Genomic DNA, 57,671 nt, shown 5'->3' on the forward strand with positions numbered 1-57,671 from the left:
GTTCATCCTGAGCCAGGATCAAACTCTCCATTGTATAGTTTTTTTTGCCGCATCGCTGCGGCTCGTTTCCTAGCCCTGTCAATCTTGTCCTCCGGTTTTGACACCGTCAGACTTTTTAATGTCGTTTCTCCAGTATTTCAATGAACTTTTACCACCTCTCTCGGCAGTATTGTAAGACTCTCGCCCCATCTCTTTTTCCCATTCCTTACAAACAGGAGTGCAAAGGTAAGAATAATTAAGTATTTCACAAGAGATGATACTGAGAAAACCTTTTCACTTAATTCAGTTTCACATAACTTGCTGAAATTGTGGAACAAATTCTTTGAATATTTTTCTCAGTTCCCAAAAAAGAAACCTAGAATCCTTTACCTGCTATTCAATAATTGACACATACCGTTGTTATGTGAAGTGTGACCTCGTCAGGATTCAAACCTGAAACCTCTTGAGCCGTAATCAAGTGCTCTATTCAATTGAGCTACGAAGCCATAATGGGGACACAAAAGTAGTTACGAAATTCGGATTTACAAAAACAAGTGCAATTGTTTTGGTGAGCAAAATCATTTCTTCAAAAAAACAATTAAGAATTATTAAGACAAAAAGAAACGCAAATCAAGTTTGATTTTATAATTTAGCCCGAATTTTAAATATAATACCCTTTTCATGAAAAGCATCTCATTAGTAATTTTACTTAATTTAATTATAGTAAATTCCCTTTTCGCACAAGAAAGAGAAAAAACACCTATTGGTGGAAGACCAGATATTAAAGGTGACCTCTTTTTAGAATTGGGTTTTAATACCTTAAACAACAAACCGAGTGAATTGAATACTGAGTTTTTTAAGTCTCGGTCATTCAATGTTTATTACCAATATCCAATCAATATTTTTGGTGTAAAGTCCGGATTTTCCTTCAACCCCGGAATAGGTATTGCTTCGGATAAATTTGCGTTTGAGAGAGGAAATAATTTATTTAACAATCCCGAGGTAGGTCCTAATTCCAGCGAATTGTTAGCGGTGTCTGAAGTATATGGAGATGATATTGTTCTAGGGGTAAATAATGTGGGTCTCAATTTTTTGGAAGTGCCTCTTGAATTCAGATACCACTTTAATAAAAATAATTATGACAAAAGTGTCAGGGTAGCGATTGGTGGAAAAGTGGGGTATTTATTCCAAGCCCAGACCAAAATTGCTTTTAGTGATTCGGATGGTCTGGAAAGGAAAATCAAGGACAGACAGGCTTTTGGTTTTAACCAGTTCAGATACGGCGTCCATGCCAGATTGGGATTTCCGGGATTTAACCTTTGGGGCTACTATGGACTAAACGAAGTATTCCAAAAAAATAAAGGACCTTTCAATACGCAAGCGACTCAGTTTAACTTTGGAGTTTCAATCGCCTTATTCTAAAAAACAAATTTTATTTATTCAAGGAAAAAAGGCCGGACATCCGGCCTTTTTTTATAAATAGGTATAGAAAGTACCGAAGCAAACTGAAAAGCCCAATAAGAACCCTCCAAAAATTTCAATCGGCGTATGGGCATTAAGGTAAAGTCTGGAGGAAGCTACCGAACCAGATAATATAATTCCTACCAACAAAAAATTGACAAGATTGAAAGCGGGATTTTTTAGCGCAATCACAATAATTATTCCCAGAAACCCTGCGATACCTGTCATGTGGGCACTGATTTTCCAAAAAAATGTGATACTTGTCAACAAAATGACACATATAGTGATGGAGGACAGAGCGAGGATAAATACCGGTTCAATCTCAAATTTTAAATAAAACAAATAGGTGGAAATTCCATAAAACAGACTGACTGTGGAAAACGGAAAAACCCTCTCATCTCTGTTCTCGAGATGTATTGATCCAATATTTCCAGTTAGTTTCATGGTCAATAGGCTCAATACGGGGATCACAAAAGTGGTTACAAAGACCATCATCAAAATAAACCACTGATTGTAATACTGAGATGCCGAAACTTCCGGAATACCGAACAATAAAAACACGAATATCAGCGTGGGAATTAACAACGGCTGAAAGGTATACGAAAGAAACAATGCTAATTTTTGTGCCACTTACAGTTCCTTTCTAAGTCGAGCAACGGGGATCTGTAATTGCTCCCTATATTTGGCAACAGTCCTCCTAGCAATATTATACCCTTTGTCATTCAATATTTTGACCAATTTATCATCCGAAAGTGGTCTTTTTTTACTTTCTCCATCCACCATAGTCTGTAACACACTTTTTACCTCTTTGTTGCTCACGTCTTCACCGGAATCGGTAGCAATACCTTCAGAGAAGAAATATTTCAGTGGAAAAATACCTACTTCAGTTTGAATTGACTTGCTGTTTGCCACACGGGAAACAGTTGAAATATCCATTTCGATCTTGTCTGCGATGTCTTTGAGGATCATCGGCTTCAGCTTCGTCTCCTCTCCATCTACAAAAAATTCTTCTTGGTAATCCAAAATCGCCTGCATGGTTCTAAGCAATGTTTGCTGTCGTTGCTTGATCGCATCAATAAACCAACGCGCGGCATCTAGTTTTTGCTTGACGAATGTGACGGTGTCTTTGAGTTTTTTATCCTTTTTATCGCTTTTATCATAGGCATCAAACATCTCTGAATACGACCTGCTTACCCTGAGTTCGGGTGCATTTTTAGAATTCAGGGATATTTCAAATTTGCCGTTGACATTGGTCAAAATAAAATCCGGAATGATATATTGGGTCTTGATCAGACCATCAGAAGTACCTCCCGGCTTGGGATTGAGCCTGGTAATCATGTTGACGGCATCTTTTATGTCCTCATCATTGAGATCAAGCTTTTTCTGAATTTTGGTGTAGTGCTTTTTTGTGAATTCGTCAAAGCACTCAATGATGATTTTAATGGAGTTTATGACATTAGGATCATCAGGATGCTCTTTTCTTTCCAATTGGATCAAGAGGCACTCCTGGAGATTCCTTGCTGCGATGCCCGCCGGGTCAAAACTCTGGATTTTTCTTAAAATTTCTTCAATCTCATCAAGGTCTGTTTCTATATTTTGTCCAAAAGCCAAATCATTGATAATGGCTTCTAGATCCCTTCTTATATAACCGTCGTTTTCAATACTGCCGATCAATTGTCTGCCGATGAGTTTCTGTCTTTCATTCAACTTCAAAAAACCCAATTGGGTGATCAACTGCTCGTGGAGTGAAGCACCTCCCGAAATCGGAATCTCCCTATCATCCTCATCAGGAGAATAATTGCCGTCTCCCTGCATTTTGTATCCACTGTAATCATCACTCAGGTAATCGTCGATGTTTACATCTTTGTCTTCAAACCCTGATTCTTCCTCGTAACTGTCTTCATATTCGTTTTCCTCAGATTCATTGCTATCCTCTTCTTTTCCTTCTTCCAGAGCCGGGTTGATTTCTAGCTCTTCCTCTACACGTGATTCCAATTCTGCAGTCGGCACCTGCAACAGCTTGATGAATTGGATCTGCTGTGGAGAAAGTTTTTGGGAAAGTACCTGACTTAAATGTAGTTTTTGCATACACTAATATATTTCTAAAGAATTTAAACTGAAGTCTAACCAAAAACGGTGTTTAGTATACTTTCATTATTTCAAATTTAGGAAATAAGAACAAATTATTGATAAAAAGCTTATTTAATCGTTTTTTTGCATTCCCTTTAATCAACGATCATTTGTTGGTTACATTTTCACAAAAACAATCTTCCATTTCTATGGCTTTCAATAAAAGAATTAAAGTAAAGAAACTTCTCGAAAATAACCTCATTGGTCAGGATGCTATACTAATGGGTTGGGTCAGAACCAAGAGAAGCAATAAAAATGTAACATTTATTGCCCTGAATGATGGCTCTTCTATCAATAACTTCCAAGTGGTGGCGGATCCGGCATTTATCAGTGAAGAAGTTCTAAAGAAAGTAACCACAGGAGCCTGTCTGAAAATTACCGGAAAAATTGTGGCCTCCCAAGGAGCAGGACAGCAGGCCGAATTGGCTGCTACCACCATTGAAATCCTCGGGGAAGCTGATGCCGAAACCTATCCACTTCAGCCAAAAAAACATTCTCTTGAATTTCTAAGAGAAATAGCCCACTTGAGAATCCGAACCAATACTTTTGGGGCTGTTTTCAGGATTAGGCACGCCTTGGCTTTTGCGGTACATAAATATTTCAATGACAAAGGCTTCTTTTATATCCATACACCGATCATTACCTCTTCAGACGCAGAAGGTGCGGGAGAGACTTTTAAGGTGACCATTTTGGATATGAAAAATCCTCCTTTGACGGATGAAGGGAAAATCAATTTCAAAGAGGATTTCTTTGAAAAGGAAACAAATCTGACGGTTTCCGGTCAACTTGAAGGTGAACTTGCCGCTATGGGTTTGGCAGAGATTTATACTTTTGGGCCAACATTCCGAGCTGAAAATTCCAATACAGCGCGGCATTTAGCTGAATTTTGGATGATCGAACCTGAGATGGCATTCTTTGATGCTCAGGACAATCAGGATTTGGCAGAAGATTTCCTGAAATATGTGATTTCTTATGCATTGGAAAACTGTAAAGATGATCTGGAATTTTTGGACAAAAGAGCCCTTGAAGAAGAAACTGCAAAAAAAGCGGATCAAAGGAGTGAAATGGGACTCATTGATAGACTCAGGTTTGTGGTTGAAAATGAATTTCAAAGAATCACATATACCGAAGCCATTGATATTCTAAAAAATTCAAACCACAATAAAAAGAAAAAATTTCAATACCTGATAGAATCGTGGGGGGTGGATCTGCAGTCTGAACATGAAAGGTACCTTGTCGAAAAGCATTTCAACAAGCCTGTAATCCTCACCGATTACCCAAAAGACATCAAGGCCTTTTACATGAGACAAAATGATGACGGCAAAACAGTGGCTGCCATGGACATTTTATTCCCCGGGATTGGAGAAATTGTGGGTGGTTCTCAAAGGGAAGAAAGACTTGAGTACTTGACAAAAAGGATGGAAGAAATGCATATACCCACCGAAGAGATGTGGTGGTATCTTGATACAAGAAGATTCGGATCAACCCCACATGCCGGCTTCGGACTCGGCTTTGAACGCTTGGTGCTTTTCGTCACAGGGATGGGAAATATCAGGGATGTCATTGCATTTCCAAGGACTCCCGGACATGCTGAATTTTAAGCAAAAAAAAGCCGCTGATGAAGCGGCTTTTTTTTATATGGTTTTTTCAACTTCAAGCATGACAGATGCTTCGCCTATATCGACTACTTTTATTCTCCTTGCCAGAGGAATACAAAGCAAACTAAAGAATATAGCCAAATATCCCACAAAATTAAAATTGAGCAATATTCCGCCTTCACCTTCTACTAAAATCAAACCGGCAATAAAAGAGGCAATACCTGCGGCCAATTGTTGAACGGCGGAATTGAAGCTTAGAAAACTGCCTCTGTTTTCGGGTTTTGCAGTACCGGTAATCAAGGCAGCTGCGGGAACCATTCTACCATTGGAAGTCACAAAAAACAGCGTAGAAATCATCAATACAAAAGGAATGGGTGTTTGCCCCAAATGGGTAATCAATCCAATCGGAATGATGTTCAAAGTCATAAAAACTGTAAAAACTTTAATCTTTCCATGGTTATCGGTCAACTTGCCAACCCAAGGAGAAGTAAATATGGTAAATAACCCACCCGCCATATAGATATAAGTCAGCTGGATTTCCGAAAAACCAACATTGGCAACCATGTACGGACTCAAAAACGGGATAATCATAAACTGACCAAACATCATCATAATCGTGAGAGAAATTGCCCTCATCTGATTGCTGTTTCCTGTCACCCGTCTGATAACCTGCATCGGGGTTGGCTTGATCTGATGACTCTCAAGATGGGCCGTAATGGAAGGAATGAATTTGAAAATCAATACCAATATGATCAGCGAAAGTCCGGTCAGAAAAATGAAGGGGGCGTGCCAGTTGGAAATGCTTGCTATAAACAAACCAAAAGGAACACCCACTACCGAAGCAACAGAAAATGCCGCCATGACCAAACCCATGGCTTTGCCCCGGCGGGAATCAGGAATTACATCCCCGATTATGGCCATGATCAGAGCGGAAGTAAGTCCACCAAAAACACCTGAAATAATACGGGAAATCAACAAAATGGAATAATTTGGAGAAAGAGCACAGGCTATTGTTCCAAGTAAAAAGCCCGAAAATACCCACAAAAGGATTGTTCTTCTGTCATATTTATCCAAAATAAAAGCACCTAGAAAGCTGCTTATTCCGGCGCTAAAGGTGTAAGAGGAAACAAGTAATCCAAATTCTCTTGGCGTAATTTCAAAAATCCGCATCAATTGCGGTCCAAGAGGCATCAAAATCATGAAATCCACTATATGGGTAAAATTGATAGCCGCAATGGTCCAAAGTATTAATTTTTCTTTATTCATGAGATTGAAAAGATTCTTAATGCAACCAATGCGATTTTGTTAAAGTTCTCATTTCGGGGAAAAAACTCAATCAATCCCAAGATTTAAATACGTCTCAGGAATGGCTTCAATTATATCCGAGGCAATCATTCCCCTTCTCTTATTTTTGGAAGCCAATTCCCCTGCAAGTCCGTGATGATAGACACCGCAAATGGCGGCATGAAGGGGGTTGTACCCTTGACCAAGGAAAGAAGTAATTATCCCTGTGAGGACGTCGCCTGCGCCTGCCGTGGCCATATATTTGGTCCCTGAGGAATTGAAATATTGAAAACCCTCCGGGCAAGAGATCGATGTATAAGCTCCTTTCAATATAAGATAAATTCCAAATTTTGAAGAAAATTCCCGCGCTTTATCAAGTCTATCAAAATGGTCCGTACTCGGACCTACCAACCTCTCGAATTCCTTGAGATGAGGAGTAAGGATACTGTTTAAAGGCAAAAGATCGAGCAAATGCTTATTTTTCGAAAGAAGATTTAAACCATCCGCATCAATAACAACAGGTTTTTTCGCTGATTTTAGAATCTTTTCCAAATAATAGGAATCAATTTCAACTCCCCAACCCGGACCGATTCCCACAGCATCGAATTGAGCCAAGCTATTGAAGTCTAGGTCAGCTGACACCATTACTTCAGGAGCACCGATCTGCAAAACAAACCTTTCCTCAAAAGGGGCGTGGACATGAACCAGTCCACTTCCGGTTCTTAATGCTGCCTTTGAACTAAGCAAAATCGCCCCCATCTTACCTTTGCTGCCCCCAATCAGGAGAATCCTTCCGAAGTCTCCTTTGTGACTGAAATTATTAAAGTGCTTATGAAAAAGTGGGATGTCCTGTCGTTGTAAGAAAAATCTATTTTGGCTAAAGGATTTCAAAAAAACAGAAGGAATACCAATTTCTAATATCTCAACTTTACCTGTATAATCTGCATGTTCCGGAATCAAAAGCCCCATTTTTGGAAATTGAAAAGAACAGGTAAAGTCCGCATGGAATGCTGTCCCTTCCAAAATACCATCAGATGGAATTCCGGAGGGCATGTCTATTGCGATTTTTTGGGATTTTGCCTGATTTAGTAAATTGATACATTCCAAATATTTACCGGAAAGTGGCCTGTTCACACCGACACCAAAGATTGCATCAACACAAATATTTTCCTGTACCTGATCATAATCAAAACCTTCATGACTTATGACCCTAACACCTATTGGTAGTTTTTTGAAGTTGATTTGATAATCATGGCTACAATTCATGAAATCTTCAAAAGTCACTACAGTCAAGCCATAGCCTTCCATTTCTAGTAATCTCGCGATAGCCAAACCATCTCCCCCATTATTTCCCGGTCCACAAAAAATGAAAATGCCTTTGTCGCAATCTTTAAAATGAATTTTAAACCAGTCCAAAAAAGAGGTTGCGGCCGATTCCATCAAATCCCAAGATGATATGCCCTTTGACTGAACAAAAGCCTTGTCCAATTCTGACACCCTACTTCCCTTAATGATTTCAAGCATTTTTTATCTCGACAATGTTTTGAAAATCCTGTTTTGGAATCCTTAAAAGAAGCAAAAACCCAAGACCAACAAAGAAAAACAAACCCAAAGCCAAAGAGCTGTTTCTCATATTTCCGGTAATCTGCTCTATGATTCCATATGAAAATGTACCCAAAACTATGGCAATTTTCTCTGTCACATCATAAAAGCTAAAGAATGAAGCATGTTGGGTTGTGTCTTTCGGAATTAACTTGGAATAGGTCGAGCGTGAAAGGGATTGTATTCCCCCCATTACCATCCCAACTACAAAAGCCAAGGCGTAAAACTGATATTCGTTGACTACATAATAGGCTGCACCGCATATCAAAACCCAAATAAACACCATGATCACCAGTGAAATTTTATTACCCAAAGCTTTGGACAAATAAGCGAACAGATAGCTCCCGCCTATGGCCACGATTTGAATGATCAATATGGTAATAATCAATTTGTCACCAGGCATACCAAGTTCTTTGTCTCCAAATGAGGCCGCCAGGTACATGACCGTCTGTACACCCATACTATAAAAAAAGAATGCAGCTAAGAACCTGTGCATCACTGTTGTTCTTTTCACAATTTTAAAAATTTTGTTTATTTCTTTATAGCCTTGCATGAAAAGGGCTTTTTTAACCTTTTTGTTGTATGGGTTATTCGGTAAATATCTAAATGGAATCTGTGCAAAACCTGCCCACCAAACCCCTGTAATCAAAAAAGACCACCTTGCAGCTTGACCCCCATCGGCCAATCCAAATGTTTCAGGTGATTGAATCATGAATAAATTTAAAACCAACAATATAACACTTCCGATATACCCGAGTGCAAAACCTCTCGCGCTTAAAAAGTCAAACTCATCCTCCTCTGCAATTTCCGGCAAAAAAGCATTATAGAATACAATACTTCCCGCAAAACCTATACTCGCAAGTACCGCACAGATTATTCCATATTCCAAATTGTCCCCGTCAAAAAAGAATAAACCCAAACAGGCTGCAGAACCCAAATAGGCAAAGATTTTCATAAACAATAATTTTTTTCCTCCATAATCAGCCATTCCTGAAAGAAAAGGTGAAATCACCGCAATTACCAAAAAGGAAAAAGAAATCGAATAGGAATACAAAACGGTATTCACAATGTTAAAACCAAAAAATGAGACCACATCCCCGAATTCTTCAGAGGTGGTCACACTATTAAAATAAACCGGAAAGATGGTTGAAGTTATCACCAAGCTATATACAGAATTGGCCCAGTCATACATTGCCCAAGCATTCTGCACATTCTTCTTTTGACCAATTTTCAAAACTTCCATTAAATAAAAGTAAAAAAGCTACCCCAATGGGATAGCTTTATAGTTTGAAATCAAAATTTGATTATTTCTCAACTTTACCTGTAGATGCGTATAATAATTTACGTGCATCCGCTTCTCTCAATTCAAACTGAATATCTGAGATTGGGCCCATTTTCACGTCCCTATCAGCCTTCATTGAAATGGTGATCTGATCTCTTTCAACTTCAGATAACTTATCTTTTTCTTGGTTGACCCAAAAAATAATATCTTTTGTATTGATCAAAACATCATTGGCCTGAACTCTTGGCTCTGTTCCGTATAATGCCGGTTTCTTAGGCTTTCCAACAAAGAGATAAGATATCAGCGTCTTTTTCTCCAGTTTTTGAAGTTGGGTTGCCTGAGGAAGTTTTTGCTCCACCAATATGTCCTGTTCCCTCAAAACTGTTGTAACCATGAAAAAGAACAAAAGCATGAAGATAATATCAGGCAATGCTGAAGTCGGGATATTTTCCGAGGTTTTGGTTTTTTTCTTAAACTTTCCCATATCAATTTGCTCCTATTTTATCCGGTTCAGCGATTGAAATCGCCAAAGGAAGACCTTCTTTACCTTTATCAATAAGCGCTTTTTCGGCAGGATTTTTTCCTGTCAATGCTCTGTATTGATCAGAAGTCAGTCCGACTCTTTCAGCATAAATTTCAAAATACGCTCTCTTTACTTGATCAAGTACCTCAAGGTACTTTTCATAACTAGTTCCTCTATTGGTCTTAATAGAAACAACAGCGCCACCACTCATTGGATGATCTGAAGATTTTGGATCTCGGTTAGCTCTTGCTTTTAATGACTGCGGTAAGCCATTAAATAAGGCGATAGCATCCGCATCCGGAGCCCCGAAATTCAAAAGAAAATCTTTGATATCCTCTGAAAGCAAATCTGTATTGTCGACATATTCACCTTCTACAAGAAGCTGATCATTCGCATTCACCAATATATTGAAGATGTTTCTTTCATTCAATTTGATATCAGGTGGCGGAACGTTTGGATCCTGCTTGGGAGGAAGGAGGTTTTGAATTCCTTTATCAGAGGCAATGGTAGTAGTGACCAGGAAGAAGATAAGCAACAGAAAAGCAATGTCCGCCATGGAACCTGCATTTACCTCTTGGGATGTTCTGTTTTTACTTTTGGCCATTATTTTACTGCTTTAGAGATTTCAGTTATCACAATCCCTGCCAAAGCAGCAATTGTCAAAATATAAGTCATAATCAATGTACCTCCGATAAATTTTGACATGCCTTCCGTAAGATTGAACGGATCAGCAGCAAACTTTGGAGTTACTTCTCCATCAGAAATGGTGAAGGCTATGAAGAACAAAACCAACAAAGCAACAAGTGCTAGGGCTGATTTTAGTAGACTTTTGGGATCATCGAGTGATTTTATCAAAGGCAATACAACTGCCGCCAACACTGCTACAATTACCAAAAGATCAGATACGTAAAGCATAATATCTATAGAATCCATATCTATTTTTTCTTTAAGTGTGGAATATTCACATGAACTAAGTTCAGGTGAAAATTATTTTGATAATTTATGCTTCACAAGAATATCAACCAATGAAATGGAAGCATCTTCCATGGCATTGACCAATGAATCAATCTTGGAAATCAGGTAGTTGTAGAACAACTGAAGGATAATCGCAACGATCAAACCTGCTACAGTTGTCAAAAGGGCGATTTTAATACCATTTGCAACAAGAGATGGAGAGATATCACCGGCAGCTTCGATCGCATCGAATGCACCGATCATACCGATTACAGTACCCATGAAACCCAACATCGGAGCCATAGAAATGAATAGTGAAATCCAAACCAAGCCTTTTTCTAATCGACCCATTTCAACTGATCCGTAGGCGATGATAGACTTTTCTACCATGTCAATTCCTTCGCTATATCTCATTAAACCTTGAGTAAAGATCGAAGCAACAGGGCCTTTGGTGTTTCTGGTAACATCTTTGGCAGCTTCAATTCCGCCTTGACCTAAAGCGTCCTCAACTTTAATCAAAAGCTTCTTGGTGTTTGTAGTAGAAAGGTTTAGAGTGATGATCCTTTCAATAGCAACAGCAAGACCTAGTATCAAACAGATCAATACCGGTGTCATGTAAAGGGGGTCACCTTCAATGAACTTTTCTTTGATAACTTGGTGGAAACTTTTTTCTTCAGTGATGATCTCGTCATCAACAATCACTGGAGCCGCTGCGGCTTCTTCCACAACTTCAGTAGTTTCAACTGCGGCAGAATCCTGAGCTTCTGCATCTTGAGCTTTCGTAGTCACCGGAAACATCAATATTCCGGAAAGCATGAACAAAGCGATTAACTTTTTCATAGAGTAGTTTTTAAAGAGAATTAAATTAAGGTTAAACGGTTTCTAAAGTAATAATGAGATTTTAAAGTTATCATTTTTTCATTTCAAATTGCAAAGGAAACTTTCATAAATTTTTTAAAAAGGACATAAGCATTCTTGAATCTGAAATTCCCGAAAGCTAAACCAAGGAAAATGAAAGGTTTAGAAAATTTATACAAAAGGACATAGATAGGAAATAAATGGAATGAAAACGGGATTTGAGGAATTTCTGAGATTAAATCCTTCGTAATTTTGGTTTAAATCAGGTATTTGCCTCTAATTTGGAAGGGACAAAAAAAGTATTCCGTCAGCTAAAAGAAGCAAAAAAAAAAGATAAGCCGATGACTTATCTTTTTTGCAGAGAGGAAGGGATTCGAACCCTCGATACCCTTTAGAGGTATACACACTTTCCAGGCGTGCTCCTTCAACCACTCGGACACCTCTCTATTTTGATCCTTTTCTGAATCGGAGTGCAAAGAAATAAATTAATCAGAGGCTATCCAAGCATATCTAGAAAAATAAGCTTCAATCTTGACAAGAACCAAGTCTTCATTTTTTAACAGACGGAAGTTGGAAGACGGAAGACGGAAGTTGGGGGCACTTGGAATTTAAATCAGGGAATCTGTAAAAAAGTCAGATGACTCATGACCGATGACGTATGTTGGGTTAAGTGGAAGTCGGAAGACGGAAGTTGGGGGCGCTTGAAGTTTAAGAGCAGGAATAAGTAAAGATGACCAGTGACCGATGACCGATGTTGGATGAATCGGGCTTATTGAATATAACTCAGGAAATGAATAGCTGGAGTTTTAATGAAATGGTAGTCTAAAGCTTTTTCCCTTAATTCGGCGCGGACATTTCCCCTGCTATGGGTAATACAAGTTTTCTCCTGACTTCGGCATCATCCGTTTCATTTCCCAAAAGGAACATCATCTTGGTAACGGCCGCTTCGGTGGTAATATCGCTGCCACTCAATACACCGATTCTTTTCAAATCCTTGCTTGTATGGTATCTTCCCTGAATGACCCTGCCACCGTTACATTGCGACACATTGAGGATGATGATTCCTTTTTTGACTGCTTTTTCCAAGGATTCAATAAACCACTTTTCACTTGGGCTATTGCCGGAACCATAAGTTTCTAATACTACTCCCCTCAATCCCTTGATGCTGAAACAGGAATCCAAGACTGCCGCTGTGATGCCGGGAAAAAGCTTGATGATGATCACATTGTTGTCCAGCTTGTTAAAAAACTTCAGTTTTTTGGTTTCCTCGTAAGGTCTGATCACTGCTAGGTTATAATCAATGATAATCCCTGCTTCTGCCAGGGCAGGATAGTTTTCAGATTCGTAAGCATCAAAATGAACGCTCTGCACCTTTTTGGATCGATTGCCTCTCAATAACATATGGTTGAAAAAAATACAGACTTCGGGTACCACCGGCTTTCCGTTTGATTTTGCGGAAGCGATCTCCAAGGCAGTCATCAGGTTTTCCCGGGCATCAGACCGCATCGCAGAAATCGGCAACTGCGCACCGGTAAATACTACAGGCTTGCTCAGTCCATTGAGCATATAACTCATCATCGAAGCAGAATACGCCATGGTATCTGTGCCATGCAAAATCACAAACCCATCATAGCTGTCATAATTTTCATAGATGATATAAGCCATGTCAAACCAATGCTGCATGCTGATATTGGAGGAATCAATCGGTTCAGGAAAGGAAATGACTGTAATGGCGATGTTCATATTGGTCAAGGTCGGGACCTTTTCCATAATCTGCCCAAAGTTGAAAGGGACCAAAGCGCCTGATTCGTCATAGGCCATGCCCAAAGTTCCTCCTGTATAAATAATGAGTACAGAAGAATGAACTGCATTTTTGGCCGCTGTATTGATCCTGATTATTTTATAATTCATAACTAAAAATGATGAAAAATTTTTCTTGAATTTTCTTCCGTGGTTGCCGAAACCTGCTCCAAAGTACTCATCGTCAAATCCCCTACCCGCTGCGCTATTAAAGGAATGTACTCCGTGGAGTTCCTTTTGCCCCGATGTGGCACAGGAGCAAGGTAAGGTCCGTCCGTTTCCAAAACCAGATGTTCCAAACCGATTTCCGGCAACACTTTGTCTAATCCTCCATTCTTGTAGGTTGATACCCCTCCTATCCCAAGCAAAAAACCCAACTCAATGATTTCCTTGGCTTGATCGACTGACCCTGTAAAACAATGGAAGATCCCTTTCAGGTCATCCGTTTTTTCTTCCCTGATGATGGCGATGGTCTCGTCCATGGATTCCCGGCAATGCAATATGATCGGCCATTTCATTTTCTTTGCCCATTGGATCTGGATTTTTAGCGCTTCCTTTTGCTGCTCAAAGAAAGTCTTGTCCCAATACAGGTCAAGTCCCGTCTCTCCTATTCCTGCAAACTCCCGCTTTCCGATCCATTCCTCCATAATATAGAGCTGCTTTTCAAATTCAGCGTTGACATCGCAGGGATGCAAGCCCATCATGGGGATACAGACACCTGGATTTTCCACCTCTGCCTCCAACATCACATCAATGGAATCCACATCGACATTTGGCATGTAGATTTTGTGTACGCCATTCTCCAAAGTCCTCCTTATCACTTCGTCCCTATCCGCATTATATTTGTCAGAATAGATATGGGCATGTGTATCTGTAAACTTCATCCGTATTTTCTCCCTTTCCAGTCTGTTTTTGAAGGCCAAAAATAATAAACTATTGTGGACCATGAGGTAAACAAATAATATATTTCAAAAAGGAACAAAGTGGCAATTTTTAATTTTTGACCTGTTTTGAGCGAGAATAAGTAAACAAATACGGATTGGATTGCCACTTTAATCAGCCAAACCGTGACTCCTTCAAAAGGATGTAAAAAACACAAATAAATAATACAGGGAAAAAATAAGACCTGCATAGCCAAAACAGCTCTCCAATACATCGGCAAATCCATTGCTCCATGCATCCACCTCTTTCTTTGGTCCAATAATCCTTTCAGATTTTGTTGAGGCAAAGTCTCCACGAGATTATCAGCTGAGACATGATGGATAGCTTTATATCCTTTCTTTTCGATGGCTTTGCCCATTTCAAAATCTTCTGTGAGGGAAAATGGAATGCCTTCAAATCCTCCCACAGAGTCATATGCCTTTTTTGAAATCAGCATGTTATTTCCCATAGAGGTCACCGAAATATCGAGGTCATTCATCACCTTGACCATCCCCAACGAAAGCCACCAATCGAAGGCTTGCATCTTTGAGAATGTAGCATCAGCACCGATATGCGTGATGCCGGTGACGATACCGGCATCAGCGTTTTTTTGAGTCAAAACCATGGATTTGACCCATTTTGATGGAACCGCACAATCTGCGTCCGTGAAAAGGTACATGTCTCCCCCCGCGGATTTAGCCATTTGGGAAAGGGCGTTCGCTTTGCCGTTCCTTCTCTTACCATCGCCTTCAACCACCTCCACCAATATGGAATTGGAATGGTTAACCACCCAAGAACTGAGGATTGCGGCTGTCCCGTCTGTGCTTCTGTCATTTCCAAAGACAAATTGGATCCTGTCTTTTGGGTAATCAAGTTTCTCTATGGAATCAAGACAACGCGGTAAGTTTTGAGCTTCATTCCTACAAGGAATCAATACACTGACTTTTGGAAAATCCGGTTTTTGGGCTTCGCCGTATTTTTCAAAATTCATCTGAAGCAAAACCACAAGCAAAAAATCCTGCAACAGCAATAAAAAAACCACTATTACCGCCAATCCATAAATCATAACAAGCCTGTTTGAAAGCCCTTGTCTATTATAAAATCCAGATAATCGGGCAATACCTTCTTAACAACCCTTTCTGTTTTTTGTTGGTCGTGAAAAAGTACGATTGATCCGTTTCGGCTGTACTGCATGGTTTTGGACAGGCATTTCTCCGCACTTTGATCCTGGTCATAATCTCCGGTCAAAACATCCCACATGACGATCTGATGATGTGCTAGTACAAGCTTTGATTGGCTTTTGCTGATCTTACCATAAGGAGGACGGAAATTTACCGGGCTTACATCAAGGGTATCCTGAAGGATCTTCTGGCACTTTTCAATATTTTCCAGATACAAGGCATCAGGATTTCGGTATCCGTCCAAATGGTTAAAAGTGTGGTTACCGATTCCGTTTCCTGCTTGGATTACTTCTTTGGCAAGGTTAGGATGCTTTTCGACATTTGCCCCGACCATAAAAAACGTGGCTTTCATATCTCTTTTTGAAAGCTCATTCAATACGAAATCCGTAATCCCCGGTACCGGACCATCATCAAAGGTCAGGTAAATCGTCTTTTCATCCCGGTTTTTGTTCCAGATAAATTTATCGAAAACTTTCGGGATCAAGGAGGGCACATGATGCATCCAGACCATTTTATTGCAATCTTAAGCTGAGCAGGGTAATGTCGTCCCTTTGCTCACCACCGGTGGAAAAAATTCTCAATTCCTCAAAAAACAGCTGATGAAACACACTTGGATCAAGGCAAAGGTGGCTTTTGACAAATTGATTGAAGCGGTCATCTCCATATTCCTTTTCATTCTTGTCAAAGCTTTCGGTCAAGCCATCCGTATAAAGATGAAGTGTAAAGCCTTTAAGATGGATTCTTTTGCCCACTTCCAGGAATGGCAATTCTTCAAATGCCCCAAGTACAGTCGTCCCTGCACCCAATGTCTCTGTTCTTTTTTCTCCCTCCCAACACAATACCGGAGGATTGTGCCCGGCATTGACGTAGGTCAGTTCCCTTTTTTTGTAATTGTAATAACCTAGAAAAAAAGTAATGAAGCGCTCCCCTTTGGTATTGTCAAAGATGGTATAATTCAACTGCTCCACGATCATCTTCAAATCTGAAGAACTCCTCAGTAAAGTCCTCAATGCTGCCTGGAAATTGGACATGAGCAAAGCCGCCGGCATGCCCTTGCCTGAGACATCGGCAATACAGAAAAAGACCTCTTCCTCGGATTTTTGGATCAGATCATAATAATCTCCGCCTACCGTAGAATGGGGAATGTAAGTCACTTTGGCTTTGAGCTTGTCAGTCTGTGGAAGGACTGCAGGAAAAAGCATCCGCTGCACATTGGATGCGATTTCCATTTCCTTATTGAGCCTTTCCTGCTCAAGTTGCCGCTTGGCAAAGCGCTTGTTTTCCAATGCCACCACCATGATATTGGTCAGGGCTTGGGTAAAATCAAGGTCTAAGTCCTCTTTTTCATCTTTCTTTTTGAGAAAAAGAATGGCAAGCATTTTCTCCTTGTGGAAAACAGGAAGGTAATTTTCAAGTTCAGCAAACGAGAAACCTTCCCCAACCTCAATATTCAATTCTCCGCTCGCTTTGTCAAAATTTATTTTTTCAGAAAGAATAGCATCAGGGACTTTGCTTTTGATCCCGTGGCTGATTTTTTTTTCAAAGTGGTCATGGTTTGACATGTACAAAAGAATAGACTTGATATTCAAATGCACCAAGCAGGTAAATTTGAATATATCAAAAAGCACAGCCGCAGACTTATTCTCATTGATTGCCTGGGTGATTTCCAAGAGTGCCTTGAGCTCAAGTTCCTTCTTTTGATATTTGACTAGTTGTACGGTCACGTCAGTTTTTTTAGAGGGCATTATGTTCCATAAGGCCTTTTTTGGTGGCGAGGTAAAATAAATCCTTTCCTTTTGCATCAAAATCCACCGTACCGAAAACCTCATCGTCAGGTGCAAAAAGACATCTGATATATCCTTTCGAATGGAGAGCTTTCAAGGTAACCAAAAGCCTTTGGTCTTCCCATCCCAAGGTTTCTTTCAGGTAACTAAAGGGCTGGACGAAATACAATTCATCCAGTAAATCAAACTCATTGTCAGTCATTTTATTTTGTATTCAGACCCAAAATTAACCCTTCCCAGAAGAATATCTGCCTTTCCACTCAAATTTTACAAATAAAGCCCCGAGTGCACTTACAAGAACGTAAACAGGATGGACTATTCCCGTGAACAAAAACCAGATCCAATGCGGTCTCATCCCGAAACTCCTCAAAAAATTTCCCAAGGTTTGTGTTTCAAAGTAAATCTTCAAAATCCAGACTGCTGCAAATACCAACATCCCGGGGATTCCCATAAAAAGAAGGGAAAAACTCAAGAGGAAGGCAACCTGAACAGCAACCGGGAGGACTGAAGCGAAGGTATGGGAGAATGATTTGTGGGAATTCCATTTTGATGCCCATCTGATTCTTTGTGAAAAGAGTGCCTTCAAAGAACCTTGCGGCTGAGTAAAAACAAGATTTTCTTTCAGGTAAACAACAGATTCCGGTCCGAATTTATTGACCATCTTTTTCAATAAAAACTCATCATCTCCCGACAAAAGACCCTCATTCCCCTGATATCCCTCTACCTCCAAAAAGGCCGATTTTCTATAAGCCATATTGGCCGCACTGCACATGATGGGAGAACCCATAAAAAACCCGGCCTGCGTGACCAACAGGATACTCGCCCATTCGATCTGTTGGAAATTTTCAAAAAAACCGATATCTACTTTGGGTAAAACAGGACCTGCGACCATTTTTATGCTTTCATCGGAAAAGGGCCGGATCATTTTCTCCACCCAATCCGTGGGTAGAAAACAATCTGCATCGGTAGTCAGGATAAGACTTCCAAAGGCTTTTTTGATTCCGGTTTTCAGTGCGGCTTTCTTTCCTTCACCTTCGGTTTCTAGCGAATGGACATCCAATTGCTCATCTGATAGTGATTCAATCAATTCATCAAGCTTCTTTTTCCCACCATCTTCACTATGGTCATTGATAAAAACAAGCTGTAGCGGCCTAAGGGAAAGGCCTGACAATTGGCCAAAAATTGTTGGAATATTTTGTTCTTCATTCCTGTAGGGAATCAAAATGGTAACCAACTCAGGCTCTCTATATTCGGGAAAAATTTGGGGTTTTTGCTTCCAGGTTTTGCCCAATAAAAGCAGCAGAAGCCCATAAACTATCCCAAACAAAAGGTAAAATGTTAGCATGAATTGCTTTAACTTGCGGTAATGAGTAAAGAAGATAAAAAAGACGCAAAGGAAAAAATAATTTTGGGGATTGACCCCGGCACCAATGTGATGGGCTATGGTTTGATCCTGATTGAAGGTAAAAAGTACAGTCTACTGCAGTTTGGTGTCATCCATCTCAAAAAGTATGTCGGGCATGAATTGAAGCTGAAAAAGATATTTGAGAGAGTCACAGGTATCATTGATGAATTTCATCCTGACACGGTGGCTTTAGAAGCGCCATTCTATGGCGAAAACGTCCAATCCATGCTCAAACTAGGCCGCGCGCAGGGCGTCGCCATGGCAGCAGCTTTGGCGAGGGATATTCCGATTACGGAGTATTCTCCCAAAAAAGTCAAGCAATCTGTCACCGGAAATGGAAATGCTTCCAAAATCCAAGTGGCAGAAATGCTCAAAACCCTTCTCAAAATAGAAGAAATCCCAAAGCTTCTTGATGCGACTGATGCGCTTGCAGTAGCCCTCTGCCATCATTTTCACGATGGAAGGCTGCAGACAAGAGGCCGGACGGCAGGATGGAAATCATTTCTGGAAGACAACCCTAACAGGGTAAAAAGTCCAAAATGAAGTTTTCTATCTTACTTTAGGTTGACGTTTTCTGATAAACCACATATCCATTGAATGTCTGATCTGACATTTCTTTCGGTATACCAAATATTCCAAAGATGGAAGCCATCCTCAATATCCTTCAAAAATTTTCAAACATCCCACAAGAATCCTTGGAGCGGTTTGTCGGGAAACTTCACGAAAAAAGCATTCCCAAAGGAGAAACATTGATCCGGGAAGGGGAAGTTTGCAATCAGCTTTCATTCATCAACAAAGGATTTGTCAGGAGTTTTTATTTTAAGGATAAAAAGGACATCACTATCAGCTTCAGCATGACGGGTGAGTTCATCGCATCCATGTCCAGCTTTATTTCCCAAAAGCCTTCTTACGAAACCATCGAAGCCCTCGAACATTGCTACCTGTACCAAATCAGCTACCAAGACTTAATGGATTTGTTTGAAAAAGACAGTCATTTGGAGCATTTGTACCGGCTGATTCTGGAGCAATATTACGTTGCTTTAGAAGAGCACCTCATTTTTTCAAAGTTCAAAACCGCCAAAGAGCGCTACCTTGAATTGATAGAAACCAAACCTCTTATCATCCAAAAAGCAGCAGTCGGTCAGGTTGCTTCTTACCTCGATATGAGCCTGGAAACGCTGAGCAGAATCCGGTCAAGCATCTGATTTTTTGATTTTTATCAATAGCCTTCCCTCACAATAAATTGTAATTTTGAAAATTATCAAAATTGGTAAAGCGTATTTTCTCTTTATCCAATTCAAATTTCTTTCCAAAAAACCCCAAAATCTACTATGAAAGATCTCAGTCGATACATTCCCTTTTTTGCTTTGGTATTTTTGTACCCTGTACTATTTTCTTGCAACAGCAGCACGACGGAGAGCACTTTTGATTCCTCCAAATTAAGAATAGCCACCCAGGAAGAAATCGAGAAAGTCATCGAGCAGTTTGTACTTGCAGAAGACAGTACTGTCATTGAAATACCTGCGGGATTCTATGCCTTGAAAACCCAACTGATCCTTGACAACAAAAACCACATTACCATCAAAGGGGCGGGACTGACCGAAACTGTGCTTTCCTTCCAGGACCTTAAGGCCGGAGGTGAAGGTGTCAAATTGGTAGGCAACAATATCACCATCCAAGACCTGAGTGTCGAAGATGCACCCGGTGACGGCATCAAATCACAGCATTGCGACGGGATTACCTTCCGAAAAGTCAATGTCACCTGGACCAATGGCGACAAATCCAAAAACGGCACTTATGCCATCTATCCTGTCCAATGTAAAAATGTCCTGATCGACGAGTGCATCGCTTCCCATTCCAAAGATGCCGGGATTTATGTCGGCCAATCTGAAAACATCATTGTCCGGAATTCTCTAGCCTTTGGCAATGTGGCGGGAATCGAAATCGAAAACTCTGACAATGCCGAAGTTTACGGAAATACAGTCAGGGACAATTCAGGAGGGATTTTGGTATTCAATCTTCCCGGTCTTCCAAAGTCCGATGGGCGGGGCACAAAAATCTACAACAACGAAATCCTCCACAACAACCATAAAAATTTTGCCACTGCGCTGAGTGAGGATCCCAACGGAAATACTGTGACGATGATTCCTCCCGGTTCGGGCATCGTCATTTTGGCTGCCAAAGAAGTGGAAATATTTGACAACAGAATCCACAAAAACAAAACAGTGGGACTCGCCATTGCCAACTACCACGTCACAGGATTCCCGATGGATGCCCCAAATTGGTCTCCTTTTACCTCAAATGTTTTTGTACATGACAATGACTACCAAAGAACCTGGCATTTCCCTGATTTCACCAAGGAATTTGGGCAGCTGATTTCAGTGTACAATGCCCATGGATTTGCAAGAACTCAGGACATCATCTATGATGGATTTTGGGACAAGACCATATCAGACAATATCCAATCAAATCCCATGAAAATCTGTATCAGGGAAAAGGAAATGGAAAAGATGCATTTTACGCTTTTTGATCTGTGGGAAGGTGAGGACAATATCAAATCATCCAAGGATTATGCACCTTTCAATTGTGAAGTTCAGGTCAAAACGGATGTCAGTGCCATTGCGAATCTTTAAGTTATGAAATCGTATAAAAAGTACTTTTCGATTAACCTGGCTTTAGGCCTACTGCTTTTGGTTTTTTCCTGTGAAAAAAAACAGACAGAAACCAAAATCAGCAAGGTCGAAATCTCAGAAATAGAAGCGCCTTTGGTCGAGACTGCTTCTCTGGATTTCAGTCAGATTCCTTTCAAAAACCTGTCGGATTATGGCTTCTTCAAGGGAAAACTGAAGTCCCTTGATCCTGATGACGGAGTGCTTTTGTATGAACCTGCTTCTTCCCTGTTTACTGATTATGCACACAAGTCAAGGTTTATCTGGATGCCTGAAGGTACTGCTGCTAGCATCCGGGAAGATGACGAAGGCAGCATGGATTTTCCTGACAATACGGTCATCATCAAGAACTTCTATTATCCTGCCGACTTCAGAAAACCTGAAGCGGAAAAAAGAATCGTAGAAACCCGCCTGATGGTAAAAAGAAACGGGGTTTGGGATGCCTTCCCATACGTTTGGAAAGAAGACCAAAGCGATGCAACCTATAAAGTCGTAGGAGCAGAAATCGAGGTGGCGTGGACTGACCTTCATGGGAAAGAGCAAGTCATTAATTACATCGTGCCCAACAAAAACCAATGCAAAAGCTGCCACAATGAGAAAGAGCAACTTGTTCCTATCGGTGTCAAAGCCAAGCACCTCAACCATGAAATCAGATTTGCCGAAGGAGAAAAAAACCAACTCATAAAATGGCAAGAAATGGGATACCTCTCGGATCTGAATGATCAAACAACTTATCCAGCCATGGTGGATTACAACATTCCTTCCCATTCCTTAGAACTCCGCGCAAAAGCTTATCTAGACATCAACTGCGGACATTGCCACCGGGCGGATGGACCCGCAAGCACTTCAGGTTTGTTTTTGACTTATGAGGAAACCGATCCTTTGAAATTGGGGATCAGCAAAACCCCTGTTGCGGCAGGCTTCGGTGCCGGGACATTCAAATACGATATCGTACCCGGGCAGGCAGACCAATCCATCCTGACTTACCGTATGTCCACCAATCAGGTGGGTGCCGCAATGCCCGAAATCGGAAGGGTTACTGTCCACAATGAAGGTTTGGAATTAATCAGGGAGTGGATCAATGGGATGAAATGAAATAGTACCCTCAATAAATATTTGACTTAACTTGTTTGTAGCGACCATTTATCTAGGTGCAATAGGATATTAATGGATATTGGATATTAATTGATATTGTGCTGTTAACCAACCGTTTGAAAGGCTTTGATAGCCAACCCATCAATCCATAAAAACTTATTGAGAAAAATCTTCTTTAAGAATCAAAACAGCCAAAATACGTGGAAGAAAAAATAAAGGAGCTTAAAATGCGGTATAGAACCGCTTCCAAAAATGAACAGGCCCTAATTGATCAAGAAATGGAAAATTTAGCTTTAGAAAATCCTGTAGCATTTTCCAAAGCAATGTTGGAGGATATGGAGAAAACCATCAATGAAGCAAAAGAACTCCACAAACAAAAAGGCCGAATCGATTGATTCGGCCTTTTGATTTTTAATCCTTATAAACCCCACTAGGCCATTTGTCATTGGCTACATTGATATCTGTGATCACTTTGTCAGGATCAATTTCAACACCGACAACTTTTTTATCTACTTTCAGCAGGTGACTCCATTGGTTTCCTTTGAACCAGATTTCTACAGGTAGCATTCTTCTTTCCTTTTGACCGTCATCGTAGGTGATTTCCAAAAGTACCGGCATCGGCATTTCGCCTAGATTGGAAAGAGAAACCAAATAATTGGCTCCGTAAGGCTGCACGCTATTGATGGCGAGGTCAATGTTGGCATTGCTGTAGAACCAACCTTTCCAGAACCAATCCAGGTTTTCACCTGCAACGTTTTCCATGTGGTTGAAGAAATCCGTGGGCTGTGGATGCTTGTATGCCCAGGTTTTGATATAAGACCTTAAGGCATTGTCAAAACGCTCCGGCCCTAGAACATATTCCCTCAACATGATCAAACCCAAGGCCGGTTTCATGTAGGCGACCATGCCAAGGTTATTGGATTGGGTTCTGTCAGCATGCGTGGCGATCGGTTCGCGGTCTTTGTTGGTCAGCCAACCAAGGTATCTTCTGGTTTGGATTAGGGAGTTGGTATACTCTCCATTATTGAATTCCAGGAAACTGTAATAATTGATGAAAGTATTGAATCCCTCATCCATCCATGCATGTCTTCTTTCGTTTGTTCCTACTACCATTGGGAACCAATTGTGTCCAAACTCGTGGTCAGTTACTCCCCAAAGTCCTGCACCTTTGGATCGCCAACTACAGAAGTTGACTCCCGGATATTCCATGCCGTTGATTTCTGCGGCCACATTGACGGCAACCGGATAAGGGTATTCATACCATTTTTTGGAATAATGCTCCACAGAAGCTTTGCTATATTCTGTAGACCTTCCCCAAGCTTCCTGACCGTCACTTTCTTTTGGATAGACAGATTGCGCCATGGCTTTCTTCCCACTTGGCAAGTTGATCCTAGCTGCATCCCAGATAAATGCTTTGGAAGAGGAAAAAGCCACATCTCTTGCATTGTTGATTTTGAAATGCCAAGTCATGGTTCCTTCCTGTTTTGGACGATGATTGGCATAATCTGTCACTTCTTCAGGACTGATGAGGTACACACGCTCATCACTTTGAGCAGCTTTATTCATCCTGTTCTGCTGCTCTTTGGTAAGCACTTGGGTAGGATTGAGCAATTCCCCTGAAGCAACAACAATGTGGTCAAAAGGTACAGTAACCTTATATTCAAAATCCCCATAACCAAGGTAAAACTCGCCTGCACCAAGGTAGGGATCTGTATTCCAACCTGTCACATCGTCGAATACTGCGACTTTGGGATACCATTGCGCCATGGCGTAGATCGTACCGTCTTTGACCTTGAGGCGGCCCATGCGGTCCATTCCTTTTTCAGGAATTTTGTATTCGAAGTCCATAGAAACAGTCGCCTTTCCACCATTGGCTGGAATGGGCTCTGCAAAAAACACCTGCATCCTCGTGTCGCTGATCAGGTGTTTCTCCGAAACAGGTCTGTTTTTCCCGACGACTTGGGCTTTGAGGTTTTCGATTTTATAGCCGCCATCCACATCACCATTGTAGCGGTTGCCCTGTACAGGAGTGGTCAGTTGTCCCCTTGAGTCTGCGGTAAACCTGTTTTGCTCTAGGTAAAGCCATACAAAATCCAGATTCTCAGGGCTGTTGTTTTTGTAGGTGATGGTGATTTTTCCTTTTAGGGTATGGTTGGTTTCGTCCAAAGCCACGTCAATCAGATAATCGGCACCGTTTTGCCAGTACATCGGACCGGGCTTACCGGAAGCAGTCCGATAGGCTGTACCTTGTCTATACCCAAATTCGGTAAATGCCCCGTCTCTGTTGTCTGTGACTACTTGGGCCCGAATATCCTGTCCAAAAACCAATGCAATAACAAATGCAAAAATTTTTACACTTTTAATTCTTATCATAAATTCCAACTATTTAATATTTCGGCTAAAATACAGAATAGGATCAGAAGAAAAAATTCATTTTTAAGCTCCCAAATCCTAAATAACCAAAAATTCACGCAAAAAGGGAAATTTGGAAATCGAAATAAATCATGGGTACTTTGCCTGCTCAAAAACCACGGCTATTCATGCGAATTAGATTTACTATTTTGGGTTTGTTACTTTCATTTGGCATTGCGAAAGCCTCTCAGGATACCACGACTTTGGATTTGGGCGAAGTAACCATCATGGAAAACAGGATGGAAATCCCTTTCAACAAAGTTTCCAGAAACATTACCGTCATCAACAGGAAGGCTATAGAAACCACTCCTGCGAGAAGTTTACAAGAGGTTCTTTCATTTACCCCGGGGGTCGATGTAAGACAAAGGGGAGTCAGCGGCGTGCAGGCAGATATCGGGATCCGAGGCGGAAATTTTGAGCAGACACTGATGCTGATCAACGGCATCAAACTCACCGATCCGCAGACCGGGCACCATATGGTCAATATTCCTGTTCCCCTACAAGCCATCCAAAGGGTAGAGGTGCTGAAAGGCCCGGGGTCGAGGATTTTTGGACAAAATGCCTTTGCAGGTGCTGTCAATGTCATCACCACGCTTTCAGATAAAAAAAGTCTCAATATCCAGGGATTTGGAGGTGATTTTGGAATGCGTGGGGGAAGTATTGTTTCTTCCCTTCCTGTCGGAAAATACAAACAAACCATCTCCGCTTCCCATGATGCTTCAGACGGACATTGGTACAATTCAGATTTTAAAGTAACCAACCTGTTCTATGAATCGGGATTTGACATCAATGACCGAAATGAAATCCGGGCCATGGCAGGATATTCCGATCGGGACTTTGGGGCAAATGGCTTCTACACCAATTCCTTTCCCGACCAATGGGAAAGCGTTCAGACTTTTCTTGCTGCCCTGAGTTATACTTACAGATTTGACAAACTCTATTTTCAGACACGCGGATATTGGAGAAGGAATGACGATGAGTTCAGACTCAAGAGAAATGAACCCGCTTTCTACACGAATCTACATACCTCAGATGTTTTTGCATTGGAGCTGAATGGCACCTATACTTCCAAAATCGGAACCACGGGGTTTGGGATTGAAGGCAGGGAAGAGAAAATCGAGAGCACAAACCTTGGCAACAGAAGCCGGACTTTTGCGGGAATCTTTGCCGAACACAGGATTGAATTCGCCGAGAAATTTGACTTCCGGGCGGGACTTTATTCCAATTACTACAACGAATACAAATGGAAGCATTTTCCCGGAGCGGAAATCGGCTATCAGGTCAATGCCTTTTCCAGGCTTTATTCCAATTATGGAATCAGCTTCCGGATTCCGTCTTTTACCGAATTGTATTATGAAGATCCAAGCAACCAAAGCAATCCTAACCTCTTGCCCGAAGAAGCTGAAAACTTTGAAATCGGCTGGAAATTCAGCAAAAGCAGGTTGCGGACTGAGTTGGTGTTTTTTCACAGATTCACTCAAAACCTGATCGACTGGAACAGAGAACCAAGCGAAACCCAACCCAACCGCAACAAGTGGACACCACAAAATATCTCTGAAGTGCGGTTTAACGGTGTCGAGACATCTATCCAATACCTTGCTGACTTGGGAGGCGAAAATGCCAAAATCAAGGAATTGATGTTCAGCTACAACTATATCAATGCCGACCTCAATCAAGCCCAAGGCGTCGAATCGCGTTATGCATTGAATTCGCTAAGACATCAAGTGATCGGCGGCATTCAGGCGGAGTTTGTGAAGCGTGCCGAACTCACCATCAAGGGAAGGTATATTGAAAGGATGGCTTTAGAACCATATTTTCTATTGGATGCGAGATTGGATTACAACAGGTTGAAAAAATTCGGACTTTTTCTGGAAGCCTCCAACATCACCGATGCCGATTATGTCGAAGCAGGATTTGTGCAGATGCCTGGAAGATGGTTTAAGGCCGGGTTTATGATTAATCTGGATTGAAAAATTAAGTGGTTTACCATTTCTTTGCCAGAAACCCAATATTCCTTGAAAAGCAGGACGGAAGACCGAAGTCGGAAGACCGAAGTACCGGACATTTAAGTTTCATACCAAGTATTATTTTGTGTTTCCCCTTATTGATATCAATGCAAACAGAAGTAAAAACAACTATGTATTTCGAAAAAATCCTATAATTTAAAAGGATAGAAATAATTTTTTAAACATAAAAAAAGCCTCGTTTGAGGCTATGTGGGAGTTGAGGGATTCGTCCGCGATAGCTATCGGGACCCCGACCCTTCCGATTATAAATCGGAGTGCTCTGAACCGGCTGAGCTATTTTTGATTGATCAATTCGATGATTTTTTTTCTCCTCTTCATCGATTTTATCTGTCGTTCTCGGGCATAGGCTGATTTTTTGTCTTCAAATTCTTCCTTGTATACCAATTTCCAATCAGGGGAATTGCCTGTAAATCCTTTGTGATTTGAATTGTGTTTTCGCAATCTTTCATCCAATACATCGCAAGTATGTCCAACGTAATATTTGTCAAGGTTTTTTGAGTAGAGGATATAAAAACTGCAAGGCATAAAAAAAGCCTCGTTTGAGGCTATGTGGGAGTTGAGGGATTCGAACCCCCGACCCTCCCGACTTTGTCGGGATGTACTGAACCAACATAGCTATCCCCGATCTATCAGCTCAAGTATTTTTTTTCTGCTTTTCCATGATTTCACCTGCCTCTCCCTTCGATATGCTGATTCCTTGTCTGAATATTCTTCCATATACATCAAAATCCAATCTGGGGAATTGCCTGTAAATCCTTTGTGATTTGAATTGTGTTTTCGTAATCTTTCATCCATTACATCGCAAGTATGTCCAACGTAATATTTGTCAAGGTTTTTTGAGTAGAGGATATAAAAACTGCAAGGCATAAAAAAAGCCTCGTTTGAGGCTATGTGGGAGTTGAGGGATTCGAACCCCCGACCCTCTGCTTGTAAGGCAGATGCTCTGAACCAGCTGAGCTAAACTCCCAATAAATATTCTTTTGATTCGGACCATTGACCCTTCCGATTTAAGATCGGAATGCTCTGAACCAGCTGAGCTAAACTCCCAATAAATGAGGTTTTAATAATAATTGTGGGAGTTGAGGGATTCGAACCCCCGACCCTCTGCTTGTAAGGCAGATGCTCTGAACCAGCTGAGCTAAACTCCCGAAATAACCTTTGTTATTGAAACGGTTTGCAAAGGTAGATTTAATTTGATTTGGTACAAATTATAAAATGAAAAAAAATCCCATATTTCAATAATCACTTGAAAATGAAGGGATTTTATTCCATGATCATTCCTGATTTTTTCTCGCTTACTATATATCAAACTTTATCCCCTGCGCCAAAGGCAGTGAAGTACTGTAATTGATGGTATTGGTCTGTCGGCGCATATAGGCTTTCCAAGAGTCGGAACCGGATTCGCGGCCTCCACCTGTTTCTTTTTCTCCACCAAAAGCACCGCCGATCTCTGCGCCGGATGTTCCGATATTGACATTGGCTATGCCGCAGTCCGACCCTGCAGCCGAAAGAAATGCTTCCGCCTCCCGCATATTCAGCGTCATGATGGCTGAGGACAATCCCTGAGGCACACCGTTGTGCATTGCGATGGCTTCTTCAAGGGTATTGTATTTCATGATATAGAGGATCGGTGCAAAAGTCTCATGCTGTACCATTTCAAAATGGTTTTCGGCTTCAATGATACAAGGCTTCACATAGCAGCCGGATTCATAACCTGACCCGCTGAGCACTCCACCTTCGACCAACTCTTTTCCTCCCTCCTTTTTTACTTTTTCTATGGCTTTGAGATACATGTCCACGGCTTCTTTGTCGATTAAAGGACCTACATGGTTTTTCTCATCCAATGGATTTCCTATAACCAATTTGGTGTAGGCCGCGGCCAACCTTTGCTTGAAAGTATCATAAATGGATTCGTGGATAATCAGCCTTCTTGTGGTAGTGCAGCGCTGTCCTGCTGTCCCCACTGCCCCGAAAAGTGCACCACGGATGGCAATTTCAAGATCAGCGTTTTCGGTTATGATAATGGCATTGTTGCCACCAAGTTCTAACAACGACCTTCCCAATCTTGCTGCAACAGCTTGGCCGACGATTTTTCCCATACGGGTGGATCCTGTGGCAGATATTAAAGGAACCCTGGTATCCTCGGTCATCATCTGCCCTACTTTGTAATCTCCTACAATCAAACCTGATATTCCTTCGGGCAAGTTATTTTCTTTCAGTACCTTACTGATAATATGCTGACAGGCAACTCCCGAAAGCGGTGCTTTCTCGGATGGCTTCCAGATACAGACGTCCCCGCATACCCAAGCTATCATGCTGTTCCATGACCAAACTGCCACCGGGAAGTTAAATGCTGAGATAATCCCAACAACCCCGATAGGATGCCATTGCTCATACATCCTGTGTCCCGGACGCTCTGAGTGCATGGTCAGTCCGTAAAGTTGTCTTGAAAGCCCGACTGCAAAGTCGCAGATATCGATCATCTCCTGAACTTCTCCAAGTCCTTCCTGATAGGATTTGCCCATTTCATAAGATACCAATTTGCCCAAATCGGCTTTTACTTCTCGGAGTGCATTGCCCATTTGGCGGACGATTTCACCACGTTTTGGCGCAGGTGTAGTTCTCCATATTTGGAATGCTTCTTGGGATTTGGCGATGACCTGTTCATAACTTTGACGGTCTGTCACCTGCACTTTGCCTATAAGTGCACCATCGGCTGGAGAATAGGAGCTGATATACTCTTTTCCTGTATTGACCCACTCGTTGCCGGTGGAAGTTCCTAAGTTTTCAGGCTTGAGGCCAAGGTTTTGGAGTGCGGATTTGATGCCGAATTGATCTGACATGGTATAGATTTATTTGGGTTTTTGATTTTTCTGAATTTTCTATAAAACTAAAAAAAATGTCTGGAATGCCTGATTTTATTTAATCCTTAGACTTCTTCTTAGGAAGGTATTTATTGATATCTACATAATCGAGATATTTTTTAAAATTGGGACCAACGTTAAATCTATAAACAAGATTAATCCGGTAATTGCCAGTCCTAAAATCTGTAACCAAACCCCTGGCTTCCTCTATCCGCACGTTGTTGTGTACATAGTTGGCATTGATAGACCAAACGGGGCCGTTGTACCCGGCAAAACCCCGTAAGAAATAATTGGTGTTGAATCCCCAGCCTCCTTCTTTATTGGTGTCAGAAGAAATTGTGGTATTTCCCAAGCCGATATTTCCTGAAACCATTCCTGTAATGAAGAAATGTTTGGCAATCACTAAGGTGTGCACATATCCTAGGTTGGGACCAAATTCAAAAAAATCCATCCTGTTAAATTGTAAAGGAGCAGGAATGAAATCTGCAAGGATGTTTTGATCATCCTTGGCATTACCAAAATAAAACTCAACGCCTGCCACAACACTTCCTGCAGATTTCTTTTGCCATGCACTTTGGAGAAAAGCTGCTTTGAGGGAAAGCTTGTCCCCATTAAAAAGGTATTGGACATTGGACCCAAATTTTCTGACTCGCATCCCGGGGAATGCCAATTGGGAAGGAATATCCGATAGTGGTCCTGAATAACTGCGAAGAAAAAACCCTTGATAGAATTGAGCAAACAAATCTATAACCCAATTTTTTGGGTAGGCGTGGGCCTGAAGATCCAGGTATTGTGTTTCTACCTGATTTCTGTTGGTATTCATAAAATCAAAACCATAAGCGAGATTCAATGTGAAGTCATTGTAGGTAGCACCCACCCCGAGATTAAGCGTCGAATTGGGTTCAAGTACGATTCTCGCTAGGTCGTTTTGTTCACTTATCATAAGGGAAGTATATTTCCTAGAAGTGTATAGCCTGGTGGTCAATAGCTTCTTGTAGGAAACATAATAGGTCGTATCCTCTTGGGCTAGGGTTTTTGATGGGAAAAGGAAAAAGAAACCTAAGGTCACTGAAATGCCACAGAAAAATTTTACGCCAAAAAGCCTGTACCAATAACTGTGCAGATTCATCATGTCCAAAAATAAGCAATATCAGGTCCACAAATAAAAAAATCCGCAACAAGTGCGGATTTTTTTTTGATGTCAAATGGAGATTAGGAAAAGTAATTATCTAAATAATCTCCATTCAGTTTTATTAACAAAAGTCTTTAGCAGAAAAAGTTGCTTAATCACCCGAGACAAATATAAAAAACTTTTATTGAAAATTGCAATAGGCTTTTCACGGTATTTTTTGATTTATTAGCCAAAAAATCATAAACTTATTTTTACTTGAACCTAAAATCAAGGTTCTAAGGCAGTTAAAACTATTTAGCAAAAGTCAAAAAAATAAAAATATAACATAAAAGAAACATTCAAGTTTCCATTTCGACTCGAAACAAAAGCGATAAATCACTGTAATTCAATATATTAATTAATTAGTATAAGAAATAGACAGCCATTGAGTTTCTCAAACTACCCAATCCAAAAAATCCTGAAGGAATATTATGCAGAAAATAGAAAAGTAAAAAAAATCTTTAAATTTTCATATTATTAAATTTTCACGATTGACAAATCACAAAATTCAGGGTCAATTATGGCTATTGCAACAAAACAGCTCTCATATCTTATCGCGGCCTTTCCAGAATTTCAAAAAATAATATTTGAAAGGATTGCTGTATTTCAACAATTTCCAAGGACGGCTACCATGTGGCCGATGGAGAACGGGACTATCCATCAAAACAAAATTGTCAAAGCCCAAGTCCACTGATTTTTTGGACATGAAAGTGTCATACCAATCTTTGGTATCATCAAGCTGCATAAAATCGTACTTCTCCAAAAACGAAGGAGAAAATAAAGTACAACAGAAGCTCAAACTTCTCTGGGTTTTGATGACATGTTCTTTTGAAGATTTGAATTTGAGGTAAGGGAAATTGACTTTTTCGTCTTCACCAACTGTTATCGCTCCTATCAAACCTGAATTGGGGGATTTCTTCAAAAATTCAATCATCTCACTGATCGTATTTTTCTTGATAATCACATCGGATTCCACTACAATCAAAGGCAACCCCAAACTGATAGCCTCCTTTTGGGCCATTTGAAGCACAAGCTTATAATTCGGGGAAGGTGTATCCGTGATATCCTCCAGATGGACGAGTTGGTATCCAATATCCCCTTTTTCCCGCTCCAACTTTGATTTTGTCTCTTCCGAACTGAAATCATTGAATATAATATGCTTTACAGGCAAACTGGAGGCTGCAATTGCCCGGGCACATTCCAATGTACTTTCTACAGAATTTTTGACGGGAGTGATGACAAGTGCTTTTGACATGGGTAGGGATTTAAACTTTAAAGTTACCAGATTAAAACGCATAAAAAAACCCTGAGGCATGAACCTCAGGGTTGATCTAAATTGTTTCAAGATATCCTAATTCAGTAAAGCCAAAGCTTCCTTTATTCTTTTCAAAGCTTCCACCAGTTCTTCATCTGACGCAGCATAGGACAAGCGGATGCAATTTGGTGCACCAAAAGCTTCTCCTGTTACCAATGAAACATTGGCTTTCTCAAGAATATATAGACAGAAATCATCTGCTGTTTTGATGGTGTGACCATCGGCTGATTTTCCAAAGAAATCTGAAATATCCGGGAAGAAATAGAATGCTCCTTCAGGGATATGGGTTTTGATTCCGGGAATTTCTTTGATCAATCCCAAAACAAGATCTCTTCTTCTTAGGTAGGCTTTTTCCATTTCTTTAGATGGTCCCTGTTCTCCGGAAATGGCAGCCAATGCAGCTCTTTGCGCAATTCCGGTATTGCCGGAGGTAAATTGACCCTGCATTTTTTCACATGCTTTGGCAATGAACAAAGGGGCACAGATATACCCTACTCTCCATCCTGTCATGGCGTATCCTTTTGAGAATCCATTGACTGTGATCGTTCTATCAAACATTCCCGGGAAGGAGGCGATGCTTGTATTTTTCCCCTTGAAATTGATCAATTCATATATTTCATCTGCAATGACAAAAAGATTTTCTCGCTTTTTGACCACTTCAGCGATGGCCTCCAACTCCTCTTTGCTGAATACAGAACCGGTAGGGTTACATGGAGAAGAATAAATCACCGCTTTGGTCCTGTCCGTCAGTGCCGCTTCAAGCTGTGCTGCTGTTGCCTTGAAATTGTTTTCAAGATTACCTTCGATCAAAACAGGGACACCTCCGGCAAGCTTGATGATCTCGGCATAACTCACCCAATAGGGAGAGAAAATGACCACCTCATCGCCTTCATTGATGATACACATGAATACGTTTGCGATCGAATGCTTGGCGCCTGTGGATACGACGATATTTTCCGCCTTGGCTTGGGATATATGGTTTTCCTCTCTCAGTTTTTTGGCAATCGCCTCTCTAAGATCCTGATAACCTGCCACAGGTGAATAAGCAAAGTATTTGCCCTCATCGATGGCAGCTTTTGCAGCTTCTTGAATGTGCTTTGGAGTTTTGAAATCCGGCTCACCCAAACTCAGACTGATGATATCCTTGCCTTGGGCTTTGAGTTCCCGGGCTTTCTTTGCCATGGCCAATGTGGCCGATTCTTCCATCTGAATGATGCGATCGGATAAAATAGAATTCATTTTCTTGGTTGTTATTTTTTAAATTCCGCCAAAAATACAGATTCCGATGATTAATTCTAAACTTAACCGAGGTTTTGGAAAGGATTCTATATTTTTGGGATAAAATAATGTCACCCGACAAATCGTTAGAGAATTACATGAAAACAAGGCTTTTATACATTTTTATTTTCATTCTTTTTTCCAATTCGGTGTTTGGACAAAAGGAGAAAAAAGGAGAAACGGTAGATCCTGATTCATCAGGCGTCGTTTCGGATAGGTTTTTACCGACAGCTGCCCCTTTGTTGCTATTCGATGACAATACCAAGACTGAAAAAAAGAAAGCTGAAAAGAAAAAAATAAAGAAGAATATCTACTTCGGTGAAAAAACCAAAAAAGGATACGTCAGACAAAACATCAGGGAGCAGACGCAATACCAGATTTACAACTACACCACACAAAACAGACCTGCTGACCCTTACATCCGGGATATCCATTGGATTGATATCCGGGACAAAGTAATACGTACAAAAGATTTTGATCCTGCAAGAGGATATTTGCTCCATGGCCCTTATGAAAGGGAAATAGGGGAAGTTTTGGTAGAAAAAGGTTATTTCTACTTTGGAACCAAACATGGGACATGGTTGACTTTTGACACCAAGACAGTGCTTCAGGACAAATTGCATTACTCTGAAGGTTGGCCCAAAGATTCAAAAGTCACTTATTATAACAGAGAAGAAAAGAAAATTGAAAAGCTGATCCCAATAGAATATGATTTGATGGAAGGAAATTTTTTCCACTTCCATGAAGATGGTCAGGTCGGCGTAGTCGGCGAATACCACTTTGGTGAAAAAGTGGGACTTTGGACAGAATATTGGAATACCAAAGGAAAAACGGTCAGAAAAAGGGAAATCCAATACCAAGACCATCCTTTTACCAAAAATTTTACTCCCTACATCAGAGCGGAATGGGACAAGGATGGCAATCTAATTTACCGAAAAGAAGGATTGGCTTCCAATTGATTGCATTTTTATAAACCTATTTTCCCTATAATTTTTGTAGGTTAATATTTTTAATTTATTTCTAATTGCTATATTTGTCATGCTAATAATTGGTATGACACAGGAACAATTCAGTAAGTATTCATTCCTCTTAGACAGGACGGCCAAAAGAGTCAAGCAATATGCCCAAAGGAAATTCAAATTGGAGGACTTTGACATTACCGTGGACCAATGGCTGATCATGAAAAACCTTTCTGAAAATGAACTGCTGAGCCAAGCTGAATTGGCCCAAATGGTGTTTAAGGACCAACCTACCCTTACCAGAATCATTGATATTCTTACCAAAAAAGGATATGTGGAGCGTGTTCCCCATCCTTTGGACAGAAGGAGTTTTCATTTGGTATTGACACCGGAGGGAATTTCAAAAGTAGAAGAACTGAAGCCCAGGATTGCTTCTATCCGGGAAAAGGCCTGGGAAAACCTTGGAGAAACCGATTTTGAAGAGTTCAAAAGGATTTTAAATACCATTTATAACAATCTGGAATAGATTATAAAGGCAAATCTAAAATATACTTGTTATACTAATTATATTTGCACGAACAATAACATTGCTTGTTGGTTTAAAAAAATAAAAAGCACACATCATGATTACTACTGACCTTTGTATCATCGGAGCCGGACCTGTTGGGTTATTTGCAGTTTTTGAAGCAGGCTTACTTAAGATGCGTTGTCATCTGATCGATTACCTTCCTCAGGTAGGCGGACAGCTTTCAGAAATTTACCCACAAAAGCCTATCTATGATATTCCGGGTTATCCTGAAATCAAAGCACAGGATCTGGTAGATAACCTGATGGAACAGATCAAGCCTTTCAAACCGACTTTTACTTTGGGGGAAAGAGTAGACCATTTGGCAAAACAGGCGGATGGTTCATTCATTGTCACGACCAATGATAAAACCCAGGTGCATGCTCAGGTGATCATCATCGCAGGTGGTTTGGGAGTATTCGAACCCAGAAAACCGGTTTTGGAAAATCTGGAGAAATTTGAAGGCAAGGGTGTGACTTACATGGTCAAGAATCCTGAGCACTTCAGGAATAAAAAGGTGATGTTGGCAGGTGGTGGTGATTCCGCTTTGGATTGGGCGATATACCTTTCCAATGTGGCAGAAAGAGTCACTTTGGTTCACAGAAATGAAACATTCAGAGGTGCACCTGATTCTGCTGCCAAAGTATATGACCTTGCCAATAAAGGAAAAATTGATTTGATTCTTTCTGCTAACCTGAAGGAACTTGGCGGTAATGGCACACTCAAGACAGTGGTCTTAGAAGGAAAAAGCAAGGAGGAAATCACAGTAGATATTGATTACCTGATCCCTCTTTTTGGCCTCAGCCCAAAATTAGGACCAATCGCTGATTGGGGATTGAACATCGATAAGAACGCCATCGAAGTAGATACCAGGGATTATTCTACCGGTGTGGAAAGAATATACGCCATTGGCGATATCAACACTTATCCGGGCAAATTGAAACTGATTCTATGTGGATTCCATGAAGCCGCGATCATGATGCATTCGGCATTCAAATTTGTATACCCTGACCAAAAATTAAGCTTTAAATATACTACCGTCAATGGTGTCAATTCATTTTAATCTTACTTTTGGGTCATGATAACATTCACTGTAGAAGATCACGACGGCAACCGTCAATCCGTAGAAGCTCCCGATGATATGGGATTGAACTTGATGGAAATATTAAAAGCCTCTGAGTATCCTGTTTTGGCTACCTGCGGCGGGATGGCATTATGCGCCACATGCCACGTCGAGATTTTGGAAGGGAAAGATGAGTTGGGTCATGCTTCGGATGCGGAACTTGACCAATTGGAGAATCTTCCCGAATACTATCCTACGAGCAGATTGGCCTGTCAGGTCAGGATCGGTCCCATTCTCGAAGGGGCCGTGGTCAAATTAAGAGGCGAAGACAATTGAATTCAATCCCCGACAGACACCGGGGATTTTTTATTTTTTCTTGAATAGCTTTGAAACGGAATTTGAAAACGAAGTGAAGTCCTGCCCGCCAACAGACAAAGGATTAAATATTGAAGTCCCCAAATAATTGTGTCTTCCAATTTCTTCCAAATCAAACTGCATCGGATAGATCAGGATGTAATTGTTTTTGCCAAAATACCGGTTCAGGTATTTCGGGATTTTATTCATCACAGGATTATAGGAAGTACCGTTTTTTCTGCTCAATACCACTATGAGGGCATCATTTTCTTTCAAATCCCTGGAAATGATCAGGAAATCTTCCCAATCTGAAAATTCCACAAAGCCAGCTTCTATGCTGAATTTTTTCTGAACCTGTTGGATATATTTCAGGGTTTCCTCATCGCCATAAAAAATCAATTTACAACCTGTATTCCGTCCGATATTCCAGACCCTGAGAAGCCAAAATACAAATCCCATTTCCTTTTCTGCATTGGCAGGCACTACGATGATATATCTGCCAACAGTATTTAAAGGCTGATGACTTTGGTAGATAAAGGCTGTGATGTTGCTTTTACTCAATATCCCCTCTGTCAGTTTGCCCAAGAATGTATCTGATAACCCATGTTGTTTGTGCAACCCCAAAATGATATCCGTTACCTTGTTTTCTCTTACCACATTGGTGATACCGTTGACCAGATTAGAGTCATACCGGATCAGTTCAGTCAATTTATTATCGGTCGCTGCGGCACTTACGCTTGCTTTTTCCAAAAGCTTTTTGGCAAATTTTTCTTTGCTCTCATCTGAGGAATCTGACGGGACGATGTTCAGGGCATAAAGGGAATTCTTCGAGGTTTTCGATTTGATGGTTACCCCCAGGTGAATCAATTCCTCGATATTTTCAGGATAATTGACCGGAATCAAAATCCTTTCTTCCGTTTCATTGTCTTTTTCAGTGTCACTACTTTCTGTTTCCCCTTCCTCCAAAGCAAGCTTGGCCGCACCTCTTTGTGCAACAATAGAAGCAATCGTACAGGTCACCAAGATCATTAGGATCGTTCCGTTCAAAATACTATCACCAAGCAACCTGATTGGTTCACCGGTTTCCGTTTCTCCCACAATAACTTTGTAACCTACCAAGACTGCGGCCAGGGTTGCTGCTGCCTGTGCATTGCTCAAACCGAAAATAACATCCCGCTGTGCCCTTGAAAATTTGAAAGTTTTTTGGGTGAAATACGCTGCCAAAAATTTGGATAAAGTAGCGACTACCGTCATCACAATGGCCACAAAGATGGTTTCCTTATCCATGTAAAAAACCCTAAAATCTATCAGCATCCCTACCCCAATAAGAAAGAAAGGGATAAACAAAGCATTCCCTACAAACTCAATCCTGTTCATCAAAGGAGAAGTGTGGGGTACAAGTCTGTTCAAAGCCAAACCCGCAAGAAATGCTCCGATGATGGCCTCAATTCCGGCTGCCTCAGCCAAAAAAGCGCCCAGAAAAACCAAAGCCAAAACAAAAATATACTGAGAGATATTGTCATCATTCCTTTTGAAAAACCACCTCCCAAGTATCGGAAACAAGAAAATGATGATTCCCGCAAAGACAATAATCGAAATCACGAGCTTCACCCAGAAGCCGCCTGTAACTTCACCTGCAGACATCCCCACCACCACAGCCAATACCAACAACGCAAGCGTATCGGTTATCAAGGTGCCGCCCACTGCGACACTGACTGCTTTGTTTTTGATTACTCCCATTTTGCTGATGATGGGATAGGCGATCAGGGTATGCGAGGCAAACATACTTGCTAAAAGTATCGATGTCGGAATACTGAAGTTGAGAATATAAATCCCTGCCACAGTTCCCAAGCCCATAGGAATGAGAAAGGTATACATGCCAAAAATCATGCTTTTGCCACTGTTTTTCTTGAAGTCTCCGAGGTCGATTTCAAGACCCGCCAAAAACATGATATAAAGCAACCCAACAGTACCAAAAAGGATTACACTACTGTCCCGTTGGAGGAGATTGATGCCATTAGGACCGATAGCGGCTCCTGCCAGAATCAACCCAATCAATTGCGGAATTTTTATTTTATTGAGTAAAATAGGTGCAAAAAGAATGATAAATAGGATGCTGGAAAAAATCAATACCGGGTTTTCCCAAGGAAGCTTAAAGCTCAATTCTGCAGCAAAAATCATAAAGTTCTGGTTAAGTCCAATTCCAATAAATTTCGCCAAAATATCTGAAATCCAACCCATCAAAAATCAAAAAGGCTGAAAATATCCAGCCTTTTTGATTTGCATTTCACTCCAACTTTGTCCTGTCAAAAAAGTCGGTTCATTCTTCCTTCATCAATTTTTCTAAGATTTCTATCGCGGCTTTGGAAAGCACGGTCCCCGGACCAAAAACTGCTGCCACTCCGGCGTTATGAAGGAATTCATAATCATTGGGAGGAATAACCCCGCCTGCAATGACCATGATGTCTTCTCTTCCAAGTCTTTTCAACTCTGCAATCAAGGCAGGCACCAAAGTCTTATGGCCGGCCGCCAAAGAAGAAGCCCCGACGATATGGACGTCATTTTCGACTGCCTGCATCGCAACTTCCTCAGGTGTCTGGAAAAGTGGCCCTATATCCACATCAAATCCCAGATCCGCAAAACCGGTAGCAATGATTTTGGCACCCCTGTCATGTCCGTCCTGACCCATCTTCGCAACCATGATTCTTGGCCTACGACCTTCTAATTCCGCAAATTTATCTGCCAGTCCTTTTGCTTCTTTGAAACTTGCATCGTCTTTTGCCTCGGCGGAATAAACCCCGGATATGGACTTTATATTGGCTTTGTGCCTGCCAAATTCCTTTTCCATAGCATCTGATATTTCTCCTAAAGTAGCTCTTTTTCGTGCAGCCTCTACTGCCAAAGCCAATAAGTTGCCTTCTCCTGTTTTGGCTGCATGGGTAATAGCCTCCAAGGCCAATATAACTTCTTCCTTGTTGCGGTCTGCTTTCAATTTCTTTAATCTTTCGATTTGGGAAAGTCTGACTGCATCATTGTCCACCTCCCGGATTTCAAATTCCGCCTTGTCTTCATTTTGGTACCTGTTGACACCAACGATCACATCCTTGCCGCTGTCAATTCTTGCCTGCTTTCGTGCCGCAGCTTCCTCGATTCTCATTTTTGGGATTCCGGCTTCAATCGCCTTGGACATTCCGCCAAGTTGCTCTACTTCCAAAATCAGATTCCATGATCTCTCCACCAATTGGTCGGTCAGGTACTCCAAATAAAATGAACCTCCCCAAGGATCCACGACCTTGGTAATGCCAGTTTCTTCCTGTAGGTACAATTGGGTGTTCCGGGCAATCCTCGCAGAAAAATCCGTCGGCAAAGCTATCGCTTCGTCAAAGGAATTGGTGTGAAGGGATTGCGTATGTCCCAATGCTGCAGCCAAAGCCTCCACTGTGGTCCGTGCCACGTTGTTGAAGACATCCTGAGCCGTCAGCGACCAGCCTGAAGTCTGACAGTGTGTTCTCAAAACAAGGGATTTGGGATCTTTGGGGTTAAATTGATTGACGATTTTGGACCAAAGTAATCTAGCTGCCCGCATTTTTGCGATTTCCATGAAATGGTTCATCCCAATGGCCCAAAAGAAAGACAATCTTGGAGCAAAGTCATCGATGTCCAAACCGGCCCTGATCCCCGTTCTCAAATATTCCCAGCCATCAGCCAATGTATAAGCCAATTCCAATTCCGCTGTTGCGCCTGCTTCCTGCATATGATAGCCAGAGATGGAAATCGAATTGAACTTCGGCATATGCTTGGAAGTATATTCAAAAATATCAGCTATGATCCTCATCGAGGGTGACGGCGGATAGATATACGTATTCCGCACCATAAATTCCTTCAAAATGTCATTTTGGATCGTGCCGCTGAGCTCCTCAGGGCTGACACCCTGCTCCTCGGCAGCAATGATATAAAATGCCAGAATAGGAATAACTGCACCGTTCATGGTCATTGAGACCGACATTTGATCCAAAGGAATCCCATCAAAAAGTATTTTCATATCCAATACCGAATCAATGGCAACACCGGCTTTGCCGACATCTCCCACCACTCTCGGATGATCAGAGTCATATCCCCTATGTGTAGCCAAATCAAATGCAACGGAAAGTCCTTTTTGCCCTCCGGCGAGGTTGCGGCGGTAAAAGGCATTGGACTCCTCAGCTGTCGAAAACCCGGCGTATTGCCTGATAGTCCAAGGCCGCATCACATACATGGTACTGTAAGGTCCCCGCAAAAATGGAGGCAGGCCTGCAGCATATCCGGTATGTTGGATTTCAATCATTTCTTTTTCAGAAACAATACTTGGAACTCTGATTTTCTCGGCAGTTTCCCAAATAGATTCTGAAGTATATACACTGTTACTTTTGACAGGATCCAAATTCAATTTGCTGATTTCAGGTCTCATAGATTCCAGATTAAATTTTCAGCCAACATACTTTCTCTACAAGGAAATAACGACCAATCTTCTTCCTCTTCAGCCTTACTTTTTGAATTGATGATTTCCTTCCGGATGGTATATTTATTGACTCCGATTTTGGATCTTCTTCCTTCCAAAACATCCTCCATTTTCTTTTTTCTCAAGGTCTTTACTTCCTTTTGGATAAACCCGGATTCATAACAAGCCCACCAACCTCCCAATTCTTCCACATGGGACAGGGATTCTTTCACTTTTTGAAAAATCGCAACAATCAAATTTTCTATGAAGTAAGACCCGGCCACAGGGTCCAAAATCCGGTCCAGGTAACTTTCCTCTTTCAGGATATTGGAAACATTTCTCGCAAGTCTTTCCGACAAGGTGCCGGGAATTTCGGTAGCGATGTCATGTGGAAGCACATACAATGCATTGGCACCTCCGATGATGCCGGCCATGGCTTCGGTGGTATTTCTTATCATATCCGTATCGGGATCTGAGATTGTTTTTGTCCAAAAGCTTGTCTCCACAAAGAGAAATAAATTCTCCGCAGGAATATCCAACTGATAAAGTGAAATCATCCTGTGCATCAATATCCTTGCGGCCTTTACTTTGGCGATTTCAAGAAAAAAATCTGAGCCTACAGCCAGTCTAAACATTGTTTTTTGAATGATTTCTTGAGGATAAAAACCCTCGCCAACCAAAGCATCTATCAAATCAATCCATGCCGCCACCCCAAACGTCAGTTCCTGCACCGGACTGGCACCCGAATTATGGTAAGCTGCCGCATCAATGCTTAAAACTTTGAAATTGCCAAACTCTTCTCCGATCTGCAAAAGTGATTTTGCAATCTCCACAACGGTTCTTTTATCAGTTTTTTCAGTAAGAGCAGCGGCAAAGCCGTCCCACAAAATTCCGCCATAAATGGTATCAGGTTGCCATCCATTTTGATTTACCCACTCCATAAAGCCGTTCAAAACTTGAATTGGGCTCCCAATTGGATTTAAAAAAATCTGAATGTATTGCGGTTCGACGCCTTTTAGTAAAACCTCCAGGTCTTCCTCACCTCTAAGATGAAGCAGCAGACCTTCTGCGCCATTCAGAAGGGCATCGAGAATTTTCTCATTCGTGGTTTTTCCATTTGTCCCTTCAAATGAAGAAACATTGGACCAAATCCTAGGTGGCATACCGGGAATGGTCGGTTTGGCATTGACCCTATTTCTGTAACCGGACAATGAGTCTGCCAAATTCATGTCCTCCGCTGTGTAGAATGGATTGACCTTTATCCCATCTTCGGTGACTGAAACCAGTGTTTTTTCAAAATCCTTTCCCTTCAAATCACGGATGATCTGGTCCATCCAATCTTTTTTGGAATGTATTGGAAAATCCTCAAACAAATTAATTTTCATATTCGGGTTTATAATTAAGGCTAAAGCTCCACGCACCCTTTTCAAAATCAATTGGGATTCAGGAAGTGGCTCTTTTTATTTAGCTAGGTAAAAATAGGAGTTAGAACTTTCAAAACCCATCATTTACTAAGAATTCAAAAACGAAGCAGAAAGGAACTATTTTCAAAAGTTGCATCATTTTTTCAAATGGTTTCCTTGAATTCTACTTTTGCCAATTGGCAAAAAATCAGGCTGATAACCGCCTTCCGATTGAAGGTTGGCTGATTGCTATTTTGCTTTTCGGGATGTCAAAAAAATTAAAAGAGAATAGATAAAAAGTTTACTTATTTATTGAAAAGTCAAGGGCTTTTCGATTTTTTATTTAAATATATTTTCCGCAATTTTGAAGCCCTCCAAAAAAGGGGGAGGTTTTCCCAGTTATTCTATCTATAGTTTATTAAAATATAAATGAGTTCAGAGGCAAATGCTGTATGGAATGAATGCCTGCGTGTGATAGAACAACACGTCAATGAACAGAGTTTTTCTACTTGGTTTAAACCTATCAATCCTGTCCGTTTAGAGGGCGGCACCTTGACTATTCAGGTACCAAGCCAGTTTTTTTATGAGTGGCTGGAAGACAATTACGTCAATGTATTGAAGCTTGCCATCAAGTCCACTTTGGGAAATAACGGAAGATTGGAATATGCCGTGGTGGTCGATCGGGGCAATTCCCAGAATCAACCTTACATGGTCAATTTCCCCCAAGGAAATTCCAACAATCCCCCGAAAAAAACGCCGCTTCCTACCGAAAACAGAAGCCCGTTTGACATGCAGTCGCTCAACAGCGACACCTTGCTTCAATCCAACCTGAATCCAAATTATACTTTCAATACCTACATCGAAGGAGACTGTAACCGCTTGGCGAGGTCTGCGGGTTTTGCTGTCGCTACCAAACCGGGAGTGACCTCTTTCAATCCACTTATGGTCTATGGTGGGGTTGGTTTGGGAAAAACCCACTTGGTACAAGCAATCGGGAACGAAATCAAAAACGGTCCCGAAGAGAAATTTGTATTGTATGTTTCTTCTGAAAAATTCGTGAACCAGTTCATGGATTCCATCAAAGACGGAAACGTAAAGAGCTTCACCAATTTTTACATGCAGGTGGATGTCCTGATCATTGATGATATCCAGTTTTTGGCAGGAAAAGACAGGACGCAGGAGATGTTTTTCCATATCTTCAACCACCTTCATCAGAACAAAAAGCAGATCATCATGACTTCTGATTGTCCACCAAAAGATTTGAAGGGATTAGAAGAAAGGCTGCTATCCAGATTCAAATGGGGTTTGACGGCAGATTTGCAGATGCCGGATTTTGAGACGAGAGTGGCTATCATCAAGCGCAAAATGCAGTCTGAAGGAATCTATATCCCGGATGATGTGATTGAATATTTGGCTTACACCGTTGATACGAATGTCAGGGAACTCGAAGGCGTCATGATTTCACTCTTGGCCCATGCCTCCTTGAACAGGGTGGAAATCGACCTTGCTTTGGCCAAGGCAATTATGAAAAATATTGTCAAGGACATAGAAACAGAAGTCGGGATAGACTTTATCCAAAAGACTGTTTCGGATTACTTCGACATCAAGATCGACGACCTCAAAGCCAAAACCAGAAAAAAGGAAATTGTGACTGCCCGTCAGGTGGCCATGTATTTTGCCAAGGAATTTACCAACCATTCTTTGAAGTCAATCGGATATCATTTTGGAGGACGTGACCACAGCACTGTAATCCATGCCGTCCAGACAGTGAATGATTTTATGGAAACCGATTCGGCTTTTAGGAATTCGGTGAATGACCTGAAGAAAAAATTCAAAATGAGGTCTTATTGATTTTTTTCATGCCTCAGTACTGATACTGCGGATAGATTATTTCTTTCTAAAGTCAAGGAATAATCACCAAGCCCTTGATCTCTTCTCTGGTAAATCTCAATTCGGTAGAACCCATTACATACGGCCCGATTTCGTACGGATTGAAGAACAAAACAAACTCTTCTCCTTCAAATCCCATCGCTGCAGGCAGGAAAAAATCCTTGTCATTCTCCAAAAAAAACGAGCCATCTTTTTCCAATGAAACACTGTCAGGGACATCATGGTAATCCTTAAATTTGGTTTCAGCAAGAGTCAACAAGCCTTTTTTATCCAAAATCAGCTCATCATTTTTCATAGGAGCATTTTTTCCCACATCAAAATTCAGGTACATCTTGTAAGTGTTTGGATGTGCGCCGCCAGTAAAGGAAAAAGTGTCGAAAACAATACTTATCAATGTTGGGCTTTGAAACGTAACTTTGGAATCCACGGTGATTTCCCATTCCTGTGGTGAATCGAAATCTTCTCGAAATGCAACATAAGAATCAAGGAATGTGGTTACTGCGGAGTCCAAGGGAACGATTTTCTGATTTTCGCCTATATTCAAAAACATCACCAACTGCTGCTCTACATGGGCATTGAGGAAATCGGCTGATTCGGAAGGACTAGAAAAGAATGGGTAGGATAAACTGACTTTGGCACAATCTTGCCCTGCACAGTCTACTTTTTCAAACGTCTTTTGCTGAAAATCCAAAACGCCGGATTCCGTTGTCCCGGATTGGCAGGAATGCAACTGCAGGGCAATAAAAATTAAAATAGCTGACCTTAAATTTTTCACGTGTTCGATAGATTTTATTTATCCCCTTTACTTTTTGTAAATAGATCTACCAATTCCCTCGCTTTGGCGATAGGAGAAAGTCTTCCTGAGGTGATATCAGGCAAAATTTGATCCAAATGTTTTTTGATTATTTCATTTTGGAAAAAGCTCCTTTCTAAAAGATACCTGATATGTTCATGAAGCCAATTGGTCCTTTGGCCTGCCCTGTTGTTCTCCCAATAACCATTTGCAAGCATTCTTTCCCTGTAGCCCATGATCATCTCCCGGATTTCATCCAATCCGGTTTTTTCTACCGCCGAACAGGTTTTGACCTGGGGGATCCAACCATTCTGCTTTTCGGGAAAAAGATGAAGGGCATTGGCATATTCTCTTTTGGCATTTTTTGCAGGCTCGAGATTGGCTCCATCAGCCTTATTGATCACCATTGCATCACATATTTCGATGATGCCTTTTTTGATTCCCTGAAGTTCGTCACCTGCACCTGCCAACATCAAGAGCAAGAAAAAATCCACCATTCCTTTGGCAGCAATTTCGGATTGGCCTACGCCTACTGTCTCTATCAATATCACGTCGAATCCAGCCGCTTCACAGATCAGCATTGCTTCCCGTGTCCTCGCGCTCACCCCACCCAATGTACTTCCTGCAGGAGAGGGACGGATATAGGCCCTTTTGTCAGAAGCAAGATTTTCCATCCTCGTCTTGTCCCCCAAGATGCTTCCGCGGGATTGCTGACTGGTGGGATCTATGGCCAAGACTGCTACCTTATGACCCTTTTCTACCAAAGTTTTTCCAAAACTTTCTATAAATGTACTTTTGCCTACACCCGGTACGCCTGTGATTCCGATTCTGATTGAATTTCCGGAATAAGGCAAAATCCCTTCCATTACCTTCTCGGCGATCAGTTGATCCGTATGCAATTCGCTTTCAACCAAGGTTATTGCCCTGCTGATCATTACCCTATCTGAATGAAGGATCCCTTGGATATATTCAGATACTGAAAGTCTTTTTTTGGTCAAAATCACATGCTCGGTTAAAAGTTAAACACTTAAAGTTAAGGGAATTATTTGAAAGGATATTTTACAAAACTGACCTGACCCATCGCATTCTTTTCATACATGGCTGAGCAAAATGATACCGCCTCGGTATCAAAGTAGGGCGGGTCAGGACGGAGATTTTTTGGAGTCTTCTCTAGTTGGCTAAAGAAATAGACTTTGGTGTTTCCATATTTGGTGTGGGGCATATAATTGCCATACTTTTCCATTTCTTCCCATAAGGAATCCGGCGAATGCACTGCATAAATCCTGACTATCGGACCGGTATTGTTTTCATTTCTGTAAAATGCCACTTCTGTATATTCCCCTTTCAGTTCATTGACTCCCGGCTGGGAAAGGCTGTCCACCATAATCCAAATCACCAAGGCGGCAACGACAATTCCCAATCCATAAAATAACTTTCGCGAGCCCATATTTAGCGGTATTTAGATTTTAAGCTTTAATTTAGAAGAAAAATTTCAAGATGGCATTTGAATACATCAAGGCATTACATATCATTTTCGTAACTACGTGGTTTGCAGGGCTGTTTTATATTGTCAGACTTTTTATCTATCAGACTGAGGCTTTGGAAAAGCCCGAAGAAGAAAAACGCAACTTTGCGCCGCAATTGAATCTGATGGCAAACCGGCTTTGGTATATTATTACCTGGCCTTCGGCAATCCTGACACTGATTTTTGGCGCATGGGTTTTTTATTACCGTTGGGGTTATATCCATTCGGGATTTATGCAGGCCAAACTTGGATTTGTTTTGGCTCTTTACATTTATCACTATATCTGCCACAGGATTTACAAAGATTTACAGGATGGCAAAACAAAATGGACCTCCACACAATTAAGGATGTGGAATGAAGTAGCGACAGTTTTGCTTTTCGCTATTGTTTTCCTTATCGTGCTCAAAAGCCTGATCAGCGTGGTTTGGGGAATCGGAGGTTTGCTTGTCTTGAGCATCACCATGATGCTTGGAATCAAATGGTATAAAAAAGTCAGGGAAAACAATCAGTCCAAAAATTAAAAAAACCGGTCCATAGTCGACAGTCCATAGCCACTACCATGGATTTTCAATCAAAGTTTTAAATGGTTAGTGAAAAAAACGTAAATACAAAAACCAAAGTTATGAACACATCATTTCTCAATAAAATATTTATTCCCGCTCTAGCATTGTTGGTTTGGAATTGCTCCCCAAAGAATAGTCAGGAGAATTCAAATCTTCCGCTTCCGATACTTGGCAACAGGCATGTCGAGGAAATTGAAAAAGATGGAAAGAAGGTACAGGATACCGTTTACCACAAAATCGCCGAATTTTCCTTTACCAACCAAGAAGGAAAAGAAATCAATAATCTTTCTGTGAAAGGCAAAGTGTATGTCGCTGATTTTTTCTTTACAAGCTGTCCCACCATTTGTCCCATCATGAAAACCCAAATGCTCAGGGTTTACGAAAGGTTTAAAGACCAACCGGATTTCCTCATCCTAAGTCACACCTTGGATCCAACCCACGATACCCCGGAATTGCTTAAAGATTTTGCATACAAAATCGGCGTGGAAAATGACAAAACATGGCATTTTCTGACCGGTGATCAGGAAAAAATCTTTGAAATAGGACAGACTAGCTATATGACTACAGCCATGTCAGATCAGGCAGAACCGGGCGGATATCTTCATTCAGGTGCATTTATTTTGGTGGATCAAAAAGGCCACATCAGGGGAGTCTATGACGGTACCAAAGAAGATCAGGTCAATAGGCTGATGAATGACATCCCAAAATTGCTTCAGAAGTAATCCATGAAGAAAATAATCTTTGCTTTATCTCTTGCTGTATTATCCCTTCATTCCTGCAAACCAAAATCCTCCAATCCTGAAAACACCTTGGCGAGCATATCTGACACCAAAGTGTTACAATATGCGATAGAGGGTAAGGCTTTGTATGAAGCAAACTGTGCCAACTGTCATCAAAAAAACGGTTCAGGGTTGGGAAAACTTATCCCGCCAATATACCAGTCTGACTATTTTTTAGAGGATATCCCAAGATCAGCAAAAATCATCAAGCACGGCCAAAAAGGAGAAATCACTGTTAATGGCGTTGTCTACAATCAGGAAATGCCCGGGAACCCAAAGCTCACCAATATTGAAATAGCCCATATAATGACTTACCTATATAATATCTGGGGAAGCGAAAGGGGGGTGATCGACGCGACTATGGTGGAAGAATACTTGAAAAAATAAGATTTTATGATTTTTCCAGCTCTGTTTTGGCTGCTTCAATGGAAGTTTTTATTTCATCATTCACCTTTTGAACTTTGATTTTTTGATCAAGAAGGTAGGTTTCGATTTCATCTTCAGTCATTTCTTCATAAGTAGATTTGAACTGCCTCATCCAGACGAACATTCCTTCAAAGGCTGAATCCAAGTCAGCAGAAATAGCGTTGAGTTTTTCAATTTCTCCCGACATTGCTACGCTGTCAGCCGACAATTCCCCTGACTTTTGGAGGATGTCCTTTTTAAGCTTTTTCAACTCATCCATTTTGGGCATCACCTCATCATGGATGGCAATAACTTCCTTTTTCAGGATCTCGTTTGATTCTTTTTTGTCAGATCCACAGGCAGACAGAAAGAAAAACATGGCAACAAAAAATCTTAAATAGTTCGGGCTCATAAGTTTAGATTTTGGCCAAAGAAAATACAATTTTATTATAAAAAGAAATTAAATCTAATCTTTTTGATTTTTATATAATTTTTCATATTTTTTTTATGATTTAAATCATTAAAATTAAAAATTAAAAGAATCTATTAATCGGTCAAATATTCTAACCCAAAAAGGGTTGTTGACCCTAAAATGTATAAAGGTGAAAAAGCTATCATGTTTATATCCGTCAGGAATTTGTATTTTTGGACAAATCCAAAGCATCGCAAATGCTTGGTTTCATTTGGCTCTTAAACTCAAATTATGAAACAGTTTTGCTTCTCCAACGACCAGATTATTGATTCAAAAAATGCTGCTATCCATCCGATGGATATAGGCTTGATAAGGGGTTATGGGATTTTTGATTTCTTTCGGACTTCAGGATACATCCCTCTCTTTTTAACGGATTATCTGGACAGATTCATCCGGTCTGCGGCAAAAACCCATCTCCACCTTGCTTATTCTAAGGAGGAACTTGCACAGATTATCCATGATTTGATACAAAAGAATGACCTGGAACAAGGCGGGATCAGAATGTTGCTTACAGGAGGAGTTTCTGACAACCATTTTTCGCCGACTTCCGGTTCACTTTTCATTTTTTGTGAGAACCTGGACTTCCCTGCCGCCTCAAAATATGAAACAGGAGTCAAACTATTATCGGCAGACCATGTGCGCGCGATTGCAGATGTCAAGACCACCAATTACGCTTTCCCTGTCTGGCACAGTGTCAATTGGAAAAAGGAAGGTGCCGAAGATGTGATCTACCATCACAACGGCTATATTTCTGAGAGCTCAAGGTCAAATATTTTTGTGATAAAAAATGGAAAAACCGCCACTCCTGACCTAAACATTTTGCATGGCATCACCAGGAAAAGAGTGTTGGAACTCGATAAGAACATCGAAATCCGGCCTATAAGTTTTGATGAATTGATAGATGCCGATGAAGTATTTATGACCGCAACTACCAAAAAAATCCTTCCGGTCACCATGATAGATGATTTAAAAATCAAAGATGGTAAACCGGGTCCAAAGACAATTGAACTGATGGCAGCATTTGCTGCTATGGAAAAAAAGAGTGTTTTGGTCTAAATTCCGAGCGAAAACCTCAAAAAAAATGTCAGTGGAAATCACTGACATTTTTTTGCTAGGTATCTAACCTTCTCAGTTTGCAAGAAGCTCTGCTTCTTTGAGGATATACATGAGTTTTTCAGGGTCTTTGTCATTCAGGGTAAGTTTTCCTCTTACCCTCACTCTTTTGGAAGTGTATTTGATCGGGGTTTTCAGCATTACTTCCATGACTGTCTCAGGTCCTCCCGAACCACAAAAGAAGCACTCAGCCAATGGCAATGAAGACAAGATGATATGTTCGGGCTTAAACATGCCTTCAAAAGGAATGATGTATCCGTCAGCTTCCACCACTTTTCCTTCCATGCCTTTGATACTAGGGCCAAATACAGGAATGTAAAGTTCCCCAAACTCATCCTGACCTATCTTATAGGTCACTTGGGCCAAATCTTTCCAAACAGTTGTGCTTTGTCCATAAGCAAAGCTTGTGACAAGGGCTAACATCATTAAGACTACGGTTCTCTTCACTATCATGGTAATTCCCATTTTGATTAATTATTGGTGATAATCTGACTTGCAAATCTATGCTTTGGTCAGTTGTTTGGCAATATCTGTTTGATAAGCGTTCCATGCAGGGATAAGGGAGGCAAGAATGCCCACAATTACTGCATATCCGAGAATCCAAAGTTCTTCTTTCAGAAAAACTGCGGCACTCAAAGAACTGATGGCACCCTGATCATTTTGCATAACGAGAATGACCAAGAAAAGGTGCCCGATAGCGATGCCGACGACTGCTCCAAGGATGGTCAAAATCACTCCTTCCAAAACAATATGGAGGAAGAGCTGCCAACTCGAAGCTCCCAAGGTACGCATCACGGCAAGGTCATATTTCCTTTCTTTCAGTGAATTGAACAGTGCAATAAAAATCCCCAAGCCGGCAATGATGATGATCACGATTGCCAATCCTTGAATCAGCTTGACTCCGATCCCTAACAATTCGAATAACCTCGATATTTCAAAGGATGGTGAGGCTGCCTGAAGGGCGCTTTTGCTATTGATAAATCTCGGTAACTGTACCGCGGCGATGGGATTTCGGTATTGGATCAAAAGAGAAGTAACTTCCCTGTCTTGGTCAGTGATCGGGAATCCTTTCTTGGCAATGGGCGCTTCATGCGTAGCGTGGTTATGTTCCTCGTCATGGGTGTACCATACAGACTCGATACTTGTCAGAATGAGTTTGTCTAAAACATTTCCCATTGGCTCCAATACTCCGGTAATGTCATAAGGATGGGCATCATGCTCGTGGCTGCTGCTCCCGATTCCGTGTGAACCTATAAAAGTATCTCCTGTTTTTAATCCGATTTTTTCAGCTACTTCATGACCCAAAACTACTTCAAAAGGCTTTTCCCAAGCATTTCCCTGAGAAAATGTAGCTGAATACAAGGTCAGATAATCATGGTTGGTTCCCACAATTCTATATCCCTGGTAATTGTCACCCAAGCCAAGCGGTATGATATTCTTTACCAGTCTGTTTTTGGAAAGTGCCATGGCATCTTTCAAATCAATGTTTCCCGTCGGAAAATCGATATGGTAAACACTCGAAAGGATCAACTGAAGCGGGCTTCCTTTGGCACCGACGACAAGGTCGATTCCCTCCGCATCTTTGGTCATTTTGTTTTCGAATTGATCTTGGATCAAAATCAAAACCGTGATAATCGCCAAGCCCAAGCCCAATAACAGGATATTCAAACCGGTACTCAGCGGTTTGGCGATCAGGTATTTCCAACTCAATTTGATCATATTCATAATTGGCCTCCTATGATTATTTGGTTGGGAATATGGTCTTTGACCCGCTGGTCATGGGTAACGATGATCAGAGCGGCATTGTATTTTTTGGCCTGCGTCTGGAGAAGTCTGACCACGGCTGCGGCATTTTCTTCATCTAAACTCGCTGTAGGTTCATCCGCTAAAATGAGTTTTGGCTTATTGACCAATGCCCTGGCGATGGATACACGCTGGGCCTCACCTTCGCTCAGGGTATTGATACGTGCTTTCTTTTTGTCAAAAATTCCTAATTCTTTCAACAAAGGTTCGATCATTTGGGTATTTTCCTTAACAAAAAAGTTGGCAAGCTGAAGGTTTTCTTCCACCGTCAGAGGTGCCAGAATATGTGGTTTTTGAAAAATGATTCCGATATTTTTCCCCCTGAATTTATCCAATTGTGATCCTTTCAATGAATAAATATCCGTTCCGTCGATGGTGACAGTCCCTGATTTGGGTTTCAATAATCCTGCGATGATGTTCAATATGGTGGTTTTTCCACTTCCGGATTTGCCGATGACGAGCATTTGGTCACCTGCATCTAGGCTGATATCCGGGATTTGGAATTTTTGATTGGAATCGTAATAAAACTCGATGTTTTTGGCTCTTAAGATCATTATTCTTGGATGGGTATGCTGATTTGGAATGTAGTCCCTTTTCCTTGCGCACTTTCAAAAGCGATATCTCCGTTCAATACTTCCAGGCTTTTTTTCACGATAGACAATCCAAGTCCGGAACCTTCGATGATACCTACGTTTTTAGCCCTGAAAAACCGGTCATAAAGCTGGTCATGCTCTTTTTCAGGGATGCCAATTCCTTTGTCTTTGACTGTGGCTTTCAGGTTGCCTTTCTCTAACCATACGGTAAAATCAACTTCCTGTCCATCTTTGGAATATTTCACTGCATTGGAAAGCAGGTTTTCAAAGATCTGGTATAACAAGTCAGAATCAGACACGATTGTTTTCGGAAGGTTTTCCAATTTCACATTGATCTTCACATCATGCTCAGAACCTGCCTTGACCACATCCAATATTTCATTGAAAAGTGCGGCCACAAACATCTTCTTCGGTCTAAAGTCTATCTTATTGGCATCTGCCTTTCCGAAGAAAAGAACAGAAGTCAGCAGGCTATTCAAACTCCTTACAGAATTTTCGATTTTGGTAGCATGCTTGACGATCTTGGCTTTAAAAGGATGTTCCTTTTCTGCATACTGCTGAAGGAGTTGTGCAGAACTCAGGATAGAAGTCAAAGGAGTTTTGAAACCATGGGAAACATTCAGTACAATCCTTGATTTGAGTTCACCGATTTCCCTTTCTTTTTCCAGGGCTCTAGTCAATTCTTTGTTGGCTTCAGCAAGGTCCTTGGTTCGCTGCCTTACTTTTTCCTCCAGCTCGTTATTGAGCTTCTGAAGTTCTTTTTCTTTTCTGTCTTTAAAAATCGCCAGTTCAATCACCATGTTCAGTTCACGGATATTGAAAGGCTTGATGACATAAGCACTCGGATTGGTACCGACTACTTTGGTAAGTGTCTCGGCATCCGAACTCGCACTGAGATAGACCACCGGGATATCATATTTTTCATTAATGATTTCGGTAGTCTTGATCCCATCAAGCTCGCCGGCGAGATTGATGTCCATCATGACAATATCTGCCTGATTGTGCTCGAGGATTTCTAGGGCTTTTTCACCGGAATCCGAAATGCCGATGATCTCATGGTTGTTCTTTTCAAGAGCTTTTTTGAGTAAAAGCGCCGAAACGTGGTCATCCTCTGTAATTAATATCCGAAGTGGAAACATGTGTGCTGTTTGAATATGGGTGCAAATTACAAGTTTAAATCATTTCCAAAAATCATTTTTTACCTAATGGAAGTATTACAATCACCTTGGTGCCTTCTTCTTTTTGACTTTCTACCCGGATACTTCCTCCTAGGATATCAACGAGATTTTTGGTAATGGCCAGTCCCAGACCTGTTCCTTCATAAATCCGGCTATTTCCCTTGCTTTCCTGCTCAAAAGGTTTGAACAGAATCTGCTGAAAATCCTGACTCATGCCTATTCCCTGATCGGTCACCGTCAGCGTGATTTTATCACCCAAACCATTTAAAGTAATGGAAATAATGCCTTTATCGGAATATTTGATAGCATTGCCGACAAGGTTATTGACAATCATCTCAAAATACCTTTGGTCAATCCATCCCTTCAAAGGTTGGGTTTCATATTTGACTGAAAGCAAAAGTCCTTTTTTTACGGCAAGACCTTTCAAGGGCAAAAGGATGGTGGCCAAAAAATCATTGATGTTGGATTCTTTGTAAACCACCTCGAGTTTTTTTGCTTCAATTTTGGAAAGGTCAAGGATGCTGTTGATCGTACTCAAAAGCCGCTCGCCCGATTCCTGGATTATCTCAAGCTGCGAAATCAGATTAGCATCCTCCTGCCTCTGTAAGATGATGTTTTCGGTACTTCCCAAAATTCCATTGAGCGGCGTCCTTATTTCATGGCTGATGTTGGACAGGAAGTTTGATTTGAGCTTGTTGGCTTCCTCTGCCTTGTCTTTTGCTTCCTGAAGGCCTTTTTCAAAGGCCTTCTCGGCAGTCACATCCCGGAACACAGATAAAATCAAAGGATTGCCAGCATGGTCGGATTTTAACATGGCCACATAAAGTTCAATTTCTTTCATTCCACCCCTCAAAGGCATGCTCAATTCAAAGGTCATCCCTTTATTTTCCTCGTTGGTGATGGCAGGCAAAATAACTTCTCTCTTCCTTGGGTAAAATTCCGGATCTGTAAACAAATTGGTAACAAATCCCTTTTCGATTTCTTTGACCGGAAGTGAAACCAATTTTGCCAGACTTGGATTGGCCGCAATGATTTTGCCCGCATCGGTAGAAAGCAACAAACCATCCTTGGAACTGTTCCAAACATTCCTAAATTGGTCTTCTGTATTGAATACCTGTTTGATTTTTTCATCGATGGTCTTTTTGAGCAGGCCTTCTTTTCTCAACAAATTGAGAAGGGTATTAAAAAGAAATCCAATCAGCAGAAAAACAAAAAGCACCGAAATCACAAACCATGGCTGAAGGTAGACGGGCTTCAAAATCTTAAAACCTTCAGAAGCAACTTCGGGAGTATTAAAAACCCCATCAACACCAGCTTTAAGGAGAAGTCTATAATTCCCCGCAGGAAGGTTGTTGAAAGTCAGCACGTTTGTTCTCGGATTGACTATTTCTGTCCATTCATCTTGGAGGCCTTCCAACTTATACTTGATGACGAGGTCATTAGGTTGGATAAAAGAAACAGCCCTATAGGTAATTTCGATATTATTGACTCCGAAGGGAATCCGCATCAAGTCAACCCCTTCACTTTCGCTCCCAAGAACTTTGACTGAAAGTATTTTGGTGATGGGAGAATATACCCTTTCAATGTTTTCTTCAGGAATAAAAACAGAAAGCCCTTTGCTGGTACCTATCCAGATTCTGCCATTGTCACTTTCCAACAAGGCCCCCCTATTTGTTTCCAGTCCAGATAGCCCTGATACTTCCGTATAATGGTCAGCCCTACCGTCTTTTATCTTGTATAAACCCTTATCTGTTCCTACCCATAAATACCCTTTGGAATCTTTCAGGAGAGAATAAACCGGCCTGTCAATATTGCCTCCCGCAGTTTGGAAATAGTCAAACTTACCCTCACAAAAATACTTTAGCCCGGATTCAGTGCCTAGAATCAGGCAGCCATTCTCTTCCTCGATATAATCAAACCCAACAGCAGTAACAAAACTTTGTTTTTCCACGATCCCATCTGTAAAATTGGGATTGCTGCCCTGCATAAAAATTATCCTTCCATCCCGGAGTTTCCCTGTTTTCCGGACAAATATCTGATCCTGACCAAAAATCTTCAAAATGTTATCGGTGATTTCATTCAGGAAATGAGATCCTTTGTTTGCAATCGAGGAAAGATAGAGACTTCCTCTAGCCGCAATAAATAGACTGTCTCCGATAACCCGGACAGATGTTACAAATCTTTGTTGAGGACTTGGCTGAAAGTCAACTTTCGAGGTTTTTGGATCCAGCCTACCGATCCCCTTCAAGTTGGATGAAAACCAGATGATTCCGTTTTTGTCCTTGTCAAAATTGCTGATCCTGAATTTGGGATGGCCTACCAGCCCTTCATAACCATAAAGAGTCTTGACATCAGAATTCCTGGACCATATCTGCAGGCCGTTGTTAAACCCAATCAAATAACGGGAGGAATCCAGCCCAATTATAGCCGTGACTTCATCATCTAAAAGTGATTTGGAGCTATAGTTGATGAATCTAAAGGAATTGATGTTGGCTAAGCCACGGTTGGTTGCAATCCATTTGATCCCCTCGCGATCCACAAGAAAACCATGAATAAAATAGGCCTTTAGGACATCATAAGAATCTATTTCAAGGCTTCTGTTAAGTTTGGGATCATATTTATACAGCTGGGAATTGTAATTGTAATACACCCTGCCTTCAAAAACCTGCAAGTGACTGAAATCTACGACGCTGAAGATCTCTCTTTCAAAATTTTGTCTAAGAATTTTTTCAGGGGATTCATAGGATTTGCCATAAGCCAAGAAGTCTAATCCCAAAAAATAATACCCTTTGGTGACCTCGTCAAAAGCAATATGCTGGACCTTTGCAGGCAGATCAATTCCTTTGAATGCATATTCTTGAAGATGTCCATCCCTGAAAATATAAGTCTGGTACCTAAACAAAACCAGAATCCCATCTGGAGTTCCCAAGTCGGATTTGAACGGACCTGCATTCCGAAAATCAAATTCCTGCATTTGCCAGGAGCTTTCATTTTCATTCCTGAAAAACAGTTTGCTATCAGAAAACAATAAGTATTGCCATCCTTCAGGTGTTTTTTTGGGAAGGAAAAGCAGCAGGTCTTGATTTCCATCGATTGGAAGGTTGGTTTTTAAGTCAAACTCCTCCCAAATCCCATCCTGGTAAAAATACGCCTTTGGTTCATTGATCAAATTGCTTATCCAGATTCGACTATCCTCATCTTTAAAAATCCTCACTTCATTGGTCAAATCACTTTGGATATCTTCAGGTAAAGGATAGGTATCAAAACCATCCGAATAGAAAACCCCAAGAGAGGTATTAAACCACATCAGCCCTTCTTTGTCCTGCAAAACCTGATGGATAATATCAGAAGGCAGGTCAACTCCTTTGATCTGATTATTGAACTGGAAGGTCTGCGCAAAAGCAGTATGTCCAAACCAAACAAAGAAAATAAGAAGCAGGGCTTTTTGCATAGGGGTACCGTACGCCGTCTAAATTAGAAAAAGATACGGATAGTGTAAATTAATTGGATATTGTTTCCCTTTTCTTTTTGTGGACGGGCTTAATCCTTTATTTTTGTGCAAACTATAAAAATCGCAGCATGAGTGTTTTAGTCAATAAAGATTCCAAAATAATTGTGCAGGGCTTTACCGGTTCGGAAGGTTCTTTTCACGCACAGCAAATGATCGAATACGGAACCAACGTCGTTGGCGGTGTGACTCCCGGAAAAGGAGGTACAAGCCACTTGGAAAGACCGGTTTTTAACTCGGTAGAAGAAGCTGTCCAAAAGACAGGCGCCAATACATCGATCATATTTGTTCCACCGGCATTCGCTGCTGATGCCATCATGGAAGCTGCAGACGCAGGGATCAAAGTCATCATCACCATCACGGAAGGTATTCCTGTGGCAGATATGATGAGGGCAAAACCATATATCAAGGAAAGAGGTGCTACACTGATCGGACCTAACTGTCCGGGTGTCATCACTCCGGGAGAAGCCAAAGTAGGTATCATGCCGGGCTTTGTCTTCAAAAAAGGCAGAATCGGAATTGTTTCCAAGTCAGGAACATTGACCTATGAAGCAGCGGACCAAATCGCCAAAGCGGGTCTCGGTGTATCCACAGCCATCGGTATCGGCGGAGATCCGATCATCGGAACCTCCACC

53 protein-coding genes and 4 tRNA genes (1 of these 57 running past the window's edge) are annotated in these 57,671 nt (G+C 41.2%); 18 read left to right on the plus strand and 39 right to left on the minus strand.

Annotated features, from left to right (window positions below):
• Window positions 1–411 precede the first annotated feature (411 nt).
• Window positions 412–485 (minus strand) — tRNA-Arg (locus tag MMU05_RS18030).
• 175 nt (window positions 486–660) lie between these two features.
• Here MMU05_RS18030 and MMU05_RS18035 point away from each other — a divergent pair.
• Complete coding sequence (locus MMU05_RS18035; protein ID WP_241143075.1) at window positions 661–1,401, plus strand: porin family protein; 741 nt, start codon at window positions 661–663, stop codon at window positions 1,399–1,401.
• Between the two features lie 51 nt (window positions 1,402–1,452).
• On the opposite strand, the gene MMU05_RS18040 is transcribed toward MMU05_RS18035, so the two are convergent.
• The gene (locus MMU05_RS18040) at window positions 1,453–2,070 is read right to left on the minus strand and encodes a phosphatase PAP2 family protein (protein WP_241143076.1); all 618 of its coding nucleotides are present in this window, start codon (window positions 2,068–2,070) and stop codon (window positions 1,453–1,455) included.
• Complete coding sequence (gene rpoN / locus MMU05_RS18045) at window positions 2,071–3,528, minus strand: RNA polymerase factor sigma-54 (protein ID WP_241143077.1); 1,458 nt, start codon at window positions 3,526–3,528, stop codon at window positions 2,071–2,073.
• Between the two features lie 191 nt (window positions 3,529–3,719).
• Here rpoN and asnS point away from each other — a divergent pair, with 191 nt between their 5' ends.
• Window positions 3,720–5,171 carry an asparagine--tRNA ligase gene (asnS, locus tag MMU05_RS18050; RefSeq protein WP_241143078.1) on the plus strand — a complete coding sequence of 484 codons (1,452 nt, stop codon included), beginning with the start codon at window positions 3,720–3,722 and terminating at the stop codon, window positions 5,169–5,171.
• Window positions 5,172–5,204: 33 nt separating this feature from the next.
• Here asnS and MMU05_RS18055 read toward each other — a convergent pair whose 3' ends face one another.
• The 15 genes from MMU05_RS18055 to MMU05_RS18125 form a co-directional block, all read right to left on the minus strand.
• A complete protein-coding gene (locus tag MMU05_RS18055; protein ID WP_241143079.1) occupies window positions 5,205–6,434 on the minus strand; it encodes an MFS transporter in 1,230 nt (409 codons plus the stop codon).
• Window positions 6,435–6,500: 66 nt separating this feature from the next.
• Window positions 6,501–7,976, minus strand: a complete 1,476-nt coding sequence (locus tag MMU05_RS18060) for an NAD(P)H-hydrate dehydratase (protein ID WP_241143080.1) — start codon at window positions 7,974–7,976, stop codon at window positions 6,501–6,503.
• Window positions 7,969–9,297 (minus strand): MFS transporter, encoded by a 1,329-nt coding sequence (locus tag MMU05_RS18065; RefSeq protein ID WP_241143081.1) that lies wholly within the window; start codon window positions 9,295–9,297, stop codon window positions 7,969–7,971. Before MMU05_RS18065 ends, MMU05_RS18060 begins: the two co-directional genes overlap by 8 nt.
• Before the next feature lie 61 nt (window positions 9,298–9,358).
• A complete protein-coding gene (locus tag MMU05_RS18070) occupies window positions 9,359–9,820 on the minus strand; it encodes an ExbD/TolR family protein (protein ID WP_241143082.1) in 462 nt (153 codons plus the stop codon).
• A 1-nt stretch (window position 9,821) separates the two neighbouring features.
• Window positions 9,822–10,463 carry an ExbD/TolR family protein gene (locus MMU05_RS18075; protein ID WP_241143083.1) on the minus strand — a complete coding sequence of 214 codons (642 nt, stop codon included), beginning with the start codon at window positions 10,461–10,463 and terminating at the stop codon, window positions 9,822–9,824.
• A complete protein-coding gene (locus MMU05_RS18080) occupies window positions 10,463–10,792 on the minus strand; it encodes a hypothetical protein (protein ID WP_241143084.1) in 330 nt (109 codons plus the stop codon). The genes MMU05_RS18075 and MMU05_RS18080 overlap by 1 nt, the downstream gene beginning before the upstream one ends.
• A gap of 54 nt (window positions 10,793–10,846) precedes the next feature.
• Complete coding sequence (locus MMU05_RS18085; RefSeq protein ID WP_241143085.1) at window positions 10,847–11,653, minus strand: MotA/TolQ/ExbB proton channel family protein; 807 nt, start codon at window positions 11,651–11,653, stop codon at window positions 10,847–10,849.
• A 376-nt stretch (window positions 11,654–12,029) separates the two neighbouring features.
• Window positions 12,030–12,117: transfer RNA gene (locus tag MMU05_RS18090), tRNA-Ser, on the minus strand.
• A gap of 391 nt (window positions 12,118–12,508) precedes the next feature.
• Complete coding sequence (locus tag MMU05_RS18095; RefSeq protein ID WP_241143086.1) at window positions 12,509–13,582, minus strand: asparaginase; 1,074 nt, start codon at window positions 13,580–13,582, stop codon at window positions 12,509–12,511.
• Between the two features lie 2 nt (window positions 13,583–13,584).
• On the minus strand, window positions 13,585–14,355 hold the full coding sequence (locus MMU05_RS18100; RefSeq protein ID WP_241143087.1) for a TatD family hydrolase: 771 nt from the start codon (window positions 14,353–14,355) through the stop codon (window positions 13,585–13,587).
• Entirely contained in the window at window positions 14,352–15,458 is a 1,107-nt protein-coding gene (locus MMU05_RS18105) for a glycosyltransferase (RefSeq protein ID WP_241143088.1), read from the minus strand. The genes MMU05_RS18100 and MMU05_RS18105 overlap by 4 nt, the downstream gene beginning before the upstream one ends.
• Complete coding sequence (locus tag MMU05_RS18110; RefSeq protein WP_336246977.1) at window positions 15,455–16,075, minus strand: polysaccharide deacetylase family protein; 621 nt, start codon at window positions 16,073–16,075, stop codon at window positions 15,455–15,457. The genes MMU05_RS18105 and MMU05_RS18110 overlap by 4 nt, the downstream gene beginning before the upstream one ends.
• A 10-nt stretch (window positions 16,076–16,085) precedes the next feature.
• On the minus strand, window positions 16,086–17,297 hold the full coding sequence (locus MMU05_RS18115) for a PP2C family protein-serine/threonine phosphatase (protein ID WP_241143090.1): 1,212 nt from the start codon (window positions 17,295–17,297) through the stop codon (window positions 16,086–16,088).
• Window positions 17,298–17,307: 10 nt separating this feature from the next.
• Window positions 17,308–17,559, minus strand: coding sequence for a hypothetical protein (locus MMU05_RS18120; protein ID WP_241143091.1), 252 nt, complete (start codon window positions 17,557–17,559; stop codon window positions 17,308–17,310).
• Window positions 17,560–17,583: 24 nt separating this feature from the next.
• Window positions 17,584–18,702, minus strand: coding sequence for a glycosyltransferase (locus tag MMU05_RS18125; RefSeq protein ID WP_241143092.1), 1,119 nt, complete (start codon window positions 18,700–18,702; stop codon window positions 17,584–17,586).
• A 21-nt stretch (window positions 18,703–18,723) separates the two neighbouring features.
• On the opposite strand from MMU05_RS18125, the gene ruvC reads away from it, so the two are divergent.
• From ruvC to MMU05_RS18150, 5 genes are all read left to right on the plus strand, one after another.
• The gene (gene ruvC / locus MMU05_RS18130) at window positions 18,724–19,305 is read left to right on the plus strand and encodes a crossover junction endodeoxyribonuclease RuvC (RefSeq protein ID WP_241143093.1); all 582 of its coding nucleotides are present in this window, start codon (window positions 18,724–18,726) and stop codon (window positions 19,303–19,305) included.
• A 98-nt stretch (window positions 19,306–19,403) separates the two neighbouring features.
• Complete coding sequence (locus MMU05_RS18135) at window positions 19,404–19,967, plus strand: Crp/Fnr family transcriptional regulator (RefSeq protein ID WP_241143094.1); 564 nt, start codon at window positions 19,404–19,406, stop codon at window positions 19,965–19,967.
• 126 nt (window positions 19,968–20,093) lie between these two features.
• Entirely contained in the window at window positions 20,094–21,395 is a 1,302-nt protein-coding gene (locus MMU05_RS18140; protein ID WP_241143095.1) for a parallel beta-helix domain-containing protein, read from the plus strand.
• A gap of 3 nt (window positions 21,396–21,398) precedes the next feature.
• Window positions 21,399–22,526 carry an SO2930 family diheme c-type cytochrome gene (locus tag MMU05_RS18145; RefSeq protein ID WP_241143096.1) on the plus strand — a complete coding sequence of 376 codons (1,128 nt, stop codon included), beginning with the start codon at window positions 21,399–21,401 and terminating at the stop codon, window positions 22,524–22,526.
• Between the two features lie 200 nt (window positions 22,527–22,726).
• A complete protein-coding gene (locus MMU05_RS18150) occupies window positions 22,727–22,921 on the plus strand; it encodes a hypothetical protein (RefSeq protein WP_241143097.1) in 195 nt (64 codons plus the stop codon).
• Window positions 22,922–22,937: 16 nt separating this feature from the next.
• Here the strand turns inward: MMU05_RS18150 and MMU05_RS18155 are convergent, their stop codons facing one another.
• The gene (locus MMU05_RS18155; protein ID WP_241143098.1) at window positions 22,938–24,899 is read right to left on the minus strand and encodes a M1 family metallopeptidase; all 1,962 of its coding nucleotides are present in this window, start codon (window positions 24,897–24,899) and stop codon (window positions 22,938–22,940) included.
• A 167-nt stretch (window positions 24,900–25,066) separates the two neighbouring features.
• Between MMU05_RS18155 and MMU05_RS18160 the strand changes: the two genes are divergently transcribed.
• Window positions 25,067–26,908, plus strand: coding sequence for a TonB-dependent receptor plug domain-containing protein (locus MMU05_RS18160; RefSeq protein ID WP_241143099.1), 1,842 nt, complete (start codon window positions 25,067–25,069; stop codon window positions 26,906–26,908).
• A gap of 330 nt (window positions 26,909–27,238) precedes the next feature.
• Here the strand turns inward: MMU05_RS18160 and MMU05_RS18165 are convergent, their stop codons facing one another.
• The 8 genes from MMU05_RS18165 to MMU05_RS18200 all read right to left on the minus strand — a co-directional run bounded on the left by MMU05_RS18165 (window position 27,239) and on the right by MMU05_RS18200 (window position 33,554).
• Complete coding sequence (locus tag MMU05_RS18165; RefSeq protein WP_241143100.1) at window positions 27,239–27,490, minus strand: GIY-YIG nuclease family protein; 252 nt, start codon at window positions 27,488–27,490, stop codon at window positions 27,239–27,241.
• Window positions 27,491–27,580: 90 nt separating this feature from the next.
• A complete protein-coding gene (locus MMU05_RS18170; RefSeq protein WP_241143101.1) occupies window positions 27,581–27,832 on the minus strand; it encodes a GIY-YIG nuclease family protein in 252 nt (83 codons plus the stop codon).
• A gap of 25 nt (window positions 27,833–27,857) precedes the next feature.
• A tRNA-Val gene (locus MMU05_RS18175) sits at window positions 27,858–27,932 on the minus strand.
• Between the two features lie 106 nt (window positions 27,933–28,038).
• A tRNA-Val gene (locus MMU05_RS18180) sits at window positions 28,039–28,113 on the minus strand.
• A 150-nt stretch (window positions 28,114–28,263) separates the two neighbouring features.
• Window positions 28,264–29,808, minus strand: a complete 1,545-nt coding sequence (amaB, locus tag MMU05_RS18185; RefSeq protein ID WP_241143102.1) for an L-piperidine-6-carboxylate dehydrogenase — start codon at window positions 29,806–29,808, stop codon at window positions 28,264–28,266.
• A 79-nt stretch (window positions 29,809–29,887) separates the two neighbouring features.
• Window positions 29,888–30,961 carry a DUF4421 domain-containing protein gene (locus MMU05_RS18190; protein WP_241143103.1) on the minus strand — a complete coding sequence of 358 codons (1,074 nt, stop codon included), beginning with the start codon at window positions 30,959–30,961 and terminating at the stop codon, window positions 29,888–29,890.
• A gap of 583 nt (window positions 30,962–31,544) precedes the next feature.
• A complete protein-coding gene (locus MMU05_RS18195; protein WP_241143104.1) occupies window positions 31,545–32,255 on the minus strand; it encodes a glycosyltransferase in 711 nt (236 codons plus the stop codon).
• Between the two features lie 96 nt (window positions 32,256–32,351).
• A complete protein-coding gene (locus tag MMU05_RS18200; RefSeq protein ID WP_241143105.1) occupies window positions 32,352–33,554 on the minus strand; it encodes a pyridoxal phosphate-dependent aminotransferase in 1,203 nt (400 codons plus the stop codon).
• A gap of 137 nt (window positions 33,555–33,691) precedes the next feature.
• Here MMU05_RS18200 and MMU05_RS18205 point away from each other — a divergent pair, with 137 nt between their 5' ends.
• The 4 genes from MMU05_RS18205 (at window position 33,692) to MMU05_RS18220 (ending at window position 36,516) form a co-directional block, all read left to right on the plus strand.
• A complete protein-coding gene (locus MMU05_RS18205) occupies window positions 33,692–34,552 on the plus strand; it encodes a toxin-antitoxin system YwqK family antitoxin (RefSeq protein ID WP_241143106.1) in 861 nt (286 codons plus the stop codon).
• Window positions 34,553–34,646: 94 nt separating this feature from the next.
• Complete coding sequence (locus MMU05_RS18210) at window positions 34,647–35,078, plus strand: MarR family winged helix-turn-helix transcriptional regulator (RefSeq protein WP_241143107.1); 432 nt, start codon at window positions 34,647–34,649, stop codon at window positions 35,076–35,078.
• A 97-nt stretch (window positions 35,079–35,175) separates the two neighbouring features.
• On the plus strand, window positions 35,176–36,180 hold the full coding sequence (locus tag MMU05_RS18215; RefSeq protein ID WP_241143108.1) for an NAD(P)/FAD-dependent oxidoreductase: 1,005 nt from the start codon (window positions 35,176–35,178) through the stop codon (window positions 36,178–36,180).
• Window positions 36,181–36,195: 15 nt separating this feature from the next.
• On the plus strand, window positions 36,196–36,516 hold the full coding sequence (locus tag MMU05_RS18220; protein ID WP_241143109.1) for a 2Fe-2S iron-sulfur cluster-binding protein: 321 nt from the start codon (window positions 36,196–36,198) through the stop codon (window positions 36,514–36,516).
• A 30-nt stretch (window positions 36,517–36,546) separates the two neighbouring features.
• Here MMU05_RS18220 and MMU05_RS18225 read toward each other — a convergent pair whose 3' ends face one another.
• The 3 genes from MMU05_RS18225 to MMU05_RS18235 form a co-directional block, all read right to left on the minus strand.
• Window positions 36,547–38,715: a cation:proton antiporter domain-containing protein gene (locus tag MMU05_RS18225; protein WP_241143110.1), complete on the minus strand. Its 2,169-nt coding sequence runs from the start codon at window positions 38,713–38,715 to the stop codon at window positions 36,547–36,549.
• A 139-nt stretch (window positions 38,716–38,854) separates the two neighbouring features.
• Entirely contained in the window at window positions 38,855–40,981 is a 2,127-nt protein-coding gene (gene scpA / locus MMU05_RS18230; protein ID WP_241143111.1) for a methylmalonyl-CoA mutase, read from the minus strand.
• On the minus strand, window positions 40,978–42,396 hold the full coding sequence (locus MMU05_RS18235; RefSeq protein WP_241143112.1) for a methylmalonyl-CoA mutase family protein: 1,419 nt from the start codon (window positions 42,394–42,396) through the stop codon (window positions 40,978–40,980). The genes scpA and MMU05_RS18235 overlap by 4 nt, the downstream gene beginning before the upstream one ends.
• A gap of 447 nt (window positions 42,397–42,843) precedes the next feature.
• Here MMU05_RS18235 and dnaA point away from each other — a divergent pair, with 447 nt between their 5' ends.
• Window positions 42,844–44,265: a chromosomal replication initiator protein DnaA gene (dnaA, locus tag MMU05_RS18240; RefSeq protein ID WP_113925613.1), complete on the plus strand. Its 1,422-nt coding sequence runs from the start codon at window positions 42,844–42,846 to the stop codon at window positions 44,263–44,265.
• Window positions 44,266–44,317: 52 nt separating this feature from the next.
• Here the strand turns inward: dnaA and MMU05_RS18245 are convergent, their stop codons facing one another.
• Genes MMU05_RS18245 through MMU05_RS18255 form a run of 3 tightly spaced genes read right to left on the minus strand, consistent with a single transcriptional unit; the run spans window position 44,318 to window position 46,544 of the window.
• The gene (locus MMU05_RS18245) at window positions 44,318–45,079 is read right to left on the minus strand and encodes a DUF3298 and DUF4163 domain-containing protein (RefSeq protein ID WP_241143113.1); all 762 of its coding nucleotides are present in this window, start codon (window positions 45,077–45,079) and stop codon (window positions 44,318–44,320) included.
• Between the two features lie 14 nt (window positions 45,080–45,093).
• Window positions 45,094–46,098 carry a methylmalonyl Co-A mutase-associated GTPase MeaB gene (gene meaB / locus MMU05_RS18250; protein ID WP_418884481.1) on the minus strand — a complete coding sequence of 335 codons (1,005 nt, stop codon included), beginning with the start codon at window positions 46,096–46,098 and terminating at the stop codon, window positions 45,094–45,096.
• Window positions 46,099–46,139: 41 nt separating this feature from the next.
• Window positions 46,140–46,544 carry a hypothetical protein gene (locus tag MMU05_RS18255; RefSeq protein ID WP_241143115.1) on the minus strand — a complete coding sequence of 135 codons (405 nt, stop codon included), beginning with the start codon at window positions 46,542–46,544 and terminating at the stop codon, window positions 46,140–46,142.
• 50 nt (window positions 46,545–46,594) lie between these two features.
• Here MMU05_RS18255 and MMU05_RS18260 point away from each other — a divergent pair, with 50 nt between their 5' ends.
• From MMU05_RS18260 to MMU05_RS18270, 3 genes are all read left to right on the plus strand, one after another.
• Window positions 46,595–47,143 carry a CopD family protein gene (locus MMU05_RS18260; RefSeq protein ID WP_241143116.1) on the plus strand — a complete coding sequence of 183 codons (549 nt, stop codon included), beginning with the start codon at window positions 46,595–46,597 and terminating at the stop codon, window positions 47,141–47,143.
• A 101-nt stretch (window positions 47,144–47,244) separates the two neighbouring features.
• Window positions 47,245–47,907: an SCO family protein gene (locus tag MMU05_RS18265; protein ID WP_241143117.1), complete on the plus strand. Its 663-nt coding sequence runs from the start codon at window positions 47,245–47,247 to the stop codon at window positions 47,905–47,907.
• Window positions 47,908–47,910: 3 nt separating this feature from the next.
• Window positions 47,911–48,351 carry a c-type cytochrome gene (locus MMU05_RS18270; protein ID WP_241143118.1) on the plus strand — a complete coding sequence of 147 codons (441 nt, stop codon included), beginning with the start codon at window positions 47,911–47,913 and terminating at the stop codon, window positions 48,349–48,351.
• A gap of 4 nt (window positions 48,352–48,355) precedes the next feature.
• Here the strand turns inward: MMU05_RS18270 and MMU05_RS18275 are convergent, their stop codons facing one another.
• On the minus strand, window positions 48,356–48,781 hold the full coding sequence (locus tag MMU05_RS18275) for a hypothetical protein (RefSeq protein WP_241143119.1): 426 nt from the start codon (window positions 48,779–48,781) through the stop codon (window positions 48,356–48,358).
• Between the two features lie 291 nt (window positions 48,782–49,072).
• On the opposite strand from MMU05_RS18275, the gene MMU05_RS18280 reads away from it, so the two are divergent.
• Window positions 49,073–49,897 (plus strand): aminotransferase class IV, encoded by an 825-nt coding sequence (locus tag MMU05_RS18280; RefSeq protein ID WP_241143120.1) that lies wholly within the window; start codon window positions 49,073–49,075, stop codon window positions 49,895–49,897.
• Window positions 49,898–49,969: 72 nt separating this feature from the next.
• Here the strand turns inward: MMU05_RS18280 and MMU05_RS18285 are convergent, their stop codons facing one another.
• From MMU05_RS18285 to MMU05_RS18305, 5 genes are read right to left on the minus strand one after another with little or no spacing between them, the layout of a single operon-like run.
• Window positions 49,970–50,407 carry a hypothetical protein gene (locus MMU05_RS18285; protein WP_241143121.1) on the minus strand — a complete coding sequence of 146 codons (438 nt, stop codon included), beginning with the start codon at window positions 50,405–50,407 and terminating at the stop codon, window positions 49,970–49,972.
• A 48-nt stretch (window positions 50,408–50,455) separates the two neighbouring features.
• Window positions 50,456–51,679: an ABC transporter permease gene (locus MMU05_RS18290; RefSeq protein ID WP_241143122.1), complete on the minus strand. Its 1,224-nt coding sequence runs from the start codon at window positions 51,677–51,679 to the stop codon at window positions 50,456–50,458.
• A complete protein-coding gene (locus MMU05_RS18295; RefSeq protein ID WP_241143123.1) occupies window positions 51,676–52,311 on the minus strand; it encodes an ABC transporter ATP-binding protein in 636 nt (211 codons plus the stop codon). The genes MMU05_RS18290 and MMU05_RS18295 overlap by 4 nt, the downstream gene beginning before the upstream one ends.
• Window positions 52,311–53,489: a hybrid sensor histidine kinase/response regulator gene (locus tag MMU05_RS18300; protein ID WP_241143124.1), complete on the minus strand. Its 1,179-nt coding sequence runs from the start codon at window positions 53,487–53,489 to the stop codon at window positions 52,311–52,313. Before MMU05_RS18300 ends, MMU05_RS18295 begins: the two co-directional genes overlap by 1 nt.
• A gap of 52 nt (window positions 53,490–53,541) precedes the next feature.
• Window positions 53,542–56,979 (minus strand): sensor histidine kinase, encoded by a 3,438-nt coding sequence (locus MMU05_RS18305; protein ID WP_241143125.1) that lies wholly within the window; start codon window positions 56,977–56,979, stop codon window positions 53,542–53,544.
• Between the two features lie 128 nt (window positions 56,980–57,107).
• Between MMU05_RS18305 and sucD the strand changes: the two genes are divergently transcribed.
• Window positions 57,108–57,671, plus strand: partial view of a succinate--CoA ligase subunit alpha gene (gene sucD, locus MMU05_RS18310; RefSeq protein ID WP_241143126.1) — the 5' portion only. Its footprint extends 318 nt past the window's final position; only the first 564 of its 882 coding nucleotides appear in the window; its start codon is at window positions 57,108–57,110; the stop codon falls past the right edge of the window.

Origin of the sequence: Cognataquiflexum rubidum, assembly GCF_022538115.1 — a bacterium.
Lineage (GTDB): Bacteria > Bacteroidota > Bacteroidia > Cytophagales > Cyclobacteriaceae > Cognataquiflexum > Cognataquiflexum rubidum.

Excerpts from the sequence above, each read along its gene's own strand:
- MMU05_RS18035 (WP_241143075.1), top strand. The coding sequence starts at position 661 with ATGAAAAGCATCTCATTAGTAATTTTACTTAATTTAATTATAGTAAAT.
- rpoN (WP_241143077.1), bottom strand. The coding sequence starts at position 3,528 with ATGCAAAAACTACATTTAAGTCAGGTACTTTCCCAAAAACTTTCTCCA.
- asnS (WP_241143078.1), top strand. The coding sequence starts at position 3,720 with ATGGCTTTCAATAAAAGAATTAAAGTAAAGAAACTTCTCGAAAATAAC.
- MMU05_RS18055 (WP_241143079.1), bottom strand. The coding sequence starts at position 6,434 with ATGAATAAAGAAAAATTAATACTTTGGACCATTGCGGCTATCAATTTT.
- MMU05_RS18060 (WP_241143080.1), bottom strand. The coding sequence starts at position 7,976 with ATGCTTGAAATCATTAAGGGAAGTAGGGTGTCAGAATTGGACAAGGCT.
- MMU05_RS18065 (WP_241143081.1), bottom strand. The coding sequence starts at position 9,297 with ATGGAAGTTTTGAAAATTGGTCAAAAGAAGAATGTGCAGAATGCTTGG.
- MMU05_RS18070 (WP_241143082.1), bottom strand. The coding sequence starts at position 9,820 with ATGGGAAAGTTTAAGAAAAAAACCAAAACCTCGGAAAATATCCCGACT.
- MMU05_RS18075 (WP_241143083.1), bottom strand. The coding sequence starts at position 10,463 with ATGGCCAAAAGTAAAAACAGAACATCCCAAGAGGTAAATGCAGGTTCC.
- MMU05_RS18080 (WP_241143084.1), bottom strand. The coding sequence starts at position 10,792 with ATGGATTCTATAGATATTATGCTTTACGTATCTGATCTTTTGGTAATT.
- MMU05_RS18085 (WP_241143085.1), bottom strand. The coding sequence starts at position 11,653 with ATGAAAAAGTTAATCGCTTTGTTCATGCTTTCCGGAATATTGATGTTT.
- MMU05_RS18095 (WP_241143086.1), bottom strand. The coding sequence starts at position 13,582 with ATGAATTATAAAATAATCAGGATCAATACAGCGGCCAAAAATGCAGTT.
- MMU05_RS18100 (WP_241143087.1), bottom strand. The coding sequence starts at position 14,355 with ATGAAGTTTACAGATACACATGCCCATATCTATTCTGACAAATATAAT.
- MMU05_RS18105 (WP_241143088.1), bottom strand. The coding sequence starts at position 15,458 with ATGATTTATGGATTGGCGGTAATAGTGGTTTTTTTATTGCTGTTGCAG.
- MMU05_RS18110 (WP_336246977.1), bottom strand. The coding sequence starts at position 16,075 with ATGCATCATGTGCCCTCCTTGATCCCGAAAGTTTTCGATAAATTTATC.
- MMU05_RS18120 (WP_241143091.1), bottom strand. The coding sequence starts at position 17,559 with ATGACTGACAATGAGTTTGATTTACTGGATGAATTGTATTTCGTCCAG.
- MMU05_RS18125 (WP_241143092.1), bottom strand. The coding sequence starts at position 18,702 with ATGCTAACATTTTACCTTTTGTTTGGGATAGTTTATGGGCTTCTGCTG.
- ruvC (WP_241143093.1), top strand. The coding sequence starts at position 18,724 with ATGAGTAAAGAAGATAAAAAAGACGCAAAGGAAAAAATAATTTTGGGG.
- MMU05_RS18135 (WP_241143094.1), top strand. The coding sequence starts at position 19,404 with ATGGAAGCCATCCTCAATATCCTTCAAAAATTTTCAAACATCCCACAA.
- MMU05_RS18140 (WP_241143095.1), top strand. The coding sequence starts at position 20,094 with ATGAAAGATCTCAGTCGATACATTCCCTTTTTTGCTTTGGTATTTTTG.
- MMU05_RS18145 (WP_241143096.1), top strand. The coding sequence starts at position 21,399 with ATGAAATCGTATAAAAAGTACTTTTCGATTAACCTGGCTTTAGGCCTA.
- MMU05_RS18155 (WP_241143098.1), bottom strand. The coding sequence starts at position 24,899 with ATGATAAGAATTAAAAGTGTAAAAATTTTTGCATTTGTTATTGCATTG.
- MMU05_RS18160 (WP_241143099.1), top strand. The coding sequence starts at position 25,067 with ATGCGAATTAGATTTACTATTTTGGGTTTGTTACTTTCATTTGGCATT.
- MMU05_RS18165 (WP_241143100.1), bottom strand. The coding sequence starts at position 27,490 with ATGCCTTGCAGTTTTTATATCCTCTACTCAAAAAACCTTGACAAATAT.
- MMU05_RS18170 (WP_241143101.1), bottom strand. The coding sequence starts at position 27,832 with ATGCCTTGCAGTTTTTATATCCTCTACTCAAAAAACCTTGACAAATAT.
- amaB (WP_241143102.1), bottom strand. The coding sequence starts at position 29,808 with ATGTCAGATCAATTCGGCATCAAATCCGCACTCCAAAACCTTGGCCTC.
- MMU05_RS18190 (WP_241143103.1), bottom strand. The coding sequence starts at position 30,961 with ATGATGAATCTGCACAGTTATTGGTACAGGCTTTTTGGCGTAAAATTT.
- MMU05_RS18195 (WP_241143104.1), bottom strand. The coding sequence starts at position 32,255 with ATGTCAAAAGCACTTGTCATCACTCCCGTCAAAAATTCTGTAGAAAGT.
- MMU05_RS18200 (WP_241143105.1), bottom strand. The coding sequence starts at position 33,554 with ATGAATTCTATTTTATCCGATCGCATCATTCAGATGGAAGAATCGGCC.
- MMU05_RS18205 (WP_241143106.1), top strand. The coding sequence starts at position 33,692 with ATGAAAACAAGGCTTTTATACATTTTTATTTTCATTCTTTTTTCCAAT.
- MMU05_RS18210 (WP_241143107.1), top strand. The coding sequence starts at position 34,647 with ATGACACAGGAACAATTCAGTAAGTATTCATTCCTCTTAGACAGGACG.
- MMU05_RS18215 (WP_241143108.1), top strand. The coding sequence starts at position 35,176 with ATGATTACTACTGACCTTTGTATCATCGGAGCCGGACCTGTTGGGTTA.
- MMU05_RS18220 (WP_241143109.1), top strand. The coding sequence starts at position 36,196 with ATGATAACATTCACTGTAGAAGATCACGACGGCAACCGTCAATCCGTA.
- MMU05_RS18225 (WP_241143110.1), bottom strand. The coding sequence starts at position 38,715 with ATGATTTTTGCTGCAGAATTGAGCTTTAAGCTTCCTTGGGAAAACCCG.
- scpA (WP_241143111.1), bottom strand. The coding sequence starts at position 40,981 with ATGAGACCTGAAATCAGCAAATTGAATTTGGATCCTGTCAAAAGTAAC.
- MMU05_RS18235 (WP_241143112.1), bottom strand. The coding sequence starts at position 42,396 with ATGAAAATTAATTTGTTTGAGGATTTTCCAATACATTCCAAAAAAGAT.
- dnaA (WP_113925613.1), top strand. The coding sequence starts at position 42,844 with ATGAGTTCAGAGGCAAATGCTGTATGGAATGAATGCCTGCGTGTGATA.
- MMU05_RS18255 (WP_241143115.1), bottom strand. The coding sequence starts at position 46,544 with ATGGGCTCGCGAAAGTTATTTTATGGATTGGGAATTGTCGTTGCCGCC.
- MMU05_RS18260 (WP_241143116.1), top strand. The coding sequence starts at position 46,595 with ATGGCATTTGAATACATCAAGGCATTACATATCATTTTCGTAACTACG.
- MMU05_RS18265 (WP_241143117.1), top strand. The coding sequence starts at position 47,245 with ATGAACACATCATTTCTCAATAAAATATTTATTCCCGCTCTAGCATTG.
- MMU05_RS18270 (WP_241143118.1), top strand. The coding sequence starts at position 47,911 with ATGAAGAAAATAATCTTTGCTTTATCTCTTGCTGTATTATCCCTTCAT.
- MMU05_RS18275 (WP_241143119.1), bottom strand. The coding sequence starts at position 48,781 with ATGAGCCCGAACTATTTAAGATTTTTTGTTGCCATGTTTTTCTTTCTG.
- MMU05_RS18280 (WP_241143120.1), top strand. The coding sequence starts at position 49,073 with ATGAAACAGTTTTGCTTCTCCAACGACCAGATTATTGATTCAAAAAAT.
- MMU05_RS18285 (WP_241143121.1), bottom strand. The coding sequence starts at position 50,407 with ATGATAGTGAAGAGAACCGTAGTCTTAATGATGTTAGCCCTTGTCACA.
- MMU05_RS18290 (WP_241143122.1), bottom strand. The coding sequence starts at position 51,679 with ATGAATATGATCAAATTGAGTTGGAAATACCTGATCGCCAAACCGCTG.
- MMU05_RS18295 (WP_241143123.1), bottom strand. The coding sequence starts at position 52,311 with ATGATCTTAAGAGCCAAAAACATCGAGTTTTATTACGATTCCAATCAA.
- MMU05_RS18300 (WP_241143124.1), bottom strand. The coding sequence starts at position 53,489 with ATGTTTCCACTTCGGATATTAATTACAGAGGATGACCACGTTTCGGCG.
- MMU05_RS18305 (WP_241143125.1), bottom strand. The coding sequence starts at position 56,979 with ATGCAAAAAGCCCTGCTTCTTATTTTCTTTGTTTGGTTTGGACATACT.